This window comes from Paraburkholderia sp. Cpub6 (assembly GCF_014201065.1).
In the GTDB taxonomy this organism is placed as follows: Bacteria; Pseudomonadota; Gammaproteobacteria; order Burkholderiales; family Burkholderiaceae; genus Paraburkholderia; species Paraburkholderia tuberum.
Genome location: NZ_JACHDM010000020.1, coordinates 57,672 through 114,370 on the forward strand (window position 1 = coordinate 57,672; position 56,699 = coordinate 114,370).

Sequence of the window (56,699 nt, forward strand, 5' to 3'; positions counted from 1 at the left end):
CGGAAACAGCGCGTAGTCCTGAAACAGATACGCGATCTTGCGCGCCTGCGGCTTCTGATCGATGCCGACCGCGCTATCGAACAAGGTGGTGCCGTGCAGCGTGATGGTCCCTTCATCGGGACGCAGCAAGCCGGCGATCGCCTGCAAGGTCAGGCTCTTGCCCGCGCCCGACGGCCCGAACAGCACGAGCCGCTGCGTGCTCGCGCTGAACGCGACGTCGAGCGTGAAGCGCCGCTCGGCGGTCTCGAAGGTCTTGCGGATGGCGACGTTGAGCGGCATGTCAGCGGGCTCTCAGAAGCGTGTGCTGCGGCACGAGACGCCCCGCGAGCAGCAGGATCGTCACGCACGCGACCGATGTCACGAGCACGAGGAAGTTGGCGGTGCTGTCGTCGCCGGCCTGCACCGCCGAATAGACCGCGACCGACAGTGTCTGCGTGCGGCCTGGCAGATTGCCCGCGATCATCAGCGTCGCGCCGAATTCGCCGAGCGCGCGCGCGAACGCGAGCAGGCCGCCCGCGAGGATGCCGCGCGCGGCGAGCGGCAGCGTCACGCGGAAAAACACCGCGGCTTCGCTGACGCCGAGCGTGCGCGCCGCGCGCTCCAACTGCGGATCGACGCCCTCAAAGGCGGCGCGCGCGGACTTCAGCACGAGCGGAAACGCGACCACCGTCGACGCGATCACCGCGCCCTGCCACGTGAAGACGAGCTGGATGTCGAAGCGGTCGAGCCACGCGCCGATCACGCCGCGTCGGCCGAGCAGCACGAGCAGGTAATAGCCGAGCACGGTGGGCGGCAGCACGAGCGGCAGCATCAGCAGCGAATCGATCACGTCGCGCGCGCCGGAGCGCCAGCGCGACAGGCCGAACGCGGCCGCGACGCCGAGCACGAGAGTGAGCGCGGTGGCCCAGCCTGCGACCTTCAGCGATAGCAGCAGCGGAACCCAGGCCTGTTGCATGAGCGTGTGCTCTCCCCGTGAATCAATGCGCCGGCTTGAAGCCGTACTTCGCGAGCACCGCCTGGCCGGCCGGCGACAGCACGAAGTCGATGAAGGCTTGCGCGTCGGCCGCGTGATGGCTGCCTTCGACCTGCGCGATCGGATAGCTGATCGGCGTTTGCGTCGGCAGGTTCAGCGCGACCTTGACCTTGTCGGGCATGATCGCGGCATCGGTGCCGAACACGAAGCCGGCGTCGACTTCGCCGCGCGCGACGTAATCAAGGCTCTGACGCACGTTCGACGCGAGCACTGCCTTCGCGCTGACCGCGTCCCACACGCCGGCGGCCTGAAGCGCGCCCTGCGTGTAGCGGCCAACCGGCACCGAGGCCGGATCGCCGAACGCGACGCGCTTGACGTTCGCGGTCGTCAGCGCGTTGAGGTTGGCGGGCGCGAAATGACTGTCGGCTGGCACGATCAGCACCAGCGAGTTGGCGGCGAAGTCGCGCCGCGTCGACGGCACGATCACCTTTTCGGCGGCGGCCTTGTCCATTGCCTTCTGATCCGCGGACGCGAACACGTCGGCGGGCGCGCCTTTGACGATTTGTTGCATCAGCACGTCGGACGCGCCGAAGTTCAACAAAACCTTGGTGCCCGGATGCTGTTGCTCGAACGCGTCGCCGACCGCCTTGAACGCATTGGTCAGGCTGGCGGCGGCCGAGACCACCAGTTCATCGGCGTGGGCATTGACGCTGACCACGACGGCGACGGCGGCTGCGACGCACAGCGCGTACTGCTTCAGATGGCAAGAGAGTGTCATGAAGGACCTGGAGTCTGACGTGAACGGGAAGCAGTAGCTTAAAAACGCTATCGTAATATATGCGCGGTTATAGCGGTGGGCGAAACGGTCGATTCGGCGCAGCGCTTCACGTATGGCGTGAAGCGCGAGGGAAGTGCTACAAACTGTAAAAGGAAGCTTGAAAACGCGGCGGAAGGGCCGGCGCAGCGTGCTCAGATGTCCGATGCGCGCATCGGCTGGAGCGTATTGCGCGTTTGCGACAGCGGCGCAGCCGACGGTCGAATGTCGCGTGGGGACAGCCATTTCGCGCGAATGAACGGCCGGTCGTGGCCAGACACCTTCAATGCGATATGCGTGACCCAGCGCTGCGTGGGCACGTGCACGCCGTGCATCAGGATTGCCAGCACCATCAGGCTGACGGTGACCGGGAGCGCCGACAGTCGGCCCGGCTCCGCATTCCACGCGATGCGCACGAACACGAGCGCGGTGAGCGCGCCGACGAGGCAGCCAGTCACGGCTTCTGACGGCGAATGCGCGCTCAGCACCACGCGCGACAAGCCCACCGCCAGGCCGGCGGCAAGCCCCCCGAGCACGCCGAGCAGCCGGACGGCGCGGCGCGCGGGCAATAGCATCAAAAACAGCGCGACCGGATAGACGGCCGTGGACAGCATGGAGTGACCGCTGACGCCGGTGAAATCGAGCTCGCGCACGCCGACGCCCCAGCCGAGGAAGGCGAGCTTGGTCACGGTCACGACGCCGATCGCCGTACCGAGCAGCGCGAGCCAGCAGGCCGCGAGCCGCGACGAGTAGCCGACCGCCAACCACAGCGCGATGGCGAGCGCGAGCGGCAGCGTCAAGCCGGCGCCGCCGAGGCTGGTGATCGAATACCACAGGTGGATCGGTAAATCGGGCATGGCGGGAGCGCGACGCGGGTCGCGTGAAATCGGGTTGGCGGAAATCGGCGCGCGGCCGGCACGAAACGCCGATGCGGCCCGGATCGACACGTCGGGAAATCAACCGCCAGTATAGTCGGGTGTCGCGCGACGGTCTTGCGGCGCACAGCGCTTTTGCACGCCGAATGTGAGCTGCCGAACGGCTATCGACGTGGTTTGACGACAGGGCCCCGGCAAGGTTCGCGACGATCGAAATGGGGCACGAAGAGCGGCGCTGTGTTCAGCACCACAGGAAAAATGATGTTATTGTGCATTGCACAACTTCATCTGATCTGCAGTTTTGGGGTCCGCATTTGTCCCTTTTGCGAGGTTATCGCCGATGGCAAAAAGCCTGTCGAAAATCTGGCTACGCGGTTTCAAGCGCCTGCTCGCGATCCAAACCGAACACGCGCAAAAAACCGCCAAGCGAGCGCAGGCGCGACCGGTTCGCGCCGCCACCACCAAACCGTCGAGCAAGGCTCATCCACTGAAGCCGGCTGCCGCGCTACGCACGCCGATGAAACGCGAAGCGCCGCGCGAGTCGCGCGTGCGTCCACGCGCGGCCGCGTGGGCGAGCGGCGCGTGGACGCGCTCGTTCCATTCCGCGCCGGCCGCGCCGGGCCGGCTGGTCAATCACCTGCAGTACGGACTCTATATCCCGTCCGGGCATGCGCATGAGGCGATGCCGCTGGTCGTGATGCTGCATGGCTGCACGCAGTCGATCGACGAATTCGCCGAAGGTACGCGCATGAACCTGCTCGCCGACCGCTACGGCTTCGCGGTCGTGTATCCGGAGCAATCGAAGCACGCGCACTCGCACCGCTGCTGGCATTGGTACGATGCCGGCGATAACGCGGGCGGCGCGGAAGCGCGCGCGGTCGTGTCGCTGGTGGATTCGCTGGTCGAGCAACACGGCTTTGACCGCGCGCGTGTCTACGTGGCGGGGATTTCGGCGGGCGCGGGGCTGACCGCGCTATTGGCCGTCAAGTACCCTGGGCATTTCGCCGCGGTCGCGCTGCATTCCGGCCCCGCTTTTGGCGAGGCGCGCTCCGGCATTACCGCGATGGACGTGATGCGGCGCGGCGCGCGTCGCGAGCCGGCGGAACTCGTCGACGAAACCACGAACGTCGCGCAATACCCGGGCATGCCGGCATTGATCGTCCACGGCGATGCCGACCATGTGGTGGCGCCGGTCAACGCGGACCAGTTGGCGACACAGTTCCTGCGTCTGAACCGCCTCATTGACGCAAACGGCGCGCGCAAAGCCGGCGAGACGCGCGAGGACCGCAAAAATGGCGTCGTGATGCGCGATTATCTGCGCGGCGGGCGGCGCGTGGTGCGGGTTTGTCGTGTGCAGGGGCTGGGTCACGCATGGGCCGGCGGCGACGATGCGCTGCCCTTCCATTCGTCCAAGGGCCCGGACGCGAGCGCCATGCTGTGGGAGTTTTTCCGGCATCAGCGTCGCACGGACGCGGGCCGCATCGCGGAAGGGTTGGCGGCATCGTCGGTCGGGCGGTGACGTCCGAGCAACACCTCGAAAATGAGCAGTGGCATGTAATCAGGGTTTTCCCTATAATACGGGTTATCCCTTAGGCGTAACCGCCTAGCTATCACTGCCGAGGTGAACCATGTATCTGATCAGCCGCCTGTTCCTGTTTCTGACCAAGTCGCCGGACCAGCTCGCGAAGGAGCGCGCTGACGCCTATCTCGCTGAAGCGACCGATCTCTACGATCTCGAATTCCGCATGCGCAAGCTCGATCAAGAGACGAACGCGCGTCCGTCGTGGATGAGCCAGCACTACGGCTAAGCCGACTGCCTGTAATCGGCATCAGGCCGTCAGCAATCGGAACATCGGCGCGTGGTGAGGCGCTGGTGTTCGGGTTGGCCATCAAGGCCATTGCCCGTATCGCGCACTCCCCTTTACTCATCGCGCGGCCTTCGCGCCCGCTTGGCAGACTCCACTCAAGCAGCCGGATTCAGCTGCCACAACGCGTAGTTCAAAAGCGCGGCGTACGCGACCCACACGACATACGGCACGAGCAGAATGCCCGCGAGGCGATCGCGCCGCCAGAACACATACGTCAGCATCACGATCAGTAGCAGCAGAATCAGGATGTCGATCAGCGCCGTCTCCGGCCGATGCAGGCCGAAAAACAGCCACATCCACGCGGCGTTGAACACCAGCTGCACGACCCACAGTACGATCGCCGCGGTCAGGCCGTCGCGCTTCCACACGCGCCACGCGGAAAACGCCATCAGCACGTAAAGTACGGTCCAGACCGGTGGGAAAACCCAGTTCGGCGGATTGAACACAGGCTTTTGCAGGCCCGTGTACCACGCGTCCGGCAGAGACAGACTCGCGGCCCAGCCGGCCGCCAGCGTCAGGATCAAAAACACGAGCAGCGACGGCAGACGGCGCATCTTCGCCCCCTTCAGACCTTCTTATTCAATAATGTGAGCAGGCACTCACTTTCCGTATCAGGCCAGTGTGCGCTCGCGGGCCTGTGCCTGGTCGACGATCCGTTCGGGATAATTCCCGCCCAGTACCATGCACCGAATTCCGCGAGCCGCTCCGCGCCGGCCAGCCACCGCGCGTGAATCCATTTTGCCGGCAAGTTCGCGAGCTGCGGTAGATATCGTTTGATAAAGCGCCGTCGGGGTCGAATTTTTCGGATCGCGTGACCGGATTGAAAATGCGGGAGTAAGGTTGCGCGCCGTAGCCGTTCGAGGCGGCCCACTGCCAGCCGCCGTTGTTCGCCGAGAAATCGAAGTCGTTCAGCAAATCGGCGAAGTATCGCTCGCCGAGCCGCCAGTCGATGCCGAGATCCTTCGCGAGGAAGCTTGCCGTGACCATCCGCAGACGGTTGTGCATATAGCCGGTCTGGTTCAACTGCAGCATCGCGGCATCGACAAGCGGATAGCCGGTGCGGCCATCGCACCAGGCGGCGAACGCTGCGTCGGCCGAGCGGCCTTTTTCCCAGTGCAACTGCTCGTATTCCGGCTTGAACGGCGCGCTTTGCGCGAGGCGCGGGTGGTGCGCGAGGACCATGAAGTAAAAATCCCACCAGATCGGTCCCGACAGCCACGTCGCGGCGCCTTTGCCGTCGGGTTGCAGCGACATCTCGTACGCGAGCCGCGCCAATGTGCGGATCGACACCGTGCCGAAGCGCAGATGCACCGACAGATAGCTCGGCTTTTCGCAGCGGGGAAATCGCGCCGTTCCGCGTAGCTGTCGATGCGGTGAGGAAATTGTCGAGCAGCTGTTGGGCGCCGCTCATGCCGGCGGGCAGTTGAAAGTCCGTCAGGTTGCCAGGCGCGAAGCCGAGCTGGTCGAGTGGGGCGATCCTGCACCGGCTCGCCTGGGTGGCGCGTCTGCCAGGCATCGACAATCGGCCGCAGGATCGTCGTGTCGAATACGAACACGCACCAGATACGCTCGCAATGCTTGGGCGCGTAGTACAGCGCGGCATGATCGGTGCTGCACAGATCGCGGCGGAACCAGACGAGGCCGGAGTCGAAGCTGCCGTGCAGGCGGCGGGCGCGTGTCATCGGGAGAGGCAGTCGGGCTGAAGGTGGTCGAGGACCGGCTACGCAGGATGCGTGCCGTGCGCGCGAAAACAATCAGCGCCCGGCCCTATTGTGCAGGGTGCGGGCGCTGCTCGCGACGGCGCAGGGTAATGCGCCGTGAGCGGTTCTTCTTGAGCATTGCTGATCGGCGCAACGGCCGACCTGACCTCAAGCGACGTGCAGACGAACCGCGACGTTGTTACGCGTAGCGTTCGAGTACGGGCAGACCTGGTGCGCTGCATCCACCAGTTCCCTGGCAGCGTCCGCAGCCAGACCCGGCAGAGTGATACGCAGGTCGATGTCGAGCGCGAAGCCGCCCTTGTCGTTCGGACCGATGCCGACGTCGGCGGAAACCTGCGTGTTGGCCGGCAGGGCCTGTTTGTGCTGGCCGGCGACAAACTTCATGGCGCTCAGGAAACAGGCCGAGTAGCCGGCTGCAAACAGCTGTTCGGGATTCGTGCCTGCTGCGCCATTTCCGCCGAGTTCACGCGGTGCCGCCAGCTTCACGTCCAATGCTTCGTCCGACGATACGGCGCGGCCGTCGCGGCCGCCGGTGCTCGTTGCGCTTGCCTTGTAGAGGATGTTCATGGTGCGGTTCCTAGTCTGGGGTGTCAGGGTTGGCTTGTTTGCCGCTGGCTGCCGGTTTGCCGGTCTGGCGAAGCGCTAGCGAAGCGGCAGGTGACCAAGATAGTACACAAATCATTTGTGTGCAAATGAATTTTGCGATGGAACCGGAACTAGTCCTTTTCAGTTATCGCACTACTGGTCCATGAAGTCGTTGAGCGTCGTGCGCAGGCGTGTGAGGTCGTCGCGCAGACGCAGCAGGAAGTCCGCCGTCTGCTGCGTCGCGCAGAAGATTTCGCCGGGCACGTCGCGCGCCTGACGCTTGAGCGCCTTGCCCGCGCCCGTCAGGCGAATGTAGACGAGGCGCTCATCGTCGGTGCCGCGCGCGCGCTCGACGAGTCCCTGCGCTTCGAGGCGCTTGAGCAGCGGCGTGACCGTCGCCGGATCGAGATTCAGGCGCGCGGCCATGTCCTTGACGGTGACGTCGTCGGTTTCCCACAGCACGAGCATCGCCAGATACTGTGGATACGTGAGTCCGAGATTTTCGAGCAGCGGCTTGTACGCTTTCGTCATCGCGAGCGAGGTCGAGTAGAGCGCGAAGCACAGTTGCTCGTCGAGCGTGAAGGGGAGAGCGGGGCGCTGGGTCATGATTCATCTCGGCAAAAAGAGCGTGCAAATGGATTGCACGCAAACCATTGTGCCGCAAGTCGATTCAGGATGCCGAGCGTCGGGAACAGGTGTGTCGACAGAGACGTCGGGAAGGTGCGCGCGGAACACGCGGCGCGCGCGGGCGCCAGAACGGCTCCCGCGCGGGAACGACGGATCAGGCCGCCGGCGTGGTCGGCAGATCCGGCGTTTGCGGCGTCTGCACGCCGAAGCAGCCGCGATAGGTCGCGTAGAACGAGCAGTACAGCATGGTCGTGACGATCATCGTCGCGGGCATCAGGATCGCGAACGCGAAGTCGGCCGCGCCGAGCGCCTGCATCAGCGCGGACAGCCCGATCGACACGACCGTTGCGACTGCAAACCACAGCGCCGCGAATACGACGAAAGCGCCGCGATTGCGCCAGCAACTGACGACGCTGAAGAACATGGCCTTGACGGGCGGCACGTCGTGCCAGGCGGCGAGGATGGGCGAGAACCAGAACAGCATCGCGACCGGTATGTAGAACGCGAGCGCGGTGATCACCGCGAGCGGGATATTGCTGTTGGCGATCGTGTTCTCGTCCATCGACGCGTTGCCGAGCATCACCTTCAGCAGCATGCCGCCGTCGGCGAGCGCCGAGCCTGCCAGCACGAGCGCCATGGCGATGACATACAGCACGCCGAGCACGAGCAGCCGCCGCGCGACCATCGGGCCATACGAATGAAAGCCGTCGACAAGGATGGTCGGAAACACCGGTTTGCCCGCGATCGTGTTGCGGCATGCGGCCATGAAGCCGACCGCGACACCGGGAATGAACAATAGCGGCAACACGCCGCCGACCACCGGAATCTGTGACACGAGCGTCATCACCAGCAAATAGGTGAAGAACAGCGTCAGAAAGGCGAGCGGATTCTTGCGGAACAGCCAGATACCTTGGCGGAACCACACATAGCCGGTTTTCGCGGGGACTTCGATCAGTTGCATGAGGTATGGATGCCTGGATTCGCGATGCCCTGCAGGCGCTCGCGCAGAATGCGTTCGAAATGACCGGGGTCGTGCGGCTTCAGCAGTTCGGCCGCGCGCGGCAAATGAAAATCATACAGGCGCGAGACCCAGAAACGGTATGCGCCCGCACGCAGCATGTCGCCCCAGTGATGGTTTTCCTCGACGGTGAACGGCCGCACGGTCTGATACGCGCGCAACAGCGCCTCGGTGCGCTCGGCGTCGAGCTTGCCGGTCGCGAGGTCGACGCACCAGTCGTTGACCGTCACCGCGACGTCGAACAGCCACTTGTCGCAGCCGGCGAAATAGAAATCGAAGAAACCACCGAGCCGCACTTCGTGGCCGGTGTCGGGCGCCGCGTGAGCGAACATCGCGTTGTCGCGGAACAGGTCGGCGTGGCACGGGCCCGCGGGCATTGCCGCGTAATCGGCGGAGGCGAAGAACGCTTCCTGATGCGCAAGCTCGGACGCCAGCAGATCGCGCTGCTCGCCTTCCAGATACGGCAGGATCGTCGGCACGGTTTCGCGCCACCACGGCAGGCTGCGCAGGTTCGGCTGATAGCGCGGATAATCGCGGCCCGCGAGGTGCAGGCGCGCGAGCATCTGGCCGACCTCGACGCAATGCTCGACGCCGGGCGAGAGTTCGGGTGTGCCTTCGAGCTTCGTCACGATGGTCGCGGGTTTGCCGAGCAGCATGCCGAACAGCGCGCCGTCGAGACGCGGCATCGGATCCGGTACCGGCACGCGATGCGCGGCAAGATGCCGCATCAGGTTCAGATAGAACGGCAGTTGTTCAGCTGTCAGCTTTTCGAAAATCGTCAGCACGTATTCGCCGCGCGTCGTCGTCAGAAAGAAGTTGCTGTTTTCAATGCCGGACGAAATGCCGCGAAACTCGACGACATCGCCGAGATCGTAGTGACTCATCCATTCTGCGAGTTGGGATTCGTTGACAGCGGTGAAGACGGCCATGCGGAAACGTCGGATCAGGTTGTTCGGGCTGGCGCGGTGCGGCCAGTGCGAGGTGAGACAAACGAATGTGGCGGAGCGGGCGACGAATGCGGAACGGCGAAGTGCAAGCGTCGCCGCATTCAGCGCGGGTTCATCGCGCAGCGGCCGCGATCGGGTTGAGCGGGGCCCGGTCGCGCCGCGGCCGCCGTTGCCGGCGTGCCGCTTTCGCAACGATCAATAGTGGAGATTCACCGATGGCAAGCGCGTACTGGGCTTGCCGCTGTCGTGGACGGTGGGCGACGTGTCGGGCGACGCGCTCATCTGGTAGCGGGTGCCGAAATTCGAATGCACGTCGATTTCGACCGGCTTGCCCTTGTCGCGGAATTCGGTGATTTCGGTGCCGTTCGGGCTGACTTCGTGAAAGCTCGGCGTGCGCGGAACGTTGATGTCGACCTTCGAGCTGACCTCTGCGCCCGGACGATTGATCTTGTCCAGGTCCGGCAGACCGGCCCGTTCATTGGCGGACTGGGGCACGCCGGCGGCCGGCGGTTCGTCGACGGGCTGGGCAGCCATCGCGGCGTTGCCGAAGGCCAGAGCCAGCGCAACAGCGATGGGAAGGAGCAGCTTCATGGTGATTCTCCGATTGGGTGCCCGGATTCTAGCAAATCCGGCCTGACGCACGGGCGCGAAGCCTTATTTTGCGCCGCTTTCGCGCAACCTGCGCGCGTTCTCGCGGGCGCTGTTGCAAGCGTCGCCGCCGACATTTGGCAACAGCGGGTTCCGTGGTAATGTCGTCTCATCAAAAAGGGTGAACGATGATGATCAACAACGATATCAATCAGCGCACGGTGCAGACTCCCGCCAACAGCTTCCCAACCGAAGGCTTCGACGACGCGGCCGAGGCCGTCACCCGCCTCGCCGCGATCTACGAGGCGAACACGTCGTTCCTGCGCGATGCGTTCGCGCGCTATCGCCGCAACGAGCAGTTCGACCATCGCGTGCGCGCCTGCTATCCGTTCGTGCGCGTGCGTACCGAGGTCAACACGCACGTCGATTCACGCCGCTCGTACGGTTTCGTCGCGGGGCCGGGCGTGTTCGAGACGACCGTCACGCGGCCAGACCTGTTCGGCAACTACTATCGCGAGCAACTGCGGCTGCTGGCGAAGAATCATCACGTGCAGATCGAAGTCGGCGTGTCGGACCAGCCGATTCCGATTCATTTCGCGTTCGCCGAGGGCATCCACCTCGAAGGCGATCTGGACCGCGAGCGCCTGTTCCTGATGCGCGACATCTTCGATATACCGGACCTCGCGCTGCTCGACGACCGCATAGTCAACGGCACGTACGAGCCGCTGCCGGGCGAGCCGCATCCGCTCGCGTTGTTCACGGCGGCGCGCGTCGATTTTTCACTGCATCGGCTGAAGCACTACACGGCGACCTCGCCGACGCATGTGCAGAACTACGTGCTGTACACCAACTACCAGTTCTATATCGACGAATTCGTCAAGCTCGGCCGGGGCATGATGGCCCGTACCGACGACGAGGAATTGCGCGCCTATCGCAGCGAATACACGTCGTTCGTCGAGCCCGGCGACGTCATCACCCACAACGAGAATCTCGGCGAGCAGGCGCAGGAGGGCACGCTGCCGCCACGTCTGCCGCAGATGCCGGCCTATCACCTGAAACGCGCGGACGGCAGCGGCATCACGATGATCAACATTGGGGTCGGGCCGTCGAATGCGAAGACCATCACCGATCACATCGCGGTGCTGCGTCCGCATGCGTGGATCATGCTCGGCCACTGCGCGGGACTGCGCAACACGCAGCGTCTCGGCGACTACGTGCTCGCGCACGGCTATGTGCGCGAAGATCATGTGCTCGATGCCGATCTGCCGCTGTGGGTGCCGATTCCGGCGCTCGCCGAAGTGCAGGTCGCGCTCGAGCGCGCGGTCGCGCAGGTCACGCAGCTCGACGGCGTCGAGCTGAAGCGCGTGATGCGCACGGGCACGGTGGCGAGCGTCGACAATCGCAACTGGGAGCTGCGCGATCATCGCGAGCCGGTGCAGCGGCTGTCGCAAAGCCGTGCAATCGCGCTCGATATGGAAAGCGCGACGATCGCCGCGAACGGCTTCCGCTTCCGCGTGCCTTACGGCACGTTGCTGTGCGTGTCGGACAAGCCGCTGCACGGCGAGCTGAAGCTGCCGGGCATGGCCGATCAGTTCTATCGCGCGCAGGTCGATCAGCATCTGCAGATCGGCGTGAAGGCGATGGAACTGCTGCGGATGAATGGGCTGCATCGATTGCATAGCCGCAAGCTGCGGAGTTTCGCGGAAGTCGCGTTTCAGTAACTCAGGCCGAGGCACTGATAAACAGCCCGCTTACGCTGGATGTGCCGCTTTGAAGATGGCTCGCGAGCGACGTCGGAACCAATCGGCTTCGTTGGTTGTCGAGGTGACGCTCGCCGGCTCAACCCTGCCCGAAACCGGGTCAACCCGATCAAGCTCCTGGCCGGCATCCAATGATGCACGTCGACCACCGGCCGCTGCATCTCCGGAAGGATCGTATTGCCGCCGCCGAACGCGAGCAGCGCCAGCTGACTAAAAATCGCCGCAAGGGAAACGAGCGTGTCGTTCATCGCGCGCTCCTTGCAGCAAGATAAATGCTGAGCGGCGTGAGCACGAGCATCGTCGGCAGCAGCGGCAGTCGCAGCATCGACGAGTGCGCGGCGCGAGCGGCAACGCGCCGCCGAATGAAATGAGACCGGGGCCGAGAAAACCGCCGAAGATCTCACGCAACGTCGGCGCGAGCGCGAGCGCGGCTTCGGGTGAGGTGAGTTCGTTCAGATTGCGAGCTTCGAGTACCAGCTGAGCACGTTAGCGCCGGACCGCAAGCGTGCAAACGATTTGTTCGCCAATCCGGTTGACAGTCAGCGCGCCGCAAACTGGCCTGCTAAACGAAAGCGGGCAGCCCGAAGGCAGCCCGAAGGCTGCCCGCCATGTGCGCGCCTCGCATCGTGCTACGCGCAATGCGAGGCGCGCAGCCTCTTGCCATCACAGGTAGAACATCCGGTCTTCTTCCGACTTGACCGGATGAACTTCGCCTTCCTCGCGGTCTTCGTAGAACTTGAGCACCGCTTCGAGCACCTGGTCCGGATTGTCGATCACCTGCATCAGATCGATGTCGGTCGGATTGATCAAACCCATCGGAATCAGAGCGCTCTTGAACCACGCGAGCAGACCTTCCCAGAACTCGGCGCCGACCAGAATGATCGGCACATGGCGCGACTTCTTGGTCTGGATCAGCGTGAGCACTTCGGCCAGTTCGTCGAGCGTGCCGAAGCCGCCGGGCATCACGATCACCGCATCCGAGTTCTTCACGAACGTGACCTTGCGCGTGAAGAAATGGCGGAAGCGCAGCGAGATGTCCTGCCACTGGTTGCCCGACTGCTCGTGCGGCAACTCGATGTTCAGACCGACCGAAGGCGCCTTGCCCGCATGCGCGCCCTTGTTGGCCGCTTCCATGATGCCGGGGCCGCCGCCGGAGATCACCGCGAAGCCAGCATCCGACAATTTGCGCGCGATCTGCGTGGCGAGTTTGTAGTACGGCGAGTTCGGTTTCAGGCGCGCCGAACCGTAGATGCTGACCGCCGGGCGAATCTCCGACAGGTACTCGGTCGCCTCGATAAACTCTGCCATAATCGTGAACATCTGCCACGATGCGCGGGCTTTCTTGGCCGTTGCGCGCTCTTGATCTGCGAGCGATCGCAGACTCGGAATCACTTTTCTCTTAGTCATAATGCCTGAAGAACGAAGCCTTGAAGGTAAGACCCTGCTGTTGGTCGACGGTTCGAGTTATCTGTACCGGGCCTACCATGCGATGCCTGATCTGCGCGGTCCCGAGGGCGGCCCGACGGGTGCGCTCTACGGGATGATCAACATGCTGCGGCGCATGCGCAAGGAAGTCACAGCAGAGTATAGCGCGTGCGTGTTCGACGCCAAGGGCAAAACGTTTCGCGACGACTGGTATCCGGAATACAAGGCGAACCGTCCGTCGATGCCGGAAGATCTTGCTCGTCAGATCGAGCCGATTCACGTCGCGGTGCGTGCGCTCGGCTGGCCGCTGCTGATGATCGATCGCGTCGAAGCGGATGACGTGATCGGCACGCTGTGCACCGAAGCGGAAAAGCTCGGCATGAACGTGGTCGTGTCGACCGGCGACAAGGACCTCGCGCAGCTCGTGTCGAACCGCGTGACGCTCGTCAATACGATGACCAACGAAACGCTCGACCGCGACGGTGTGGTCGCGAAGTTCGGTGTGCCGCCGGAGCGCATCATCGATTATCTGTCGCTGATCGGCGATACCGTCGACAACGTGCCGGGCGTCGAGAAGTGCGGTCCGAAAACCGCGGTCAAATGGCTGACGCAATATGAGTCGCTAGATGGCATCGTCGGGCATGCGAGCGAGATCAAGGGCGCGGTCGGCGAGAATCTGCGCCGCGCGCTGGACTTTTTGCCGATGGCGCGCAAGCTCGTCACAGTCGAGCGTCATTGCGATCTGACCGGGCACATCGTGTCGATCGAGGAGAGTTTGCCGAGCCTTCCCGAATCGCGCGAAGAGTTGCGCGAGGTGTTCACGCGCCACGGCTTCAAGACGTGGCTGCGCGAAGTCGAAATCGCCGATGCGGTCGAAGGTCCGGAAACCGACGTGCCCCCCGCGTTGTCCGTCGATCACGAGCGCCACTACGAGACCGTGCAAACATGGGAGCAGCTCGACGCGTGGCTCGACAGGATCAATGCGGCCGAGCTGACCTCGTTCGATACCGAGACCACGTCGCTCGATCCGATGATCGCGCAGATCGTCGGCTTGTCGCTGTCGGTCGAAGCGGGCCGCGCCGCGTATGTGCCGCTCGCGCATCGCGGCCCCGACGCGCCGGTGCAGCTGCCGCGCGACGAAGTGCTCGCGAAGCTCAAGCCGTGGCTCGAAAGCGCCGGCCACAAGAAGGTCGGCCAGCATCTGAAGTACGACGAACAGGTGCTCGCGAATTACGGCATCGAAATGCGCGGCGTCGAGCATGACACGCTGCTCGAGTCGTACGTGCTCGAATCGCATCGCACGCACGACATGGACAGCCTCGCGCTGCGTCATCTCGGCGTGAAGACGATCAAGTACGAAGAGGTCGCGGGCAAGGGCGCGCAGCAGATCGGCTTCGACGAAGTCGCGCTCGACAAAGCCGCCGAATATGCGGCCGAAGACGCAGACATCACGCTGCGTTTGCATCAGGCCTTGTATCCGCAGATCGCCGCGGAGAAGTCGCTCGACCACGTGTATCGCGAGATCGAAGTGCCGACTTCGCGCGTACTGCGCAAGATGGAGCGGACCGGCGTGCTGATCGACGCGGAGAAGCTGCGTCAGCAGAGCAGTGAGATCGCCACGCGTCTGATCGAACTCGAAGGCAAGGCGTACGAACTGGCCGGCGGCGAATTCAACCTCGGCTCGCCAAAGCAGATTGGTCAGATTTTCTTCGAGAAGCTCGAACTGCCGGTCATCAAGAAGACGCCGAGCGGTGCGCCTTCCACCGACGAAGAGGTGTTGCAGAAGCTCGCCGAAGACTATCCGCTGCCGAAGATTCTGCTCGAACATCGCGGCCTGTCGAAACTGAAGTCGACCTATACCGACAAGCTGCCGCGCATGGTCAATCCGCACACCGGCCGCGTGCATACGAACTACGCGCAGGCCGTCGCGGTGACGGGGCGGCTCGCGTCGAACGATCCGAACCTGCAGAACATTCCGGTGCGTACCGGCGAAGGTCGGCGCATCCGCGAGGCGTTCATCGCGCCGCCCGGGCACAAGCTCGTCTCCGCCGATTATTCGCAGATCGAATTGCGCATCATGGCCCACATCTCGGGCGACGAATCGTTGTTGCGCGCGTTTTCGCAGGGCGAGGACATTCACCGCGCCACCGCGTCGGAAATCTTCAGCGTGACGCCGCTCGAAGTGTCGAGCGATCAGCGGCGCGTCGCGAAGGTCATCAACTTTGGGCTCATCTACGGCATGAGCGCGTTCGGACTCGCGTCGAACCTCGGCATCACGCGCGATGCGGCGAAGATTTATATCGACCGCTACTTCGCGCGCTATCCCGGCGTCGCGCGCTATATGGACGAGACGCGCTTGAGCGCGAAGGCGAAGGGCTACGTCGAAACGGTGTTCGGCCGTCGTCTGTGGCTGCCCGAGATCAACGGCGGCAACGGTCCGCGCCGCCAGGCCGCCGAGCGGGCCGCGATCAACGCGCCGATGCAGGGTACCGCGGCCGACCTGATCAAGCTTTCGATGATCGCCGTGCAGAACTGGATCGAAGACTCGAAGATCGGCACGCGGATGATCATGCAGGTGCATGACGAACTGATTCTCGAAGTGCCCGACGCTGAGTTGTCCGAAGTCCGCAAGCGCCTGCCAGAACTGATGTGCGGCGTCGCCGCGCTGAAGGTGCCGCTCGTCGCCGAGGTCGGTGCGGGCCTGAACTGGGAGGAAGCGCATTGACATGCCCGTGACATGCGCACGATAACGTCGTGCGCATGTCACACATGGGTTTTGGCGACTTGTGACTTCTTAGGCGGGTCGAGGACAATCGATTCAGGACGGCGCATTCATGCGCAGCGTCGCGACAGATAATTCATCGGCTACACGGAGAAGTGCAATGCATCGATTTATCGTCGTTGGCGGAGGTGCGGGAGGATTGGAACTGGCGACGCGTCTTGGCGATCGCTATGGGGCCGACAAGAAGGGGCGCAGCGCGCAGGCCCAGGTCACGCTGGTCGACCGCTATCCGACGCATATCTGGAAGCCGCTGCTGCACGAGGTGGCTGCGGGCAGCATGGACCCGTTCACGCAGGAGCTCCCGTACGCGGCGCAGGCGCGCTGGCATGGCTTCGCATTCCAGCAAGGCGACCTGACCGCACTCGACCGCACGAACCGACGCATTACGCTCGGCACCGTGCTGGACGACGACGGCGCTGAACTGCTGCCCGAACGCGAGCTCGAGTACGACACGCTGATCATCGCGATCGGCAGTACCACGGCCTTCTTCGGCGTCAAGGGAGCGGCCGAATTCTCCATTGCACTGGATACGGTTAGCGAGGCAGAGCGTTTCCGCAAGCGCCTGATCGCGGCGTGCATGCGCGCCGAGCATCAGGCACACGAGCCCGTCGAGTCGAGACCGGGACCCGGCACGTGGACGTCCAGCGAGCCGCGCATTCAGGTGGCGATCGTCGGCGGCGGCGCGACGGGGGTCGAGTTGTCGGCGGAGTTGCGCAATACCGCGCAGGTGTTGTCCGCGTATGGCTTGCACAAGCTCGATCCGCGGCATGACGTCGGCATCGTGCTGATCGAGGCGGGGCCGCGCATTCTGCCCGCGTTGCAGGAGCGCGTTTCCACGGCCACCGCTGAATTGCTGACCAAGCTCGGCGTGAAGCTGATGATCGGCGAGACGGTGGCCGAGGTCGCGCCGGGCTACATCCGCACCGCGAGCGGTCACACCGTGCGGGCCGATCTGACCGTGTGGGCGGCGGGCATCAAGGCGCCGGCGGTGCTGGGTCAGCTCGACGGGCTGCCGGTCAACCGGCTTGGCCAGCTGGTCGTGCGCCGTACGCTGCAAACCGGGATCGACGACAACATCTTCGCGCTCGGCGACTGCGCGGCCTGCGAGTGGCCCGGCAATGAGCGCAACGTGCCGCCGCGCGCGCAGGCCGCGCATCAGCAGGCGAGCTTTCTGCTGAAGGCACTGGCGGCGCGCCTCGACAACAAGCCGCTGCCGGAATTCACCTATCGCGACTTTGGTTCACTGGTCTCGCTCGGCCACTTCAGCGCGGTCGGCAATCTGATGGGCGGGGTGATCGGTGGCAATATGCTGATCGAAGGGCTGTTCGCGCGCTTCATGTACATGTCGCTGTACCGGCTGCATATCGCGGCGCTGCACGGCTATCCGCGCATGGTGCTCGACACCTTCGCGCATTGGTTGCGCCGTACCACGCTGCCGCGCGTCAAGCTGCACTGACGCGCGCGGACGATCTCCTCAGTTGAATGTGCAACGGGATGCGCGCAAGGCGTATCCTGTTGCCTCTAACAATTCTTCGAGGAGCGCCACATGCTGAAGCTTGAGGTCGACTGCCTGGTCCCGCACGTTCCCTTCGATCGGCGCACCTTCATCAAGGCGGCGCTGGGCACCGGTTTCGCGGCGGCGGTGCTGCCAGTCTCGGCGCAAACCATTCATACCGACAGCGACGGCCTCGAAGCAGGGGAGGTGGCGTTTCATTCGCTCGGTACGCTGATACCGGCCTACCGCGCGCAGCCGAAGGGCAAGACGCATCTGCCGGTGATCCTCGTCGTGCATGAGGCTTTCGGCGTGCACGAGCATATCGCGGACGTCTGCCGGCGCTTCGCGAAGCTGGGCTATCTGGCAATCGCGCCCAACCTGTTCGAGCGCGAGGGCGATCCGACCGTCTACACGAGCATCCAGCAACTGAGCGAGCAACTGCTCAGCAAGGTACCCGACGAGCAGGTGCTGGCCGACCTCGACGCAGCCGTCGCGTGGGCCGGCGAAAACGGCGGCGACCTGAACCGGCTCGGCGTGAACGGCTTCTGCTGGGGTGGGCGCATCTCGTGGCTCTATGCCGAACACAATCCGCGCGTGAAGGCGGGGGTCGCCTGGTACGGTCGCGTGACCGGCGCGAAGAATGCGATGACGCCGGCCAATCCGATCGATCTCGTTGCTGACCTTCATGCGCCGGTGCTCGGCCTGTACGGGCGCCAGGATCAAAGCAATCCGCAGGACACGCTCGAGCAGATGAAGCAGGCGATCGCGCAAGGGCCGCAAGCAGGACGCGGCTCGCAGTTCGTCGTTTATGACGACGCGGGTCACGCGTTTTTCGCCGATTACCGTCCGAGCTACAGGAAGGCCGATGCCGAGGATGGCTGGCGTCGTACGCTCGTGTGGTTCAAGCAGCACGGCGTGGCTTGAAGCGCTGCTCGAATTCCTCGCGTCTGGTTACGACGTGCGGCGGCTCGCGCTCAAGGTTTCGCCCCCGTCGCCACCGGCCGTTTCGGATCGGAACTCCATTCGCTCCAGGAGCCCGCGTACAACGCTGAACCATGCAGGCCGGCAACCTCCATCGCAAGCGAATTGATGCAGGCGGTCACGCCCGAGCCGCATTGCAGCACCACGTGTTCGGGCGGCGTGTCGCCGAGCAGCGCGTGGAATTCCTCACGCAGTGTGTGCGCCGGCTTGAAGCGGCCGTCGGGGGTCAGGTTGTCCTTGAAGAAGCGGTTCAGCGCGCCCGGGATATGGCCGCCGACGCGGTCGAGCGTCTCGTTTTCGCCGCGATAGCGATCGGCCGCGCGCGCATCGACGACGATTCGCTCCTTCGAACCGAGGTTGCGCTCGACCGCCTGGGTATCGATAGTCACGGCGAGCGGCGCGGCCGCCTTGAAGTCGCCGGTGTTCTGCGCGGGCACGTCCTGCGTCAGCGGTTGGCCGGCCGCTTCCCATGCCTGCAGCCCGCCGTCGAGCAGCGCGACCGCGTCGTGACCGAGCCAGCGCAACAGCCACCAGACGCGCGCCGCGTACATGCCGCCTTGTGCGTCATATGCGACGACCTGTTGACCTTGCTTCAGTCCCCGCGACTCCAGCGTTTCGACGAGCCGCGCGCGATCGGGCAGCGGATGCCGGCCGTTCGAGCCGTTCTTCGGCCCGGACAGATCGCGATCGAGATGCAGATAGTGCGCGCCCGGCAGATGGCCGGCCAGCCAGGCTTTCTCGCCCGCGTCGGTATCGGCGAGGTCGAACCGGCAGTCGATCACGAACACGCTGCCCGGCGCGGCCGTGAGCCGCTCGGCGAGATTGGTCGCGGAGATCAGGGTGGTGTAATGAGTGTGGGGCATGAGCGTCTCCTCGATACGGGCGATGGCGGCTGCGGGCCGCGTCGTTCACGCGGCTGGCGCATGGCCGGTCTATATCGGTAGTCTAAACAAAAAAAGACGGGTCGAAGCCCGTCTTTCCTTGAGTCGATCGATGCGCCAGGCGGCGCGGATCAGATCGTGCCGAGTTCGCGCCGCAGAAACTCGTGGAAGTGCTGCATACCGTCTTCCATCGGACTCTGATACGGTCCGACCTGTGATTCGCCGCGCTCCATCAACGCGAGGCGGCCAGCGTCCATGCGCTCGGCGATCTCGTCGTCTTCGCGGGCTGTCTCCATATAGGCGGCGCGCTCGGCTTCGACGAAGTCGCGCTCGAACAGCGCGATTTCCTCGGGGTAATAGAACTCCACCACGTTGGTGGTCTTCTGCGGACCGCGCGGAATCAGCCACGACACGACCAGCACGTGCGGATACCACTCGATCATGATGCCCGGGTAGTACACCATCCAGATCGCGCCGAACTCGGGCGGATTGCCGTCGCGAAAGCGCAGCACTTCGTCGTGCCACTTGCGATACGTCGGACTGCCCGGTTGCTCGAGCGCCTTGTGCACGCCGACCGTCTGCACGCTGTACCAGTCGCCGAACTCCCACGTCAGATCGTCGCAATTGACGAAGCTGCCGAGGCCCGGATGGAACGGTGCGACGTGATAGTCCTCCAGATAGACCTCGATGAAGGTCTTCCAGTTGTAGTTGCACTCATGGACTTCGACGTGATCGAACATGAAGCCCGAGAAATCGAAATGGCGCTTGGTGCCGAGGCGTCCGAGATCTTTCGCGACGTCCCGACCTTGGGCCTCGAACAGCAGACCCTGCCAGTTCTGCAGTGGCGTGGCGCCGAGATTCAGGCACGGGTTGTCGGCGAAATGGGGCGCGCCGAGCAGCGCGCCCTTCAGGTCGTACGTCCAGCGATGCAGCGGACAGACGATGTTCTGCGTCTGGCCGCGGCCGTTGAGCATGATGGCTTGCCGGTGGCGGCACACGTTCGACAGCAACTCGACTTGCGACTGCTGGTTACGGACGAGTACCCGCCCCTCGCGTTCGCTGGGCAAGGCAAAATAATCCCCCGCTTCGGGCACCATGAGATCGTGGCCGATGTAGCGAGGACCATTCTTGAAAAGGGTGTCGATTTCGCGCGTAAGAAGCGCTTCGTCAAAGTAAGCCGTGACTGGCAGTTGGCTGTGAACAGACCGCAACTGCAATGCATTGCTCAGATTGGACATTCCCACTCCCGATGAAGACGTGAAAGCAGTGAACAACCCAACCATCGAAGATTCGATTTAGGGAGCCCGCAATTATACCCGTTTCCCTGTGACAGGGGCACTTAAGTCCCTGATTTGGGTTAAAAATGTCAAGAAAGTTCGGCATTTTCGCCGCAGACCTCGAGCTTTTTTTCTGCGAGACTTCAGGGTCGAAGCGGGGCAAGGGTGGGCATCGGACAGGCTCGAAGCGAGACAGCACGGCGGGGCGCAGGCCGGCGAGCGGATCGAAAATGTCGCTTTTGCCGTAGAATGTCCGACTTGTTTTAATTTTGCGACTATTCATGGCGAAGACCGCATCGAACGATTCCGCCGCCGCACCAGCCGAAAGCGGCGATAGCGCGCCGCTGCCGGAGAACTACGAGGCCGCGCAGACCGAACTGGAAGAGCTCGTCGCGCGCATGGAAGGCGGCAGTCTGAGCCTCGAGGAATCGCTGGCCGCTTACCGTCGCGGGGCGGCACTTGTCGCATTCTGTCAACAGCAGCTCGAAAAGGTCGAGCAGCAGGTGCGGGTCCTCGATGGCGAGACCCTCAAGCCGCTGCCCGTGAATACCGCAGGAACAGCCGCGACTGAGAGCGGGGACGACCTATGACATTCGAACAATGGACGCGCTCGGTGCTCGAACGCGTCGAAACGGCTCTGGAACACTATCTGCCGGCCGAGACGACCGAACCCGCCAGGCTGCACGAGGCGATGCGCTATGCGGTGCTCGGCGGCGGCAAGCGGGTGCGGCCGCTCCTGTGCCACGCGGCCGGCGAGCTGACCGGCGCGCGTGCCGAATGCCTCGATGCGGCGGCGGCGGCGCTGGAAATGATTCACGTGTACTCGCTCGTGCACGACGACATGCCCTGCATGGACGACGACGAACTGCGCCGCGGCAAGCCGACGGTCCACGTCAAGTATGACGAAGCGACCGCGCTGCTGGTCGGCGACGCGCTGCAGTCACAAGCATTCATCGTGCTCACGTCCGACGTACTCGGCCGGCCGAAGCAGGCCTCGCTCGTACGCGAACTCGCGCTCGCAAGCGGCTCGATCGGCATGTGCGGCGGCCAGGCCATCGATCTGGCGAGCGTCGGCCACACGCTGACCCGCCCGCAGCTCGAGACCATGCATCGCATGAAGACCGGCGCGCTGCTGCGCGCGGCCGTGCGCATGGGCGCATTGGCCGGCGAGACGCCGGACGCGCAGGGTCTGGCGTCGCTCGACGCCTACGCCGCCGCGGTCGGTCTTGCGTTTCAGGTCGTCGACGACATTCTCGACGTCACGACCGACTCCGCAACGCTCGGCAAGACCGCCGGCAAGGACGCGAAGGACGGCAAGCCGACCTACGTGTCGATTATTGGGCTCGACGCGTCGCGCGCGCTCGCGGCACAACTGCGCGGCGACGCGCACGCCGCGCTCGCGCCGTTCGGCGCGCGCGCGCAGCGTCTTGCCGAACTGGCCGACCTGGTGGTGAACCGGGTCAGCTGAACGCGAAAGCCCGCCGCCGCGCACCCTCCATCCCCGGGGTGCATGTATGAAGTGCGGGCGCGTAAGTTTTCCTACAATGGAACGACGATGTACGACTTGCTGAAAACCATCGACGACCCGGCAGCCCTGCGCCGCCTCGATCGCCGCCAATTGCAACCGCTTGCCGACGAGTTGCGTGCCTTCGTGCTCGACAGCGTATCGCAGACGGGCGGCCATCTCTCGTCCAACCTCGGCACGGTCGAGTTGACCATCGCGCTGCACTACGTCTTCGATACGCCGCACGACCGGATCGTCTGGGACGTCGGCCATCAGACCTATCCGCACAAGATCCTGACCGGTCGTCGCGACCAGATGCACACGCTGCGTCAGTTGGGCGGCATCTCGGGCTTCCCGAAGCGCGACGAATCGGAATACGACACCTTCGGCACCGCGCACTCGAGCACGTCGATTTCGGCCGCGCTCGGCATGGCGATCGCGAGCAAGCTGCAAGGCGACAACCGCATGGGCATCGCCGTGATCGGCGACGGCGCGATGACGGCCGGCATGGCCTTCGAGGCAATGAACAACGCGGGCGTCGAAGACGACGTGCCGATGCTCGTGATCCTCAACGACAACGACATGTCGATCTCGCCGCCGGTCGGCGCGCTGAATCGCCATCTCGCGCGTCTGATGTCTGGGCGCTTCTATGCGGCTGCGCGCGCGGGCGTCGAGCGCGTGCTGCGCGTCGCGCCGCCGGTGCTCGATCTCGCGCGCAAGCTCGAGGAGCACGCGAAGGGCATGATCGTGCCGGCGACGCTGTTCGAAGAGTTCGGCTTCAACTACATCGGACCCATCGACGGTCACGATCTCGATTCGCTGATTCCGACGCTGCAAAACATCAAGGAACTGCGCGGGCCGCAATTCCTGCACGTGGTCACGAAGAAAGGCCAAGGCTACAAGCTGGCCGAGGCTGATCCGGTGCTGTACCACGGTCCCGGCAAGTTCAATCCGGCCGAGGGTATCAAACCGGCCGCGACGCCGTCGAAAAAGACCTACACGCAGGTGTTCGGCGAGTGGCTGTGCGACGCAGCCGAGCTCGACTCGCGCGTGATCGGCATTACGCCGGCAATGCGTGAAGGCTCGGGCATGGTCGAGTTCGAAAAGCGCTTCCCGGATCGTTACTTCGACGTCGGCATCGCCGAGCAGCACGCGGTGACGTTCGCGGGCGGCCTTGCCGCGGACGGCATGAAGCCTGTCGTCGCGATCTATTCGACCTTTCTGCAACGCGCATATGACCAGCTGATTCACGACGTCGCGCTGCAAAACCTGCCGGTGGTGTTCGCAATCGATCGTGCGGGTCTCGTTGGTGCGGACGGCGCGACGCATGCGGGCGCGTACGACCTCGCGTTCATGCGTTGTATTCCGAACATGACCGTGATGGCGCCATCGGACGAAAACGAGTGCCGCCAGATGCTGTACACCGCGTTGCAGCAGTCGCATCCGACCGCTGTGCGCTACCCGCGCGGCGCGGGTACCGGGGTCGCAACGGTCAAGCAGATGGCCGCGTTGCCGCTCGGCAAGGGCGACGTGCGTCGCGAGACGTCGGCGCCGGCCGGCAAGCGCATCGCGATTCTCGCGTTCGGCACGATGGTCGCGCCGTCGCTCGCGGCTGCTGAGCAACTCGACGCCACCGTCGCGAACATGCGCTTCGTGAAGCCGCTCGACACCGAACTCGTGCGCAAGCTGGCCGAGACGCACGACGCGATCGTCACCGTCGAGGAAGGCTCCATCATGGGTGGCGCGGGTTCGGCGTGCGTCGAAGCCCTGCTCGCAAGTGGGGTTATGCGTCCCGTACTACAATTGGGCCTCCCCGATCGGTTCATCGATCACGGGGACCCGGCCAAGCTGCTCGCCGCGTGCGGTCTCGACGCCGCGGGTATCGCCCGGTCGATCCGCGAACGCTTCCTTGCGAGCGGCGCGGTCGGCGGTCAGTCGTCCGTGAAGCGCGTCGCGTAAAGCGCTGTCGGCTGTCGTGCCGTCGTAGGTGCGACTCATGCCGCCGTCATGCGACGGCGGCTTCGGCAATCTCCAGTTTGAACCGACGGGTGTTGCGGCCCGTCACCCAACGCCGGCGCGAGCCGGCGTTCGCCGTTGCGCGCACTGATCCGCATGGCCGCTGGGTGCCTCGCACTCGCTGCGCGATAGTCGCCGATGCAGCGAAACCTTGGCGCAGCCCGGCGCTTTCCAGAAAGGACAAAAGAATGAATCAGATGAATCCCGCTTTCGTGATGCCCGACGTGCAAAGCACCCCCGACACGCGCCAGATTCCGATCCAGCGGGTCGGCGTGAGGGGCGTGCGTCATCCGTTGACGATTCGCACGCAAGGTGGCGAAGTGCAGCCGTCGGTCGGCACGTGGAATCTCGACGTGCATCTGCCGGCCGAGCAGAAGGGCACCCACATGTCGCGCTTCGTCGCGTTGCTCGAAGAGAACAAGGCGCCGCTCGAACCGGCCACGTTCCGCACGATGCTCGCGGCTATGCTCGAAAAACTCGAGGCCGAGGCGGGCCGCATCGAAGTGTCGTTCCCGTACTTCGTGAACAAGACCGCGCCGGTGTCGGGCGTGCAGAGCTTGCTCGATTATGAAGTCACGCTGACCGGCGAGACCCGCCATGGCGCGACGCGGGTGTTCCTGAAGGTGCTGGTGCCGGTCACGAGCCTGTGCCCGTGCTCGAAGAAGATCTCGCAGTACGGCGCGCACAATCAGCGTTCGCACGTGACGATCGATGCCGAGTTGAGCGGCGACGTCGCTGTCGAAGAGTTGATCCGTATCGCCGAGGAAGAGGCGTCGTGTGAACTGTGGGGCCTGCTCAAGCGCCCGGACGAGAAGTTCGTCACCGAGCGCGCGTATGAAAATCCGAAGTTCGTCGAAGACCTCGTGCGCGACGTTGCCCAGCGTCTGAATGCCGACGAGTGCATCGTCGCGTATGTGCTCGAAGCGGAGAACTTCGAGTCGATTCACAATCACAGCGCGTATGCGGTGATCGAGCGGGACAAGCGCCTCGCCTGATACGTTCCTGATCGCTCCACGCCGTTTCGTTGCAAAAGCATTGAAGCGAAAAAGCCGCTTGTAAAGCGGCTTTTTGTCCTCTTGGGGCGGCGGTTCAGTGCGCGAGCGACGTCAGATCCCAACGCGGCTTCACGGTGAACGCGTAGTCGTGGCCGGCCTGTTCGGGCCAGCGTTGCAAACGCAGCGCGCCGGCCAGCGCGATCATCGCCCCGTTGTCCGTGCACAGCGACAGGTCCGGGTAGTGGACGTAGAAATTGCGCTTCTGCGCGGCGGCCGACAGCGCTTCGCGCAATTGCCGGTTCGCGCCGACGCCGCCCGCCACCACCAGCCGGTTCAGCTTCGTGCGCTTGAGCGCCGCTAGAGATTTCGCGGCCAGCACGTCGACAGCGGCATCGACGAAACCGCGCGCGAGGTCGGCCTTGGCCTGCTCGCAGATGTTCGCGCCGCCCAGCCGGTTCGCGTGCGTGAGCACGGCGGTCTTCAGGCCGCTGAAGCTGAAATCGAGGTCGCCGGAATGCAGCATCGGGCGCGGCAGCACGACTGCGCCGGGTGTACCGAACTCGGCCATGCGCGAGACTTCGGGGCCGCCCGGATAGCCGAGGCCCAGCAGCTTGGCGGTTTTGTCGAAGGCTTCGCCGGCGGCGTCGTCGAGCGTCTCGCCGAGCGTCTCGTAGAAGCCGACGTCCGTCACGCGCATCAACTGCGTGTGGCCGCCCGAGACCAGCAGCGCGACGAACGGAAACGGCGGCGGCTCGTCGACGAGCAGCGGCGACAGCAGATGCCCTTCGAGATGGTGAATGCCCACGGTCGGCTTGTTCCACGCCATCGCCAGCGAATTCGCGACGCTCGCGCCGACCAGCAGCGCGCCCGCGAGCCCGGGCCCTTGCGTGTAAGCGATCGCGTCGATGTCGCCGCGCGCGACGCCGGCGCGCTGCATCACCTCTTCGAGCAGCGGCAGCGCGCGGCGGATATGGTCGCGCGATGCAAGCTCCGGCACGACGCCGCCGTACTCCCGATGCATCGCAATCTGCGAATGCAGCGCGTGCGCGAGCAGGCCGCGCTCCGTGTCGTAGAGCGCGAGACCGGTTTCGTCGCAGGAGCTTTCGATGCCGAGAACGAGCATGATGAATCGCTTGAGACGGGCGCGCGCGTCGCGCGTCCGGAAGTGAAAGATAAGCCTGAAAGTATACCAGCGCGGACAGGCAGCCGCAGGCGGCCGGCTGAGCACGGGCATGGAAGCGAGGGCCCGGCAGGTACAATGCGGCCCCATGGAATCCTTCGATATCGCAGTGATCGGCGCGGGCGCGGCCGGCATGATGTGCGCGGCCGTGGCCGGTCAACTCGGCCGGCGTGTGGCGCTGATCGACCACTCGCAGCGTCTCGCGGAAAAAATCCGCATTTCCGGCGGTGGCCGGTGCAACTTCACGAATCTGTATGCGGGGCCGGCCAATTATCTGTCGGCGAATCCGCATTTTTGCCGCTCGGCGCTCGCGCGCTATACGCCGCGCGATTTCATAGCGCTGCTGAAGCAGCATCGCGTGACATGGCACGAGAAGCACAAGGGCCAGCTGTTCTGCGATCAGTCGAGCGACGCGGTCATCGACGTGCTGAAGAACGAGTGCGACACCGGTGGGGTTGCATGGCGCACGCCGCTGTCGGTCGAAGAGGTGCGCCAGGACGCCGAAGGACAGTTCCTGCTCGGCACGACGGCGGGCACGATCGCCGCCCGTGCGCTCGTGATCGCGACGGGCGGTCTGTCGATCCCGAAGATCGGCGCAACCGATTTCGCGTACCGGATCGCCAGGCAGTTCGGCCACAAGTTGATCGACACGCGTCCCGCGCTGGTTCCGCTGACCTTCGCTCCGGCCGACTGGGAGCCGTTCGCGGCGCTATCGGGCGTGTCGCTTGAAGTACAGCTGTCGACTGGCAATACGAAGACCGGCGCCGAATTCACCGAAGATCTACTGCTCACGCACCGCGGCCTGTCGGGCCCAGGCGTGCTGCAGATCTCGAGCTACTGGCAGCCCGGCGAGCCGATTCACATCAATCTGCTGCCGGAGCGCGACGCCGCGACTGCGCTCATCGACGCGAAAAACGGCTCGAAGCGGCAGATCGCCAATCTGCTATCGGAATGGGTGCCGCAGCGGCTCGCGCATGTGTGGCTCGACACTCACCAGGTGGCCGCCGAGGCCCGCGTCGCCGATCTGCCGGACAAGGCGCTGCGCGGCATCGGTGAGGCGCTGTCGCGCTGGACCCTCACGCCGAACGGCACCGAGGGTTATCGCAAGGCCGAAGTGACGCGCGGCGGGGTCGATACGCGCGGTTTGTCATCGACCACGATGATGAGCGCGCGGGTGCCGGGCCTCTACTTCATCGGCGAGGCGGTCGACGTGACCGGTTGGCTCGGCGGCTACAACTTCCAGTGGGCGTGGGCGTCGGGTGTCGCGGCGGGCGAGGCGGCGGCCGAATATGCCCGGGGGCTTGACGGCGCAATGGCTTTGTGAGAAAGCTCTGCTATACTCCTGAACCTTTACAAAGTTCCGTTATTGAAAAATGACGACCATCCGCGTAAAAGACAATGAGCCGTTCGAAGTCGCCATGCGCCGTTTCAAGCGCACCATGGAGAAAAACGGCTTACTGACGGAACTTCGCGCTCGCGAGTTTTACGAGAAACCCACAGCCGAACGCAAGCGCAAGAAAGCGGCGGCGGTGAAGCGTCATTTCAAGCGTCTGCGTGGCCAGATGCTGCCAAGGAAGCTCTACTGATTCTGGCGTTGCCCGCTGTACGCGGCGCGGCAGCATCCAAGCCGATGGCGGCACGACAGGTGTCATCATGGCAAACCCGGCCCATCGGGCCAACCGGCAGGGTCGCATCCACTACGCAAAATTGCGCCAACCCGCTTGAGGAAGAAGTCCCAAGCGGGTTTTTGTGCTGATGCGGCGGTATCGCCGCCGTCGACCGGCCGGTTTTTCAACTTTTCAACGCAATTCAGGTGAGTGATGAGTCTCAAGGACCGGATCAACGACGATATGAAAGTTGCCATGCGGGCGCGCGAGACCGAACGTCTCGGGACGATCCGCCTGCTGCTCGCCGCGATCAAGCAGCGTGAAGTCGATGAGCGGGTCACGCTCGACGATGCCGCCATAACCTCCGTCATCGACAAGATGATCAAGCAGCGCAAGGATTCGATCAGCCAGTTCGAGGCCGCAGGACGTACGGATCTTGCGGACAAGGAAAAGGCCGAGTTGGCCATTCTTTCCGCGTACATGCCTGAGCAGATGTCCGAAGCGGAAATCGTTGCCGAGGTGCAGGCGGCGGTCGCGCAAACCGGCGCTGCCGGCCCGCAGGACATGGGCAAGGTGATGGGCGTGCTGAAGCCGAAGCTGGCCGGCCGCGCCGACATGACCGCCGTCTCCGCACAGGTCAAGGCCGCGCTCGCTAAGTAACTCTGTCGATTTGTCCGGGTCGCGCGCCTCCTGAAGGCGAGGCGCGGGACCCGGGCGCGGTGTCGAGCCCGTGCTCCGGGCTTGGATTTTGAAGCTTTCCAGGCAGCGTCATTTACTGTGATCCCACCGTCATTCCTGCAGGACCTGCTCAACCGCGTCGATATCGTCGACGTGGTCGGCCGGTATGTGCAGCTGAAAAAGGGCGGCGCGAACTTCATGGGGCTGTGCCCGTTTCACAACGAGAAGAGCCCCTCGTTTACGGTTAGTCCGACTAAACAGTTTTATCACTGCTTCGGCTGCGGTGCGCATGGTACGGCCATCGGTTTCCTGATGGAACACGTGGGCGCGTCGTTTCCCGAAGCGGTCAACGAGCTCGCGCAATCGGTGGGTCTCACCGTACCGCACGAGCCTTCTCCCGGATATGGCGGCGGCGGTGGTGGCGGAGCTGGCGGCGGCTACGCGCCGGCGGCATCGAAGGCCGTGACAACCGCGCTGTCCGATCTCATGCATACCGCCTGCGACTACTACCGTAAGCAACTGCGCGGTGCGCCGGGCGCGATCCAATATTTGAAGAAGCGCGGCCTGACCGGCGAAGTCGCCGCGCGCTTCGGTCTCGGCTATGCGCCGGACGGGTGGCAAAACCTCGAGGCGGCGTTCCCGAACTATCGCGACGACGCCCTGGTCGAAGCGGGTCTCGTGATCGTCAGCGAAAAGTCAGACGCGCAGGGTCAGAACCGCCGCTACGACCGCTTTCGCGAGCGGATCATGTTCCCGATCCGCAATGTCAAAGGGCAGGTGATCGGCTTCGGCGGCCGCGTGCTCGACGGCGGCGAGCCAAAGTATTTGAATTCACCGGAAACGCCGCTATTTAACAAGGGCAGCGAGCTGTACGGGCTGTTCGAGGCGCGTCTTGCGATTCGAGAGCAACATTACGTGCTGGTCGTCGAAGGTTATATGGACGTGGTCGCGCTGGCCCAATTGGGCTTCCAGAACGCCGTCGCGACCCTCGGCACCGCTTGCACGCCGATTCATGTGCAGAAACTGATGCGCCAGACCGATACGGTCATCTTCAGTTTCGACGGCGACGCGGCCGGACGGCGCGCCGCGCGTCGCGCGCTCGATGCGTGCCTGCCGCACGCCGCCGACAACCGGACGATCCGTTTCCTGTTCCTGCCCAGCGAGCATGATCCCGACAGCTACGTGCGCGAGTTCGGCACCGAGGCTTTCGCCGAGCAGGTCGAACGGGCGATGCCGTTGTCGCAGTTCATGCTCAACGAGGTGTTGACCGGCAAGGAGCTCGATCAGCCCGAAGGCAAGGCCCGCGCGCTGTTCGACGCGAAACCGCTGCTGCAGGCGTTGCCGGCCAATGCGCTGCGCGCGCAGATCATGCATATGTTCGCAGACCGGCTCGATGTGCCATTCAGCGAAGTCGCGGCGCTTTGCGAAGTCGACGCGCGGATCGCGGCCGCGTCGCGCAAGGCGCCGGCCCGCAAGGACCGGCGCAGCGTGACCGGCATCGAGGAAAAGACGCTGCGCAATCTGGTGATGTATCCGCGCACAGTCGCGATGCTCGACGAAGCGGCCGAAGAGGCGCTGCTCACCGTGACCCGGCACGGCGAACTGTTCGCGGAAGTGACGACGCACGCGCGGGCCCTAGGCGATTCGGCAGCGTTCCAGTTGTTGTCCGATCTCTTGCGAAATGGCGCGAACGCCCCAACTTTCGAGGAAATCTTTCGCAAAATTCTAGACTATGATGAAAACGTCCGGGATTTGCTGCTGAAAGACCCGCAGGACGCGGCCGTCATCGAGGAACGGCGCGAGCAGGAACGAATTGTCGGCGAGGAGCTGAAAGCCGCGATTTTGAAGATGCGATACGACGCTTATTGCGATCGTCTCGAACAGCTTTCGCGACAGTCGCGGCATACGTCGGAAGAGTTTGCCGAGTTTTCGGAGCTCAACCGGAAGCGGGCCGACATGAAGCGTCAACTCGGGCTGTAGCGGAGAGGCCGAAACCTCGGGTGGTATAATCAAAAGTTTCTAGCGGTTTGTTTTTTCAAGGGTTTTCCTAGCAAAGGCGAAAGGCGATGCGATGGCAAAGACGACAGGCGGAAATCATGCAACGGGCTCACGCGCTAAAGAGCGCACCGGAAAAGTTACCGAAGCCAAGCTGACTGCATCCGCCAGAAGAACGTCTGCTGTCAGCGTTGCGCCGGCTGCCGGGAAGAAGTCGTCGACCACTGCGGCCGCGCAGGCCGCACCGGTTCGGGCGGCGAAAGCTGTAGCACCGCCGGCTGCCAAGCGGGCGGGTGTCAGAAGCGCAAGGGAAGCGGCTGCCGTTCAGGACGATGCGGTAGCTCGCGTGACTTCAGTATCCACGGTTCAACCGGCTGTTGTCCAACAGCCGGGGGTCGAGACTACAGCCGGTACGGCGAACTCCATGACGAAAAAGCTGAATGAAGTACCCGTCGATGACGATGCAACCCAGACCGAAGAAACCGCTGCCGCCGCACCGGGCAAGCCGGAGAAGGTCAAGGCTCGCGACCGTCGTGCAAAGGAAAAGGCGCTGCTGAAGGATGCGTTCGCGTCGTCGCAGCCTGGCACGGTGGAGGAACTCGAGGAGCGTCGCTCCAAGCTGCGCGCCCTGATCAAGCTCGGCAAGGAGCGCGGCTTCCTCACGTACGCTGAAATCAACGATCACCTGCCGGACAACTTCACCGAGACCGAGGCGATCGAAGGCATCATCAGCACGTTCAACGACATGGGCGTCGCGGTCTACGAACAGGCCCCGGACGCTGAAACGCTGCTGCTCAACGACAACGCGCCCGCGGCTTCGTCAGACGACGAAGTCGAAGAGGAAGCTGAAGTCGCGCTGTCCACCGTCGACTCCGAATTTGGCCGCACCACCGATCCCGTGCGTATGTACATGCGCGAAATGGGCACGGTCGAGCTGCTTACGCGTGAAGGCGAAATCGAAATCGCGAAGCGCATCGAAGACGGCCTGAAGCACATGGTGATGGCCATCTCCGCGTGCCCGACCACGATCGCCGACATTCTCGCGATGGCCGAGCGCGTCGCCAACGACGAAGCGCGCATCGACGAACTCGTCGACGGTCTGATCGACGCCGACGCGGCAGACGCCGACGGCTTCTCCGCGCAGGAGGCGGAAGCGATCGAGAATGAAGACGAGGAAGCCGAGGAAGAGGACGAAGAGGACGAGGAAGAAGACGATGGCGCGGCGCAAGCCACCGCCAACGCCGCGCAGCTCGAAGCGCTGCGGCGCGCGTCGCTCGAAAAATTCGCGTCGATCAGCGAATGGTTCGACAAGATGCGTCGCGCGTTCGAGAAGGAAGGCTACAAGTCCAAGTCGTATCTGAAGGCGCAGGAAACCATCCAGAACGAGCTGATGACGATCCGCTTCACCGCGCGTACCGTCGAGCGTCTGTGCGACACGCTGCGCGCGCAGGTGGATGAAGTGCGTCAGGTCGAGCGTCAGATCCTGCATACGGTCGTCGACAAGTGCGGCATGCCGCGTGCGGAATTCATCGCGCGTTTCCCGGGCAGCGAGACGGACCTCGAATGGGCCGACAAGATCGTCGCCGAAGGTCACGGGTATAGCGCGATCCTCACGCGCAACATTCCGGCGATCCGCGAACAGCAGCAACGTCTGCTCGATCTGCAGGCGCGCGTGGTGCTGCCGCTGAAGGACCTGAAGGAAACCAACCGTCAGATGGCGGCCGGCGAGCTTAAGGCGCGCCAGGCGAAGCGCGAGATGACCGAGGCCAACCTGCGTCTCGTGATCTCGATCGCGAAGAAGTACACGAACCGCGGTCTGCAGTTCCTCGACCTGATTCAGGAAGGCAACATCGGCCTGATGAAGGCGGTGGACAAGTTCGAATACCGTCGTGGCTACAAGTTCTCCACGTATGCGACGTGGTGGATCCGCCAGGCCATTACGCGTTCGATCGCCGACCAGGCGCGCACGATCCGGATTCCGGTTCACATGATCGAAACGATCAACAAGATGAACCGCATCTCGCGTCAGATCCTGCAGGAAACCGGTCTCGAGCCGGATCCGGCGACGCTGGCCGAGAAGATGGAAATGCCGGAAGACAAGATCCGCAAGATCATGAAGATCGCGAAGGAGCCGATCTCGATGGAAACGCCGATCGGTGATGACGACGATTCTCATCTGGGCGACTTCATCGAAGATACGAACACGGTCGCCCCGGCGGATGCGGCGTTGCACGCGAGTATGCGCGACGTCGTGAAGGACGTGCTCGATTCGCTGACGCCGCGCGAAGCGAAGGTGTTGCGCATGCGTTTCGGTATCGAGATGAGCACGGATCACACGCTCGAAGAAGTCGGTAAGCAGTTCGACGTGACGCGTGAGCGAATTCGTCAGATCGAGGCGAAGGCGCTGCGCAAGCTGCGTCATCCGAGCCGTTCGGACAAGCTGAAGTCATTCCTCGAAGGGAATTGACGGCGACGGCCGCGGTTGGCCGCAAATGATGCGATCAAAGGGGCCTCCCGGTCGTTTCGCCGAAGCGAAGCGGTTGCGGAGGCTCCTTTTTCGTGTAGTATGTCGGCCAATCGACGAAACGGGCCCGGCCTTCACGACCGGGTCTTTTTTCTTGGGCTGGACGCCGTGTTGGTTGCAGGCAGTGGACTCATAATCCACCTCCGAAAGGACATCGTGGGTTCGAACCCCACCCGGCCCACCAAAGTATCGAAAAAAGGGTTCCGAATTCCGGAACCCTTTTTTGTTTTTGGGCGGCCTTCGGCTGCCTCAGCTGGGCGACCCAGTGCCCAGCCTCAACCCCGGCGAGCCGCGTCCGTTGCCCCACACACCGCCCGACACCGACCCGCTCGCGCCGGGCCTCGCCCGCGGACGAGGAGGCGCTTAAGCGCGCTCCGCGCCAGCCATAAGCGGTGATCACGCGTAATCAGGGAAACTCCGTGTAAAAACGGCGCAACCCCGCCGTTAATTGAATGCGGAAGGCTTGTTGATGCACGCCGTCCGCTTTCAGCGCGGGTCTTGTCACGCGGCGGCTGGCGTCGCAATTCACCTCCGGGCAACGCCCGTGCTGAAGGTTTTTTCGAATCGCACGCGCATCTTATAGAGACGTGACAGAGGGTGCTCGCTAAAGCGAGAAATCAGAAGACCGCCGCAATGGCAGTGTCTCAATAGTGAATGCTGATTCGACGCGGTGGGCTCGAACCGTTGCGCTGCCCGGGGGCGGCAGCGATTGTTTGCCTCGGTCAATAAAGATTAGGTGAATAAGCCGTCTTGGTGATTCGACGAATTAATCGCCCCGCCGGAAACCATTAATTGGCGGGTGCGCGAGCAAGACTGCATTTAACTCTATTAAGTTCCGACGCTCCAAAAATAAATCTCACACGACCCGGAAAACCGTCACTTCAACCATTTGATTACAAAAAATCTCGGCCGGTCTTTTCGTCAATTTGCTCCGACCCGATTACGTCACGCGTATTAAAGCACTGTTGCAAACGCGCAACTTAGAATATTGACGCGTTGCAAATTCGTTTTGGGTGGAGCTGGCGATCCGGCACCCAGATCTTGCAATAAACGGTGGAAAAACAAGAAGTTATCCCAATCGGGTCCAACATTGTTGCGAAATTCGAAAAATCCTGTTGCGTGAATTGCCTGCGTCGGTACCAGGGTGTCCCCCTACACTCACGCTTCGCTTCAAGGGTGCCCGGTCGATCCCCACGGTTCGGCCAAGCGGGCGGCGGCAAATGCGATGCATCGGCTGCTGAGGCAGGTCCTGCTCCCCGTATAAATTTTTCGAATTGGAGTTCCCATGAAAAAGAGTCTCATCGTCGTTTCGGCTGCCGCATCGTTCGCTTCGGTCGCTCACGCACAAAGCAGCGTGACCCTGTACGGTCTGCTCGACGCAGGTCTGACGTACACCAGCAACGTTGCCCACAACTCCAAGTGGGCAGCAGGTAGCGGCGGCATCAACCAGAGCATGTTCGGCCTGCGTGGTTCGGAAGATCTGGGCGGCGGTCTGAAGGCAATCTTCACGTTGGAAAGCGGCTTCAACATCAACAACGGCAAGTACGCTAACAACAACGGCATGTTCAACCGTCAGGCCTTCGTCGGTCTGTCGAGCTCGCAATTCGGTACGGTCACGCTGGGTCGCCAGTACGACGCAGCGCAGGACTACCTCGCACCGCTGACCGCGACGGGCAGCTGGGGCGGCACGTACTTCGCGCACCCGTTCAACAACGACAACCTGAACACCAACGGTGGTCTGTCGGTCAACAACTCGGTCAAGTACTCGAGCGCTAACTACGCTGGCTTCACGTTCGGCGGCACGTACGGCTTCTCGAACCAGGCTGGTGGCTTCGCAAACAACCGTCAGTACAGCTTGGGCGCCGCATACCAGTGGCAAGGCCTGCACCTCGGGGCTGCCTACGCTCAGCAAAACAACCCGGCTGCTAACGCAAGCGGCGCATCGGACGGCGTTCTGGCGAACACCGCGGGCGTGCTGCAAGGCGACTTCCGTCAGCGTCAGTTCGGCGCAGGCGCTTCGTACGGCTTCGGCCCGGCGCTGGTTGGCGTGGCATGGACGCAATCGCGCGTCGACAACCTGGTTGGTGCAGCTCCTGGTCAGCGTCAAGGCCACACCAACAACTACGAAATCAACGGCAAGTACAATGTGACCCCGGCTATGGCTCTCGGCGTCGCGTACACGTTCACCGACGCGCGCGGCTACGGCATCAACGCCGACGGTAACGACATGAAGACCCGTTACCACCAGATCGGCCTGCAGGCTGACTACTCGCTGTCGCGTCGCACCGACGTCTACGCTCAGGCTGTGTACCAGCACGCAATGGGTGACGGCGGCGTGGCTTCGATCTACAGCGGCGACAACACGGTTCCGACCTCGTCGTCGAAGAACCAGACGGCTGCTACGGTCGGTCTGCGTCACCGCTTCTAAGCTTCAGCAGAAGCTGCCTGTAGTACAGAAAGGTGCCGTTCGCGGCACCTTTTTTTATGCGCGCGGCAGACCGGTGAGCCGGTTTCCGTATGCGAGGCGAAGAAAACGGGCGTCCCTGGGGACGCCCGTTTTGCCATGACGACGTGAAACGATTCAGAAAATTGTCCACAAACCGAGCGCAACGCCGGTCTGGTTGCCGCGGCCCGGCAGTTCGACCGACGCCGCGCCCGACACCTTGTCGAAATCGACGGTGCCGTACACCTCGGTGCGCTTCGACAGCGCGTACACGGCCAGTGCGACGAACGTGTAGCGATAGCCACTGCCGAGCTGACCAGCGCCGATCGCCGCGTTCGACATGTGGTCGTAGTACGCGGCGCCCGTCAGCGTCAGCGCGCGCATGGCCTGCCACGTGACGCCGGCGAACGGTCCGTTGTCGATGCGGCCCGAGCCCTTGACGATATCGACGCCCGGCACGAGCGTCTGCTGCGCGAGCGCGCTGTCGACGAAGCCGGTGTCGTCCTTCGAATGCAGATAGCCGACGTACAGCTTCGTCGAGCTGAACGCATAGACCGCGTTCGCGTTGAAGATGGTCTGCTTGTGATTGCTGTTGTCGCTGTTCTGCTGCACGCCGGCCGCGACCGATAGCGGACCCGCCACGTACGACAGCGTGAAGCCGTACATCTTGCCCGCGCCGAGATGGCCTGGCACCTGGCCCGAGAAGCCGCCGTCGCCGGTCGATTCCGAGTTCGTGCCGAATGAGTACATCGCGGCCACCGTCAGGCCTTTGAAAAAAATGCGCCGGCTATCCGAGGCCGAGCCGACGATCGTCGTTTTTGGCGTTCGAGTTCGTCAGATAGCGCACGCTGACGTCGGCGACGCCATACGGCGTGATCGAGCTTTGTGCCGAAGCTTGTTCGGACGTCACGGCAACGGCGGCGGCGCCGGGCGCGCCGATGGTAGATCGCCGTCCGTGCCGCGCCATCGCCGCTCTCGCGCAATGACCTATTGCCATTTTTGACAATTGCGCCGTTCCTGGTGACAAAAGTTGACTTTCTCCCAGGCAAGCTTCGAGTAGTCTCGAGCGAATTGACGTATCGACGCGACTTTCGGAGCGACGCCAGCACGCGTTTTACGCGTGCGCTTTCACGCATGAATAGTCCATCTTCCGAATCCATCGCGACCTCGCCGGTCGTTCAGGAGCTGACCGACGAGCAATGGCAGCGGGTCGCGCCGCTGTTACCTGAAACCTTGCATGATGACTGCCCGCGCCGTGGTCGTCCGCCGATCGAAATTCGCCACGTGCTCAATAGCGTGATGTGGGTGCTGCACACGCGCGCGCCGTGGAGCGCAATGCCCGAGCACTACGTCCCGTACCAGACCGCGCATCGCTACTATCTGCGCTGGAAAAAAACGGGCGTGTTGAGCGCGATCATGCTCGCGCTGTTCAAGACCGACGACGCTCTCGAAACGCGCGCGACGCGCAAGGGCGGCGTGCGCGCCGGGTAGCGAGCGCCAGTCGCGCCGCTAGATCTGTTCCCGCCCGTACGCCGCCAGCCGCTCGAGATCGAGCACCTCGATCCGGTTATACGACAGTCGCAAAATCCGCAGCTTCTCGAGGTTCTGCAGCGCCTGATTGATGCGCTGCCGCGACACTCCCGCGAGCAGACCGACTTCTTCCTGTGAAATCGCCAGTGTGCGACCCGTGTCCGGATACAGATCCGGATTGAACAGCTGCGCGAGCGATTGCGCGACGCGTGCGTCCACGTCGAGCAGCCGGGTGTTCTGGATCGACGCGATGAATTCCCCCATCCGGTTGTTCAATTGCCGGATCACGAAGCCCGTGAACGGCAGACTCGATTCGAGCAACGCATGGAAGGTCGCGGACGGCACGAACATCACGAGCGACGGCTGGATCGCGGCCACGTCGTATTTGCGCAATTCGCGCTTGATCACGCTGCCTTCGCCGAACCAGCCGCCCGGTGGCACGCCCGACAGCGTGCAGCTGCGGCCCGACGCGTTGTAGATAGCGAGCTTGACGAGCCCCGAGTGCACGCCGATCCAATCGTCGGACGGTTGCTGGCGGCGGGCGATCCACGCACCGCCTTCAAAGTGCTCGGCGTGTGCGCTGGCGAGCACCATCGCCTGATGATCGGCGGCGAGCGCGCGAAACCACGCGCACGCGACGAACAGCCGCGCGAGGTCGGTGGGCGCGACCCGTTGGGGCGGCCGGGTGTCGGCGCGGTCAGTCAGCGGAGCGTCGGTCATCGGCGATAAGCGGTTTGGGAGCGGTGCCGGCTGAGCCAGGTCAAGGCGGGGCGTCAGTCGCGCCACTCTGTCATTTGAATGACAGACAGTTCATGACGACAATTGCTAGGCTAGGCCCTGGTTCTTTCATAGAACACGGTCACAACAATCGGCGGCGCGGCTCGCGCCTCAGGAGACGAAGCAATGACACAGCACATGTTCGACGAAGGCCTCGGGCGGCGCGAGGCCAATTATGTCCCGTTGACGCCGATCGATTTCCTCGTGCGCGCAGCGCAAGTGTATGGCGAGCGGCTCGCGATCGTCCATGGGGAGATCCGCCGCAACTGGCGCGAGACCTATGAGCGTGCGCGGCGGCTCGCGAGCGCGCTGCACGAGGCCGGCATCGGCCGTGGCGACACGGTGGCCGCGCTGCTGCCGAACATCCCGCCGATGGTCGAGGCGCACTTCGGCGTGCCGATGGCCGGCGCCGTGCTGAATACACTGAACACGCGGCTCGACGTCGCGACGCTGCTGTTCATGCTGCGCCACGGTGAGGCGAAGGCGCTGATCGTCGACACCGAATACGGCGAGTTCGCGCATCGCGCGGCGCTAGAATTCCCGGAGCTCCGCGTGATCAGCGTGGCCGACGCGCAGCCCGCCGACGCCGCGCAGTTCATTCGCGCGACAGACTATGAGCAGTTCCTGCAAAGCGGCGACCCGTCCTTCGAGTGGACCCCGCCCGCCGACGAATGGGACGCGATCGCGCTGAACTACACATCGGGCACGACCGGTGACCCGAAGGGCGTCGTCTACCATCACCGTGGCGCATATCTGAACGCGCTGAGCAACATTCTCGAATGGGACATGCCGAAGCACGCGGTCTATCTGTGGACGCTGCCGCTGTTCCACTGCAACGGCTGGTGCTTTCCGTGGACGGTGGCGGCCCGCGCGGGCGTCAACGTCTGTCTGCGCAAGTTCGACGCGAAGATCGTGTTCGAGTTGATTCGCCGCGAACACATCACGCATTACTGCGGAGCGCCGATCGTACAGAGTTCGCTCGTGAATGCGCCGGCCGAATGGCGCGGGGGCATCACGCATCGCGTGTCGACGATGGTCGCGGGCGCCGCGCCGCCGCCCGCGGTGATCGCGAAGATGAAGCAGATCGGCTTCGATCTGACGCACGTGTACGGGCTCACCGAAACCTACGGGCCGGCGGCTGTCTGCGCAAAGCAGGACGAATGGGACGCGCTCGACGATCAAATCCGCGCCGACCTGACCGCGCGCCAGGGCGTGCGTTATCACCTGCAGGCGGCGGTCGCGGTGCTCGATGCGGACACGCTCGCGCCGGTGCCGGACGACGGCGAAACGATCGGCGAGATCATGTTTCGCGGCAACATCTGCATGAAGGGCTATCTGAAGAACGAGCGCGCGACCGAAGCGGCTTTCGAAGGCGGTTGGTTCCATACCGGCGATCTCGGCGTGCGCACGGCCGACGGCTATATCCGCATCCGCGACCGCAGCAAGGACATCATCATTTCGGGCGGAGAGAACATTTCGAGCATCGAGGTCGAGGACACGCTGTACCGGCATCCCGCGGTGTCGGTGGCGGCGGTGGTCGCGATGGCCGATCCGAAGTGGGGCGAGGTGCCGTGCGCGTTCATCGAGTTGAAGGAAGGCGCGCAGGTGACCGAGGAGGAAATCATCGCGCACTGCCGGCTGTTTCTGGCCGGCTACAAGTTGCCGAAGGCGGTGCGCTTCGGCGAGTTGCCCAAGACGTCGACGGGGAAGATCCAGAAGTTCGAGTTGCGCGCGCGGATCAAGGCGGAGGGGAAAGGGTAACGCGCCGCGATTACCGCTGATTCAGGGCGGCGCGAGTGGCGCGCATCGAGTCGCGACGGTGCGCGCCGCTTCGTGTTGCCGTCAAATTCCCACCTTGTGCGCGTTAAAAATCAGCCGCAGGCCCAGCGCGGTCACCGCGCTCGCGGCGATGCGATCGATCCACCCCTTCCAGCGCAGATAGATTTCGCGCGGCCGTTGGCTCGAAAAGCACAGTGCGACGATCGTGTACCAGCCCGCCTCGATCGCGAAGATCGCCGGCGGCAGCGCGAAATAGCACCACACCGGCGGATGCTGCGGCAGCAGCGCAGCGAAGATACTGCCGTAATAGACAGCCGTTTTCGGATTGCTGAGCTGCGTGCTCAAGCCGATCCAGAACGACTTGCGCGGATTGCCGCCGCTGCCGGTTCGCGTTTCGATGAACGCGAGCGGCTTCGCGGCGCCGCGCCAGATTTTCGACGCCAGATAGACCAGGTAGACGCCGCCGGCCACTTTCAGCCCGACGTAGAGCCATTCGACCGTCGCGAGCAGCGTATAGAGCCCGAGCAGCGCGATGCCGCTAAAAAACACACCGCCGATACCCATGCCGAGCGCTGTCGCGAGACCGTCGCCGCGCGACAGACCGATCGCATTGCGTGCGACGATGACGAAGCTGGGCCCCGGACTCATCGCGCCCAATAGCAGCGCGGCGAGGATCGTGAGGATGGCGGTCGAGGCGGGCATGGTCGTGTCTCCTGATGTCGGGCCGATGCCAGAAGTTCTGGCGAATGCAGAGTCTCGCATTGTCCGCCAATCGCGCGGCGGAAGCCACGAATACCGAAAACCCGGAAGTCGCGCAATCAGTGAAATTAGAAAAAGTTCTTTGCTGCGGCCCAAATACATCGAATGCTAGAATGACTTTCCATACGCGGAAGCTCCCTCGTCACGACGAGGCGACGCACGACGCGAAACACGGGCGCAATTCGAGCCACGCCGATTTTTCGAGTAGCCGATTCGCCTGATTCCAGCGCTTCAACTCAGGCGCTTTAATTCAGGATCTGACAGGCATCACTTGCAAATGCGGGTTTTCACGCATTTGCATGGATCGCGTGAATTCGTCGAATTGCTTCCATTCAAATTGAATTACGCACGAGCCTCGCGTTGTTATGCGAGTTGCCCGTTTGTCTGATGCCAGCAAGAGCTGCGACACCAATACGTTATGAAACAACAACAACGACTGTTCGAACGCGACGAGAACCTGCGCGAGCGCATGATCGCGTGGATCCGCCGACGCATGGACGACCACGGCATCACATTCGAAGCGCTGGCCGAATCGCTCGAAGCCGACGCGAACGCCGTGGCCGCGGTGCTGTATCGCGACGCGTTCGGTAACACGTGGGACGGTCGCGGCGATAAACCGGCGTGGCTCGCGCGCGCGATTCACGCCGGACAAAGCATCGATCATTTCCGCTGCTGAGCGCGCGCAGGCGCACCGCGAAACGCCCGCGCGGAAAAAAGCCCGCGCAAGGCGGGCTCGATCTTTACTGCTCGGAGTCTCGCGACGAATCGCGCATCACAGGTCGAAAAACACGGTTTCCTGATCGCCCTGCATGTGGATGTCGAAGCGATACACGTTGGCCGTACCGGCAACGCGGCGCGCGATCAGCGTATTACGGCGCTCCGCCGGCACCGACGCCAGCACGGTATCCTGCTCGTTCGCCTGCGCTTCGTCCTCGAAATAGATGCGCGTGAACGTGTGCAGCAGCATGCCGCGCATCGTCAGGATTACGTCGATGTGCGGCGCTTCGTCGGGATTCGCGCGGCCCGGCTTCACCGTCTCGACGATGAAGCGCTTGTGCGGATCCGTGCCCGTACCGACGCGCGCAAAGCCGTGAAAGCCGGTCTTCAGGATTTCTTCTCGCGATTCCGGATAGTGGCCGTTCGAGTCGACTTGCGACATCTCGATCATCGCGTCGCCGATCACCTTGCCGTCGCCGTCGAACACCTGACCGACGATCGTGATGTGCTCGCCGGCCGCTTCCATGTCGGCCAGAACGTTCGTGAACAGGCTCTTGAAGTCGAAATCGTATTGCTGCGGGCAAAGACCGTAGGCGAAGTACGGACCAACGGTTTGCGAAGGCGTTTGCTTGAGAGTCGTCATGGCTTAGCGCTCCATCGGGGTTTCGTTCGGGCCGCGCAGCACGATGTCGAAATCGTAGCCGAGCGCGTAGGCCTCTTGCGTGGTGTCGAGCGAGAACTTCGAGATCATGCGCTCACGGGCGTGCTCGGGCGTGCCCTGGTAGATCGGGTCGAATGCGAGCAGCGGATCGCCGGGAAAGTACATCTGCGTGACGAGACGCGAGCCGAAGTGGTCGCCGAACAGCGAGAAATGGATGTGCTGCGGACGCCAGGCGTTCGGATGGTTGCCCCACGGATACGCGCCCGGCTTGATGGTCATGAAGCGGTAACGGCCTTCGTTGTCGGTGATGCAGCGGCCCGCGCCGAGGAAGTTCGGGTCGAGCGGCGCGTCGTGCTGGTCGGCCTTGTGCACATAGCGGCCGGCGGCGTTCGCTTGCCAGACTTCCACCAGCGTGTTGCGCACCGGGCGGCCGCCTTCGTCGAGCACACGGCCCGTCACGATGATGCGCTCGCCGAGCGGTTCGCCATTGCGCACCGCGTTGCGGGTCAGGTCGCTGTCGAGCGGGCCGAGGTCGTCGGTGCCGTAGACCGGTACGCGCTGGTCGCGCAGCCGTTCCTTCAGCGGAATCAGCGGACGCGACGGACCGCGTTTGACCGACGAACCGTACGGCGGATAGATGTACTCGGGATGGGACGCGAAATCTCGCGGCGAAAGAATTGAATCTTCCATGAGGTGTCTCCGTTGGAGGAATCGGGGGGATGCGACGTTATGACTCGCACTTTATACAAAGCGTGCGGTTATGAAAAATGACGTTTTTGCCCGTTTCGTATAACCTTCCGTTATGCAACGCAGTCTCGCGGATAGCCGCGTCAAATTCCGTCATCTCCAGTGCTTTCTGGCCGTCGCGCAGTTCGGCAGCGTCCAGCGGGCGGCGGACAGTTTGTCCATCACGCAGCCGGCGGTATCGAAGACGGTCGCCGAGCTGGAGACCATTCTCGGCGTGAAGCTGTTCGAGCGCGGCCGTCACGGCGCGGTGCCGACGCGCGAGGGGCAGCTTTTCATGCCGCACGCGAGCGCCTGCGTGAGCGCGCTGCGCCAGGGCGTCGATCTGCTTGCGCGGGCCGAGGGCGCGGCCGCCGCGACGCTCGAAGTCGGTGTGCTGCCCACTGTCGCCGCGGTGCTGGTACCGCCCGTGCTGAGACAGTTCGCGACGCAGTGGCCGCGCGTGATCGTGCGCCTCGCGACCGGCGCAAATCCGGAATTGCTCGAACGCCTGAAAGCGGGGTCGATCGAATTCGCGATCGGCCGCCTCGCGGACCCGGAGCGGATGGTCGGCCTGAGTTTCGAGCAACTGTTTACCGAGCCGCTGATCGCGGTCGTGCGCGCCGGGCATCCGCTGGCGCAAGGGAAGGCCTTGCCCGCCACGTCGCTGGAGGAATTTCCGATCGTGCTGCCGCCGTTCGGCACGCTGATCCGCCAATCGGCCGAGAGCCTGCTCGGCGCGTGGGGCGTGCCGCCGTTGTCGGCGTTCGTCGAGGTGTTGTCGGTATCCACGGGGCGCGCGCTGACGCTCGAAAACGGCGCGGTGTGGTTCGTGCCGCAAAGCGCGGTCGAATACGAACTCGCGCACGGCATGCTGGTGCGCTTGCCGCTGCCGTTTGCGGGCACCGGCGAGCCGGTGGGGCTGATTCGTCGCTCGGATACGCAGCCGTCGACGGTGGGACGCGCGTTCATCGAGGCGGTGCGCGAGGTCGCGCGGGGCAGACGGTTGCGAACGCCCCGCGACCCGGTGTAAAAACACGGTGCGAAAGCCGCCGCAGCCCGTTGTTCCTGCGGCACGCCGCGTGCGCGCCACGAGCGAGCACGCACCACGCAGCCCCTCGCGAACGACCGGAACACGTCGCGCCGAACCCGCAAAGACCGGCCCCGCGTCGAAAGACCGTACAAGGAGATTGCCATGCCCAGCGACTTGCCCACTCCAGAGGCCGCGCAGCGCGCCGTATTGGCGCCGCAGCACAATCCGCTCGGCACGGCCGGCCTCGAGTTCGTCGAGTTCGCCGCGCGCGATCCGCAGGCGCTCGGCGAGACTTTCACGCGGCTCGGCTTCAAGGCGATCGCGCGTCATATCAGCAAGGATGTGACGCTGTATCGCCAGGGCGAGATGAATTTCCTGATCAACGCGGAGCCCGATTCGTTCGCAGCGCGCTACGCGGAAGAATACGGGGTCGGCATCTGCGCGATCGGGATTCGCGTCGCCGACGCACAGCGCGCGTTCGAACGCGCGGTGGAACTCGGCGCGTGGGCGTTCGAAGGCGAACGCCTCGGTGCCGGCGAACTGCTGATTCCGGCCATTCAAGGCATCGGCGATTCGCACATCTATTTCGTCGATCGTTGGCGCGGGCGAGGCGGTCAGCGCGGCGGCCTCGGCGATATCTCGATCTTCGACATCGACTTCCGGCCCATCGAAATCGACACGGCCGCAGCCGATCTGAATCACGCGGGCAGCGGCCTGATCGCGGTCGACCATCTGACGCAAACCGTTGGCGAAGGCCGCATGCAGGAGTGGATCGACTTCTATCGCGACCTGCTGAATTTCCGCGAGATCCACGAGCTGCACGCCAACTGGCATGTGTCGGCGGAATCGCGCGTGATGGTGTCGCCGTGCGGCGCGATCCGCGTGCCGCTGTACGAGGAAGGCACGGGCCGGACCAACCTGATGCACGAGTATTTGCCCGATCATCCGGGCGAAGGCGTGCAGCACATCGCGCTCGCCACCGACGACATCTTCGCGTGCGTCGAGCGTCTGCTCGCGAACGGCGTCGAATTCGTCGAGCCGCCGCCGCGCTACTACGAGCAGCTCGATGCACGTTTGCCGGGCCACGGGCTCGATGTCGAGCGACTGCGGCGCACGCATGTGCTCGTAGATGGCGAGATCGGCGCGAACGGCGTGCCGCTGCTGTTTTTCCAGACCTTCGTGCGCCGCCGCGCCGGCGAGATTTTCTTCGAGATCGTGCAACGCCAGGGACATCATGGCTTCGGCGAAGGCAATCTCGCCGCATTGGCCCAGGCGCGCACCGGCAGCTGAACACTGCGCGTAGTCGCATGCGTGATTGGATCACTTACACATGCGGCTTTCGTCACCTCACGCCCCCTCGGGCCGCTCCACCAACTCCGGATAAATCGCGCCGTATGCGGCGGCCTCACGCAGCAGCCACTCGCGGAAACTCGCGAGCGGCTTGCCGTGACTCAACTCGGTCGGATAGACAAGGTAGTACGCGGCCTCGGCGAGCGCGGGTGTGTCGAACGGAATCACGAGACCGAACTGCTGCAACTGCGTGTCGACGAAAAAGCGCGGCACCAGCGCGATGCCGAGTCCGGCCGCGGCCGCGCTGATCAGCATCGTGTGCAGTTCGTAGCGCACGCCCTGCATCGTGCGGTTTTCGTCGACGCCGAGATTCGAGAACCAGGTCGCCCAGCCGTCGGGTCGCGTCGTCGAATGCAGCAGCGGATAGTTGAGTAGTTCGGCGACGTTGCGGACCGGCCGCTTCAGCAGACTCGCTGTGCAGACCGGCACCACTTCCTCGCGGAACAGAAAATCGGCCGACGTACCCGGCCACGTCGGCTTGCCGTAGTGAATCGCCGCTTCGAAATGCGTGTCGGCGAACGGGAACGTCGCGGTACGCACGCCCATGTTCACGCGCACGTCCGGGTATTGTCCATTGAATGTGGCCATGCGCGGAATCAGCCATTGCGATGCGAACGTCGGCAATACCGCGAGTTCCAGATAGCCGCCGCCGCTGCCGTGCGCGATGATCGACAGCGTGTCGCGATCTAGGTGTTCGAGCGAGCGTCTCACCTGCGCGCTGTAGACCTTGCCCGCGCGCGTCAGCACCACGCGTTGCTTGACGCGCACGAACAGCCGCACGCCGAGATTGCTTTCGAGCGTATTGATCTGTCGCGACACCGCGCTTTCGGTGAGGAACAGTTCGCGCGCCGCATGCGTGAAGCTCTGGTGCCGCGCGGCGGCTTCGAACGCGAGCAGCGCGCCCATGTTGGGAATCTTGAACTTTCGCACGTTAATTCCAAAAACGCATCAAGTGGCGAGTTTATCTCGCTTTACGGGGCGCAGCGCATTTCGAATAATCTCGCCCGTTATGAGGCGCTCGTGCAGCGCTCAACGTATAGCGTGGAGAAGCCGGATGCGAAACCTGAAGAATGCGAACGTCGAACAACTACTGGTGAAGCTGCTGGGCGCGGAGAAAGCCGCGCGCCTGTTTGCGACGCTGAATCATCCGCGTGTGTTGAACGAGTGGGAAAGCGGCAGCGTCACGCGCGCCGAACTCGCACAGGCGATGAACATGGCGCTGTTCGACGATCTGCTCGCGCGCTCGGAAAACGGCCGCCGCTATACGGAGGAAACCGTCGCCGCCGGCGGCAGCGTGTACTTCGATCATGGCGCGCTGCGCACCGTGCGCTGGCCGCACAGCGGCGCGCTGCCGCCCGGCGAGGCCGCGTTCGCGCGCATCCTGCGGCCGCTCGGCTTTCGGATCAACGGCCGTTACCCGCTCGATCGTCTCGGCATGACCGGCCGCGCGTGGGCGCATGAGGACGCCGCCGACGAGATCGCGCAGTTCTTCGTCAGCGAACTGCACCCGGAGCGTTTTTCCGCGGCGCTCCAGCAGGCGGTGACGAACGTGATCGGTGCCTCGCGCGATCCGTTGACGCCGCGCGCCCATGGCCTCTTGTGGGAACTCGAACGCGATGGCGTGCTGCCGCTCGATGCGGCGCAGGAGTTGCTACCGGTGATCGTCGGTGCGTTCGCGCGTCAGCACGAGATGCCACGCGAAGCCGATTACGAAGTATTGTTGAAGGAATCGGCGGAGATGGCGTGGATCGCGACCGAAGGTAACGCGTTCAATCACGCGACCGATCGCGTCGCGGACGTCTTCAAGCTGTCGGACGAACAGAAGGCGAAGGGTCGGCCGATGAAGCCCGAAGTCGAGCATTCGCGTTCCGGCCGCGTGTTCCAGACCGCGTATCGCGCGGATGTCGTGCAGCGTGAATTTCGCGCGGCCGACGGCAGCGTCGTCACGCGCGACGTGCCGGGCTCGTTCTACGAATTCATTACGCGCAAGCGCAGTTTCGATCAGGACGCGCGCCGCTGGGAAACGGACCTGCGTTTCGACGCGGGCAACGCACAGGGCATCTTCCGGATGACCGCGAGCCAGGCGGCCTAAGCGCTTACGGCGGCGCGAGCGCCGGCATCGCAGACGAGGTGCGCAGTGGGGACGTCATTGTCATTGGATGAAGAGCGGCGGGTTGGCGCGCAGCGGGGCGCTTTGCATGAACCGCGTGTCGCCACGCCTTTCCCGGCCAGCGCGGAGCTATTGCAGGCGCTCGAAAGCGACCTGCGCCAGCACGTGCGCGGCGAGGTGCGATTCGATCAGGGTTCCAAAGCATTGTACGCATCGGATGCGTCGAACTATCGGCAAGTCCCGCTCGGTGTCGTGGTGCCGGCCGATATCGACGATCTGCTCGCAACGCTCGCCGCATGCCGTCGCCACGACGTGCCGTTTCTCGCGCGCGGTGGCGGCACGTCGCAGAACGGCCAATGCGTGAACGTCGCGGTCGTGGCCGACGCGAGCAAGTATCTGAACCGCGTCGTCTCGATCGATCCGCTCGCGGGCGTCGCGGTCGTCGAGCCGGGCGTGGTGTGCGACTCCTTGCGCGATGCCGCCGAACAGCACGGCCTCACGTTCGCCCCCGATCCCGCCACGCATAGCCGCTGCACGCTCGGCGGCATGATCGCGAACAACTCGTGCGGCGCGCATTCGGTGATGGCCGGTAAGACCGTCGAGAACATCGAAGCGCTCGAAATCGCGACCTTCGACGGCGCGCGTTTCTGGGTCGGCCCGACCTCCGGGGAAGAACTCGAACGCATCATCGCGGCGGGTGGCCGACAAGGCGAAATCTACGCGGCGCTCAAGCAACTGCGCGACACCTACGCCGAACGGATTCGCGCGAAATTCCCGCAGATCAAGCGGCGCGTGTCGGGCTTCAATCTCGATCAACTGCTGCCGGAAAACGGCTTCAACGTCGCGCGTGCGCTCGTCGGTAGCGAAGGCACGTGCGCGGTCACGTTGCAGGCGAAAGTGAGGCTCGTGAAGAGTCCGGCCAGGCGCGTGATCGTCGTGGTCGGCTTTACCGACATCTATACGGCGGCGGATGCGGTGCCGCATTTCATGCGCTGCGGGCCGATCGCAGTCGAGGGACTCGACCGCGCGATCATTCGCGGCTTGCAGGCGCGCGGCCTGAAGAAGGACGAGATCGCACTGCTGCCCGAAGGCGATGCGTGGGTCGTGCTCGAATTCGGCGCGGACACACAGGACGAGGTGCTGCAACAGGCACGCGACGCGGCCGCGTATTTCCAATCGGGCGCGGCCGGGCCGCAAATCTCGACGATGCTCGTCGAAGATCGCGCCTTGCAGGCGAAGGTGTGGTCGATTCGCGAGACGGGGGCGTCGGCGGTCGCGTTGTCAGTGGATCGCGACAAGCCCGATCCGGTCGTCGGCTGGGAAGACGCGGCGGTCGATCCGCTGCGGCTCGGCGATTATCTGCGCGCGTTTCAGGCGCTCGTCGATCGCCATGGCTACGAGACGAGCCTGTACGGCCATTTCGGCGACGGCTGCGTGCACGCGCGCATCACAGTCGATCTGCGCAGCGCGGAAGGTATCGCGACGTGGCGCGGGTTCTTGCGCGAAGCGGCGGAACTGGTGGTCGAATTCGGCGGCTCGCTGTCGGGCGAACACGGCGATGGTCAGGCGAAGGCCGAGTTTCTGCCGATCATGTACGGCCCCGAGCTGATGCAGGCGATGGAGCAGTTCAAGGCGATCTGGGACCCGGCGAATCGTCTGAATCCGGGCAAAGTCGTGCATGCATACCGCGCCGACGAAAACCTGCGCATGGGCCCTGCGTACAAGCCGGTGACGCTGCATACGAAGCTCGCGTTCGCGAGCCAGGAAGGCGACGGCTTTCAGCGTGCGATCGAACGCTGCATCGGCATGGGCAAATGCCGCTCGCTCGAAGGCGGCACGATGTGTCCGAGCTATCGCGGCACGCGCGAGGAAAAGTACTCGACGCGCGGGCGTGCGCATCTGTTCTGGGAAATGCTGCAAGGCGACGTGATCGCCGACGGCTGGAACAGCCGCGAAGTGAAAGAAGCGCTCGATACCTGCCTCGCGTGCAAGGGCTGCAAGTCCGATTGCCCGACGCATACGGACATGGCGTCGTACAAGGCGGAGTTCCTTTCCCACTACTATGAGAACAATCGTCGGCCGCGTCAGGCGCTGTTCATGGGGCGGATCGGCGAATGGGCACCGTGGGCCGCGCGTTTTCCGCACGTGACGAACTTTCTGACGACGGCGCCCGTTTTGTCCGCGCTCGGCAAATGGATCGCGGGCGTGGCGCAGACGCGTGCGTTGCCGCGGTTCGCCGCTGCAACTTATAGACGGAGTGCGTCGTCGCAAGCATCCGCGATTCATGCGCTCGACGGCGACGCAAAGAAGGTGATCCTGTGGGTCGATACATTCAACGACCACTTCACGCCCGAGATCGCGCAGGCCGCCGCTGAGGTGCTCACGCAACTCGGCTGGCACGTCGTATTGCCGAAGCAACGTTTGTGTTGCGGGCGTCCGCTGTACGACTTCGGCCTGCTCGAACGCGCGCACGAGCTGCTCACGCATATCGTCGACGACCTCGCGGACGACATCGCCGCCGGCGTGCCGCTGGTCGGTCTGGAACCTGGCTGTCTATCGGTCTTCAAGGACGAGTTGCTGAAGCAACTCCCCGATCATGCGTTGGCGAAGAAGCTGTCCGCGCAAACATATCTGTTTGCCGAATTCGTCGCGCGTCAGCCGTTCGAGTGGCCGACGCTCGCGGCCGATGTGATCGTGCATGGCCATTGTCATCAGAAGGCGCTATTCGGCATGCAGGGCGATACGGCGTTGCTGAACAAGCTCGGCGTCAAATGGAAGCTGCTCGATACCGGCTGCTGCGGGATGGCGGGATCGTTCGGCTTCAACATCGAGCATCACGCGTTGTCGGAAAAGATCGGCGAGGACATGTTTGAGGCCGTGCGCGATGCTATGGCGGCGAATGCGGAAACGATCGTGCTGACCAACGGCTTCAGTTGTCGCGAGCAGATCGAGCACGGCACGGGGCGACACGCACTGCATATCGCGCAACTCGCGCAACGGGCGCTGGCGGCGCGCTGAGTGCGCGCGCCGTGCAGGGCGCGCTATTTCCTCGCTGACTCGTTCGCGGCAGGCGGTGTATGCGGAAGGTCCGCATTGGTCGCCATCCACAAGACTTCGGCGTCTTCCTCGCTGGTCGACACCGCCGCGTGACCCGTGCGGCTGTCGAAGTAGAGGCTGTCGCCCGTGTTCAGATGTGTCGGCGCGTACAGCTCCGAATAGAGGCACACGCTACCGCTGATCACGTAGAGAAACTCCTCGCCTTCGTGGCGGCCCCAGTCGTCGAATGCGTCGAGCGTGTGCGCCGAGATGCGGATGCGAAACGGCAGCATCGCCTTGTGCGCCAGGTCGGTGGCGAGCAACTCCATCTGATAGCCGCGATAAGCGTGGCGCTGGCCTTCGTTCTTGCGCGTCAGCGCGCGCCGGCCGCTCGCGCTGACTTTCGGCGTCGAGCCGAACAGTTCGCCAATTTCGATCTTCAGGCCCAGCACGATTTTTTGCAGCACGTCGAACGTGGGGGACATCAGGCCGTTTTCGACCTTCGACAGCGTCGAGCGCGAGACACCGCACAGGCGGCTCGCGGTTTCGAGCGTCAGATCCTGCGCTTGACGGGCGGCGCGCACGCGCCGGCCGAGATCGGTGGAGGACGTGTCGGCGGATTTGGTGAGGTGGGTGTCCATGAGGCTTGCTGCTGGTCGGGTATGCGCTTGATTGGGCGAATAATGTTTCCGATCATAACATTTGGCGTGGCCGGGGCCTTTGTACGCCGATTCAGGCGTTCGTGCGCTTTTCTCATCGGAAACGTCGCGGCTTTTCCGATGAGTTCGACGCAGCGTGGCGATCTCAAGTTGATGAGGCGTCCTTTGCGCGGCGTTTTTCACGCGCTGCGATTGAAAAGCTCATTGAGCTGCGTGCCCGCCGTCGCGCCGGTGAAGTCGAAGCGGCCATCGGCCAGCGCCTGAGCGGCGTGCATGAAGCCACCCCACGCCGCGCGCGCGAGCCCGCCGCCGACGCTGATCCGGCGCACGCCGAGCGCGGCCACGTCCTGCAACGTCAGGGTCGATGTCGAGCCGATCAGCAGATTGACGGGCTTCGGCGCGACGGCCGCGACCACCGCTTCGATCTGCTCGCGCGTCTGGATGCCGGGCGCATACAGGCAGTCGGCGCCCGCCGCCGCATAGGCCTTCAGACGGGCGATGGCATCGTCGAGATCGGGCTTGCCGGCGAAGAAATTCTCCGCGCGGCCGACGAGGAGCGTGTCGCCGCCGTTCTGATCGATTGCACGGCGGGCCGCGCTGAGCCGCTGCACGGCGACGTCGACCGGAAACAGCGGCGCGGCGGGGTTGCCGGTCGAGTCTTCGATCGACAGACCCGCGACGCCCGTTTCCACCGCGAGCGTCACGCTCTCGGCGACTTCTTCCGGGTCGCGGCCGAAGCCGTTCTCGAAGTCGGCGTTGACCGGCAGATCGGTCGCGTCGACGATTGCGCGCAGGTGCGCGAGGATCGTTTCGCGCGGCAATGTGTTGTCCGCATGTCCGGTCGACCACGCAAAACCGGAACTCGTCGTCGCGAGCGCCTTGAAGCCGAGTGTATGCAGATAACGGGCGCTGCCCGCGTCCCACGGATTGGGCAGCACGAAACAGCCAGACGAGTGCAGCGCGCGGAAAGCGGCGCGTTTTTCAGCGGCGGTGCGGGGCATCGCATGTCTCCTTGGTGTGAGGGAGCGGCTCCCTCGTTGAGGGGAAAACGCCGCGCCAACTGTTGCGCAGGCGAATCGGCATTCACCAGGGGAGAGTCTATGTCCATATCGAAACCGTGGTTGATGAAATGGGTGGCGACTTTCACAGACGTTTCCAATCATTCAAAATGACGACAGGCGAAGAAGTCGGTTCAGAGATGCGAAGGGCCGCGTGGGAAGACGGCATTCGCGACGAGGTCATTTCCCCAAAGGAGGCGCAACATGAACATCGCGACCCAGATGCGGTCGATCCCTGCCGTGTTGGTGCTCACGCTCGTTGGCTGCGCCGCCGGCGGCGGGAATGGCGGCGCGCAAACGCATCTGAGTGCAACGCAATGCCGCGATCTGACCGACCTCAGGAACAAGGCACCGGCCACGCACCAGCGGAGCATGAGCGAACTGACAGCGCTGCAGCAAGCGGGCTACCATCCTGAACGACGCTTTGATCCTGACTATCCGGCGAGTCTCGAGCGCGCGCAGAGGCAGGTGGACATCTGGTATCAGGCGGAATGCCCGCAGGCACGGGCTGGGTGAATCTGCCGCGGCGTCAGAATTGGCGGTACGTTGTTAGTGCCGCATAAACGTAAAGAGCGGGCGCATGCCTTGAAAACATGCGCCCGCTTCATATCGGTTCGAAACGGCGAAAACCGCAAAGAGGGGAAAGGGCCGTTAACTCGAGAATCTTTCCTCGCTACGGACATTCGCCGTACGTTCGCGACTCGTCACTGACCGTCCGGATTGACCCACATCGGATGATGGCCCGCTTGCGATGATCCGCCCATCGACGACCCATAGCCAGACGTGTCGCCTTGGCCCTTCGCCTTCATCGCGGAGACGCGTGCCTCGGCCGCCTGGATATCCGCGGGATACTGGGCATCGAGCACGATGGCCGGGTTATAGCCAGTCTGTTCGAGTTGCTGCACCTCTGCCTTGACTTCGGCCCGCGTGATCGGCTGTTCCGATTGCGCGAACGACGCGACCGGCGCAGCGATCAGGGCCGTAAGCGCAACTGCCTGGATAAGCGATTTCATGATGTTTCCCTCCGTAGTTGTCTATCCGGCACCGCAGCGATACCGGTGCCATAAGCGCAGTCTAGAGGGGGGTGAACTTGGGGAAAACCACTAGCCGACTAATTCAGTATTGCAAAGAACGGGTAGTCGGCGAGCTGTAATCTCGCCGTCGCGGGTTCTCGTAAAACAGCGCGAAAGCGGCCGTCAATCTGGTCACACACCTTTGCGCACATCGACGCGATAACTCGTGATTTGCCGATAAGTATCTCCGGGTCGCACGATCACTTCGTTCTGCCCGGTCATATTGACCTCGTTCGGGAAACCGCCCGCCTCGAGGCACAAGCCGGCGTGCCGTTGATAGCGGACACCGCCGCGTCCCGGGTTGCCGTTCAACGCGTTGCCCGTGTAAAACTGCAAGCCCTGCTGATCGGTCGCGACGGTCAGTTCGCGTCCGCTGCCCGGATCGTATGCACAGGCGACTTCGCGCAGCGGCGGCGCGTGGCCGTCGTTGCCCTGCATCGCGTTTGCCGGCGCCTCGCGCAGCACGTAGCAATGATCGAAGCCGCCGGCGCGCGCGAGTTGCGCGTGCGGCCAGTCGAGCCGGCCGCCGATCGGCGCGCTCTGCCGGAAGTCGAATGCGTTGCCCGCGACGTCGGCGAGCTTGCACGGAATCATCGTCGCGTCGACTTCGAAAAAGCGCTCGGCGTCGATCGACAGCACGTGGCCGCGAATGTCGGTGCCCGCGCGCCCGGTCAGGTTGAAGTACGGATGGCTCGTCAGATTGAGCGGCGTCGGCGCGTCGGTGATCGCTTCGTAGCCGATTGTCAGCGTGCCGTCGTCGTCGAGCGAATAGCGTACTTGCACCGTCACGTTGCCCGGAAAACCGGCATCGCCTTCGGGCGACTCGAGCCGCATCAGCAACGCGCCGTCGTCCTCGGCGACCTCCCACAACGCCCGATGAAAACCGACCGTGCCGCCGTGCAGCAGATTCGGACCTTCGTTGCGATCGAGCGTGTACTCGATGCCGTCGAGCGAAAAGCGCGCGCCCGCAATGCGATTCGCCCAGCGGCCGATCAGTCCGCCCATGTAGGTCGAGGCCGCCACGTATTCGGCGGGCGTGTCGTGACCCAGCAGAATATCGCCGAGACGTCCGGCGCGATCCGGTGCGTGCCACGAAACCAGCGTCGCGCCGAGGTCGCTGATGGCGACTTTCATGCCGTGCGCGTTGCGCAACGTGTAAAGCCGTACGCGATCGCCGCCCTGCAGCGTGCCCCACGGCTCGGAAGAGAGTTGTGCGATGCTGATCATGTGGTCAGTGCGAAGAAAAAATAGAAAGCATGCTCAGCCAGCGGTTTTGGCCTTCGGGCCCACGCGCTCCTGGTATTCGCGCGGCGTGCAGCCGAGTTCGCGGCGAAATACCGCGTACATGTATTGCAACGACGTGAAGCCGCAACGGATCGCGACTTCCGCGCTCGACGCATCGCGTTTCGCGAGCAGCGACTTCGCGACGTCGAGCTTGTGGCGCAGGATCTCCTGATGCACGGTGCACTGCCGCTCGCGCCGGAAATACTCTTCGAGCGACGAACGCGACACGCCCACATAGTCGGCCACCTGCTCGGTGCGGATGCCCTGGCACGCGTACTGGCGAATGAAATGGCGGGCGCGCATCACGTATGGACTCGCGAGCGGCTGATGCCGCGTCGATTCGAGCACGTTGATGCCGACCGGCGGCACCAGAATGCGGCGCCCCGGAAAGCGCGCGCCGTGCAGCATCTGATGCAGGATGTGCGCGGCGGTACGGCCCATTTCCTCGGTACCCTGGATCACCGACGACAGCGGAATGCGCGTCAGCGTCCGCGTGAGCGGATCGTTGTCGATGCCGATGATCGCGACTTCCTCGGGCACCGGAATGCCCGCGATCAGACATGCCTGCAGCAAATGCCGCGCACGCGCGTCGGTCACCGCGATGATGCCGACCGGCTTCGGCAGTTGCCGCAGCCAGGTGGTCAGTTGTTCGATGGCCTGGTTCCAGGACGGCGCGCTCGTCGACAGACCGCGATAGATCTCGCTATCGATCTGCGCCGTGCTGCGTCCGTTGGCGCTGCGCAGATTCGCGAAGGCGAGTTCGCGCTGTTGCGCCCAACGGTTTTCCTGCGCCTGCGGCAGGCTGTACAGCGCGAAGTTTTCGAGGCCCGCGCCGATCAGGTGCGTGTACGCGAGCGACACGAGCTTGCTGTTGTCGGTCGCGATATAGGGTAAATCCGGGGGGTACTGCGTCGGGTCCTCGTACGACGAACCGACCGCGACCACCGGCAGTGGACAGTCGCGCAGGGCTTCGTCGACGGCGGGATCGTCGAAGTCCGCGATGATGCCGTCGCCGTCGAAGCGCTGGATACCCGCGAGCCGGCAGCGGAAGTCTTCTTCGAGGAAGAGATCCCATGCGACGCGCGTCGACAGCAGGTAGTTGCCGATGCCCGTGATGATCTCGCGATCGTAGACCTTGTTCGCGTTGAACAGCAGCGCGATGCGATGGGTTGTCTGAGGTGCTTGTGGACGGGTCATGGCGGTGAGCGGCGGGTGGATCGATGGACCACGCGCCTTTGTCTCCATTGTGTCGGGTGCCTGGGAGCAACCCCTTTTTAAGCGTCTGGTTATTCTAGGCGCCGAATCGCGCGACGGCAGTAAACAAACGCGCGGGCGGTAAGAAACATCAAGCGCGCTGCGCAATTTCGCAATTGCCGGCACATCGTGCAAGCGGCAGCATGGCGTCACTTTGTCGGCCTGCGCGGCTTCTCGCGTGGGTTGCAACGCAGCATACATTGGAGACGCCGATGTCCTACTTCGAACACATTCCGGAAATTCGTTACGAAGGTCCGCAATCGGACAACCCGCTCGCGTATCGTCACTACGACAAAACGAGGAAGGTACTCGGCAAGACGCTCGAGGAACATCTGCGTATCGCCGTCTGCTACTGGCATACCTTCGTATGGCCCGGCATCGATATCTTCGGTCAGGGCGCGTTCCGGCGGCCGTGGCAGCAACCCGGCGACGCAATGGAGCGAGCGCTGCAAAAGGCCGACGCCGCGTTCGAATTTTTCTCGAAGCTCGGCACGCCGTACTACACGTTCCACGATACCGACGTCGCGCCCGAAGGCGCGAGCGTGAAGGAATACAGCGAGAACTTCCTGCGCGTGTCCGACTACCTCGCGCGCAAGCAGCAGGATACCGGTGTCAAATTGCTGTGGGGCACCGCGAATCTGTTTTCGCATCCGCGTTACGCGGCCGGCGCCGCGACCAATCCGAATCCGGAGGTTTTCGCCTTTGCCGCGACCCAGGTGCGTCATGCACTCGACGCGACGCTGCGCCTCGGCGGTGAAAACTACGTGTTGTGGGGTGGCCGCGAAGGCTACGACACGCTGCTGAACACCGACCTCGTGCGCGAGCGCGAGCAGTTCGCGCGCTTCCTGCACATGGTGGTCGAACACAAGCACCAGATCGGTTTCAAGGGCGCGCTGCTGATCGAGCCGAAGCCGCAGGAGCCCACCAAGCATCAATACGACTACGACGTCGCGACCGTGCACGGCTTCCTGCTGCAGCACGGCCTTGACAAGGAGATTCGCGTCAACATCGAGGCGAATCACGCGACGCTCGCGGGGCACTCGTTCCATCACGAGATTGCGACCGCATTTGCGCTCGGCATCTTCGGTAGCGTCGATGCGAATCGCGGCGATCCGCAAAATGGCTGGGACACCGACCAATTTCCCAACAGCGTCGAGGAACTCACGCTGGCCTTCTACGAAATCCTGCGCCACGGCGGTTTCACGAGCGGCGGCATGAACTTCGATGCGAAGGTGCGGCGCCAGAGTGTCGATGCGGAAGACCTGTTTTATGGCCACGTCGGCGCGATCGACAACCTCGCGCTAGGCCTCGAACGCGCCGCGGTGCTGGTCGAAAAC

Annotated in this window: 49 protein-coding genes, 1 tRNA gene and 4 pseudogenes (2 of these 54 cut by a window edge); 26 read left to right on the forward strand and 28 right to left on the reverse strand. The window is 63.7% G+C overall.

Annotated elements, in window-relative coordinates:
• The 4 genes from HDG33_RS26925 to HDG33_RS26940 all read right to left on the reverse strand — a co-directional run.
• Nucleotides 1-279, reverse strand: partial view of a sulfate/molybdate ABC transporter ATP-binding protein gene (locus HDG33_RS26925; RefSeq protein ID WP_184036143.1) — the start only. Its footprint begins 432 nt before the window's first position; the window shows 279 of its 711 coding nt (coding positions 1-279); its start codon is at nt 277-279; its stop codon lies beyond the left edge, outside the window.
• A 1-nt stretch (nt 280) separates the two neighbouring features.
• Nucleotides 281-955, reverse strand: a complete 675-nt coding sequence (gene modB, locus HDG33_RS26930) for a molybdate ABC transporter permease subunit (RefSeq protein WP_184036157.1) — start codon at nt 953-955, stop codon at nt 281-283.
• Nucleotides 956-977: 22 nt separating this feature from the next.
• Nucleotides 978-1,751: a molybdate ABC transporter substrate-binding protein gene (modA, locus tag HDG33_RS26935; protein ID WP_184036160.1), complete on the reverse strand. Its 774-nt coding sequence runs from the start codon at nt 1,749-1,751 to the stop codon at nt 978-980.
• 191 nt (nt 1,752-1,942) lie between these two features.
• Nucleotides 1,943-2,644: a phosphatase PAP2 family protein gene (locus HDG33_RS26940; RefSeq protein WP_184036163.1), complete on the reverse strand. Its 702-nt coding sequence runs from the start codon at nt 2,642-2,644 to the stop codon at nt 1,943-1,945.
• A 358-nt stretch (nt 2,645-3,002) separates the two neighbouring features.
• On the opposite strand from HDG33_RS26940, the gene HDG33_RS26945 reads away from it, so the two are divergent.
• Together HDG33_RS26945 and HDG33_RS26950 are read left to right on the forward strand one after the other, a co-directional pair.
• On the forward strand, nt 3,003-4,181 hold the full coding sequence (locus HDG33_RS26945) for a PHB depolymerase family esterase (RefSeq protein WP_184036166.1): 1,179 nt from the start codon (nt 3,003-3,005) through the stop codon (nt 4,179-4,181).
• A gap of 109 nt (nt 4,182-4,290) precedes the next feature.
• Nucleotides 4,291-4,470: a DUF3563 family protein gene (locus HDG33_RS26950; protein ID WP_090808381.1), complete on the forward strand. Its 180-nt coding sequence runs from the start codon at nt 4,291-4,293 to the stop codon at nt 4,468-4,470.
• Nucleotides 4,471-4,625: 155 nt separating this feature from the next.
• Here HDG33_RS26950 and HDG33_RS26955 read toward each other — a convergent pair whose 3' ends face one another.
• The 7 genes and pseudogenes from HDG33_RS26955 to HDG33_RS26985 form a co-directional block, all read right to left on the reverse strand.
• Nucleotides 4,626-5,084, reverse strand: a complete 459-nt coding sequence (locus HDG33_RS26955) for a TspO/MBR family protein (protein ID WP_090808383.1) — start codon at nt 5,082-5,084, stop codon at nt 4,626-4,628.
• A 57-nt stretch (nt 5,085-5,141) separates the two neighbouring features.
• Nucleotides 5,142-6,212: pseudogene (locus HDG33_RS26960) on the reverse strand (cryptochrome/photolyase family protein).
• 186 nt (nt 6,213-6,398) lie between these two features.
• Nucleotides 6,399-6,818, reverse strand: a complete 420-nt coding sequence (locus HDG33_RS26965; protein WP_184036169.1) for an organic hydroperoxide resistance protein — start codon at nt 6,816-6,818, stop codon at nt 6,399-6,401.
• 171 nt (nt 6,819-6,989) lie between these two features.
• Entirely contained in the window at nt 6,990-7,442 is a 453-nt protein-coding gene (locus tag HDG33_RS26970) for a MarR family winged helix-turn-helix transcriptional regulator (protein ID WP_184036172.1), read from the reverse strand.
• Between the two features lie 175 nt (nt 7,443-7,617).
• Nucleotides 7,618-8,424: a BPSS1780 family membrane protein gene (locus tag HDG33_RS26975; RefSeq protein WP_184036175.1), complete on the reverse strand. Its 807-nt coding sequence runs from the start codon at nt 8,422-8,424 to the stop codon at nt 7,618-7,620.
• Nucleotides 8,415-9,410 (reverse strand): homoserine kinase, encoded by a 996-nt coding sequence (locus tag HDG33_RS26980; RefSeq protein ID WP_184036187.1) that lies wholly within the window; start codon nt 9,408-9,410, stop codon nt 8,415-8,417. Before HDG33_RS26980 ends, HDG33_RS26975 begins: the two co-directional genes overlap by 10 nt.
• 213 nt (nt 9,411-9,623) lie before the next feature.
• On the reverse strand, nt 9,624-10,019 hold the full coding sequence (locus HDG33_RS26985; RefSeq protein ID WP_184036200.1) for a hypothetical protein: 396 nt from the start codon (nt 10,017-10,019) through the stop codon (nt 9,624-9,626).
• A gap of 191 nt (nt 10,020-10,210) precedes the next feature.
• Here HDG33_RS26985 and HDG33_RS26990 point away from each other — a divergent pair, with 191 nt between their 5' ends.
• Nucleotides 10,211-11,737: an AMP nucleosidase gene (locus HDG33_RS26990; protein WP_409259077.1), complete on the forward strand. Its 1,527-nt coding sequence runs from the start codon at nt 10,211-10,213 to the stop codon at nt 11,735-11,737.
• A 140-nt stretch (nt 11,738-11,877) separates the two neighbouring features.
• Here HDG33_RS26990 and HDG33_RS26995 read toward each other — a convergent pair.
• From HDG33_RS26995 to HDG33_RS27000, 3 genes and pseudogenes are all read right to left on the reverse strand, one after another.
• Nucleotides 11,878-12,024: pseudogene (locus tag HDG33_RS26995) on the reverse strand (chromate transporter); the annotation flags it as partial.
• Nucleotides 12,025-12,109: 85 nt separating this feature from the next.
• Nucleotides 12,110-12,232: pseudogene (locus HDG33_RS38400) on the reverse strand (chromate transporter); the annotation flags it as partial.
• Between the two features lie 207 nt (nt 12,233-12,439).
• On the reverse strand, nt 12,440-13,183 hold the full coding sequence (locus HDG33_RS27000; protein WP_035471771.1) for a TIGR00730 family Rossman fold protein: 744 nt from the start codon (nt 13,181-13,183) through the stop codon (nt 12,440-12,442).
• 1 nt (nt 13,184) lies between these two features.
• Here HDG33_RS27000 and polA point away from each other — a divergent pair, with 1 nt between their 5' ends.
• The 3 genes from polA to HDG33_RS27015 all read left to right on the forward strand — a co-directional run bounded on the left by polA (nt 13,185) and on the right by HDG33_RS27015 (nt 18,402).
• Nucleotides 13,185-15,926, forward strand: a complete 2,742-nt coding sequence (gene polA / locus HDG33_RS27005) for a DNA polymerase I (protein ID WP_184036205.1) — start codon at nt 13,185-13,187, stop codon at nt 15,924-15,926.
• A 157-nt stretch (nt 15,927-16,083) separates the two neighbouring features.
• Nucleotides 16,084-17,439 (forward strand): NAD(P)/FAD-dependent oxidoreductase, encoded by a 1,356-nt coding sequence (locus HDG33_RS27010; protein ID WP_184036207.1) that lies wholly within the window; start codon nt 16,084-16,086, stop codon nt 17,437-17,439.
• Nucleotides 17,440-17,529: 90 nt separating this feature from the next.
• Entirely contained in the window at nt 17,530-18,402 is an 873-nt protein-coding gene (locus HDG33_RS27015) for a dienelactone hydrolase family protein (protein ID WP_184036209.1), read from the forward strand.
• A gap of 50 nt (nt 18,403-18,452) precedes the next feature.
• Here HDG33_RS27015 and HDG33_RS27020 read toward each other — a convergent pair whose 3' ends face one another.
• Both HDG33_RS27020 and HDG33_RS27025 read right to left on the reverse strand, forming a co-directional pair.
• A complete protein-coding gene (locus tag HDG33_RS27020; RefSeq protein WP_090808405.1) occupies nt 18,453-19,322 on the reverse strand; it encodes a sulfurtransferase in 870 nt (289 codons plus the stop codon).
• 149 nt (nt 19,323-19,471) lie between these two features.
• Nucleotides 19,472-20,578 carry an aromatic ring-hydroxylating dioxygenase subunit alpha gene (locus HDG33_RS27025; protein ID WP_184036211.1) on the reverse strand — a complete coding sequence of 369 codons (1,107 nt, stop codon included), beginning with the start codon at nt 20,576-20,578 and terminating at the stop codon, nt 19,472-19,474.
• Between the two features lie 320 nt (nt 20,579-20,898).
• Here HDG33_RS27025 and HDG33_RS27030 point away from each other — a divergent pair, with 320 nt between their 5' ends.
• From HDG33_RS27030 to folE2, 4 genes are all read left to right on the forward strand, one after another.
• On the forward strand, nt 20,899-21,207 hold the full coding sequence (locus HDG33_RS27030) for an exodeoxyribonuclease VII small subunit (protein WP_184036213.1): 309 nt from the start codon (nt 20,899-20,901) through the stop codon (nt 21,205-21,207).
• Nucleotides 21,204-22,085 (forward strand): polyprenyl synthetase family protein, encoded by an 882-nt coding sequence (locus HDG33_RS27035; RefSeq protein ID WP_184036216.1) that lies wholly within the window; start codon nt 21,204-21,206, stop codon nt 22,083-22,085. Before HDG33_RS27030 ends, HDG33_RS27035 begins: the two co-directional genes overlap by 4 nt.
• Before the next feature lie 87 nt (nt 22,086-22,172).
• Nucleotides 22,173-24,080, forward strand: a complete 1,908-nt coding sequence (gene dxs, locus HDG33_RS27040) for a 1-deoxy-D-xylulose-5-phosphate synthase (RefSeq protein WP_184036219.1) — start codon at nt 22,173-22,175, stop codon at nt 24,078-24,080.
• 245 nt (nt 24,081-24,325) lie between these two features.
• Nucleotides 24,326-25,132 carry a GTP cyclohydrolase FolE2 gene (gene folE2, locus HDG33_RS27045; protein WP_184036222.1) on the forward strand — a complete coding sequence of 269 codons (807 nt, stop codon included), beginning with the start codon at nt 24,326-24,328 and terminating at the stop codon, nt 25,130-25,132.
• A gap of 94 nt (nt 25,133-25,226) precedes the next feature.
• On the opposite strand, the gene tsaD is transcribed toward folE2, so the two are convergent.
• Nucleotides 25,227-26,255: a tRNA (adenosine(37)-N6)-threonylcarbamoyltransferase complex transferase subunit TsaD gene (gene tsaD, locus HDG33_RS27050; RefSeq protein ID WP_184036225.1), complete on the reverse strand. Its 1,029-nt coding sequence runs from the start codon at nt 26,253-26,255 to the stop codon at nt 25,227-25,229.
• Nucleotides 26,256-26,400: 145 nt separating this feature from the next.
• Between tsaD and HDG33_RS27055 the strand changes: the two genes are divergently transcribed.
• The 7 genes from HDG33_RS27055 (at nt 26,401) to HDG33_RS27085 (ending at nt 35,544) form a co-directional block, all read left to right on the forward strand.
• Nucleotides 26,401-27,636 (forward strand): NAD(P)/FAD-dependent oxidoreductase, encoded by a 1,236-nt coding sequence (locus tag HDG33_RS27055; RefSeq protein ID WP_184036227.1) that lies wholly within the window; start codon nt 26,401-26,403, stop codon nt 27,634-27,636.
• Between the two features lie 49 nt (nt 27,637-27,685).
• Nucleotides 27,686-27,898, forward strand: a complete 213-nt coding sequence (gene rpsU / locus HDG33_RS27060) for a 30S ribosomal protein S21 (RefSeq protein ID WP_018424196.1) — start codon at nt 27,686-27,688, stop codon at nt 27,896-27,898.
• Between the two features lie 234 nt (nt 27,899-28,132).
• Nucleotides 28,133-28,579, forward strand: coding sequence for a GatB/YqeY domain-containing protein (locus HDG33_RS27065; protein WP_184036230.1), 447 nt, complete (start codon nt 28,133-28,135; stop codon nt 28,577-28,579).
• 117 nt (nt 28,580-28,696) lie between these two features.
• On the forward strand, nt 28,697-30,577 hold the full coding sequence (dnaG, locus tag HDG33_RS27070; protein ID WP_184036232.1) for a DNA primase: 1,881 nt from the start codon (nt 28,697-28,699) through the stop codon (nt 30,575-30,577).
• Nucleotides 30,578-30,668: 91 nt separating this feature from the next.
• Nucleotides 30,669-33,059 (forward strand): RNA polymerase sigma factor RpoD, encoded by a 2,391-nt coding sequence (rpoD, locus tag HDG33_RS27075; protein ID WP_184036235.1) that lies wholly within the window; start codon nt 30,669-30,671, stop codon nt 33,057-33,059.
• 153 nt (nt 33,060-33,212) lie between these two features.
• Nucleotides 33,213-33,300, forward strand: a tRNA-Ile gene (locus tag HDG33_RS27080).
• A 1,101-nt stretch (nt 33,301-34,401) separates the two neighbouring features.
• A complete protein-coding gene (locus HDG33_RS27085) occupies nt 34,402-35,544 on the forward strand; it encodes a porin (protein ID WP_184036238.1) in 1,143 nt (380 codons plus the stop codon).
• A gap of 153 nt (nt 35,545-35,697) precedes the next feature.
• Here HDG33_RS27085 and HDG33_RS27090 read toward each other — a convergent pair.
• Nucleotides 35,698-36,526, reverse strand: a pseudogene (locus HDG33_RS27090) (porin).
• Nucleotides 36,527-36,693: 167 nt separating this feature from the next.
• Here HDG33_RS27090 and HDG33_RS27095 point away from each other — a divergent pair.
• A complete protein-coding gene (locus HDG33_RS27095; protein WP_184036241.1) occupies nt 36,694-37,050 on the forward strand; it encodes a transposase in 357 nt (118 codons plus the stop codon).
• An 18-nt stretch (nt 37,051-37,068) separates the two neighbouring features.
• Here HDG33_RS27095 and HDG33_RS27100 read toward each other — a convergent pair whose 3' ends face one another.
• Nucleotides 37,069-37,875, reverse strand: coding sequence for a Crp/Fnr family transcriptional regulator (locus tag HDG33_RS27100; protein WP_409259076.1), 807 nt, complete (start codon nt 37,873-37,875; stop codon nt 37,069-37,071).
• Between the two features lie 117 nt (nt 37,876-37,992).
• On the opposite strand from HDG33_RS27100, the gene HDG33_RS27105 reads away from it, so the two are divergent.
• Nucleotides 37,993-39,627 (forward strand): acyl-CoA synthetase, encoded by a 1,635-nt coding sequence (locus HDG33_RS27105; protein WP_184036247.1) that lies wholly within the window; start codon nt 37,993-37,995, stop codon nt 39,625-39,627.
• 81 nt (nt 39,628-39,708) lie between these two features.
• Here the strand turns inward: HDG33_RS27105 and HDG33_RS27110 are convergent, their stop codons facing one another.
• Entirely contained in the window at nt 39,709-40,347 is a 639-nt protein-coding gene (locus tag HDG33_RS27110; protein ID WP_184036250.1) for a LysE family translocator, read from the reverse strand.
• Between the two features lie 475 nt (nt 40,348-40,822).
• Here HDG33_RS27110 and HDG33_RS27115 point away from each other — a divergent pair, with 475 nt between their 5' ends.
• Nucleotides 40,823-41,080, forward strand: a complete 258-nt coding sequence (locus tag HDG33_RS27115; RefSeq protein WP_184036253.1) for an H-NS family nucleoid-associated regulatory protein — start codon at nt 40,823-40,825, stop codon at nt 41,078-41,080.
• Nucleotides 41,081-41,176: 96 nt separating this feature from the next.
• Here HDG33_RS27115 and pcaG read toward each other — a convergent pair whose 3' ends face one another.
• Both pcaG and pcaH read right to left on the reverse strand, forming a co-directional pair.
• The gene (gene pcaG, locus HDG33_RS27120; RefSeq protein ID WP_184036265.1) at nt 41,177-41,764 is read right to left on the reverse strand and encodes a protocatechuate 3,4-dioxygenase subunit alpha; all 588 of its coding nucleotides are present in this window, start codon (nt 41,762-41,764) and stop codon (nt 41,177-41,179) included.
• Between the two features lie 3 nt (nt 41,765-41,767).
• The gene (pcaH, locus tag HDG33_RS27125) at nt 41,768-42,472 is read right to left on the reverse strand and encodes a protocatechuate 3,4-dioxygenase subunit beta (protein WP_184036276.1); all 705 of its coding nucleotides are present in this window, start codon (nt 42,470-42,472) and stop codon (nt 41,768-41,770) included.
• Between the two features lie 112 nt (nt 42,473-42,584).
• On the opposite strand from pcaH, the gene pcaQ reads away from it, so the two are divergent.
• Together pcaQ and HDG33_RS27135 are read left to right on the forward strand one after the other, a co-directional pair.
• A complete protein-coding gene (gene pcaQ / locus HDG33_RS27130) occupies nt 42,585-43,538 on the forward strand; it encodes a pca operon transcription factor PcaQ (RefSeq protein WP_090808443.1) in 954 nt (317 codons plus the stop codon).
• Nucleotides 43,539-43,700: 162 nt separating this feature from the next.
• Nucleotides 43,701-44,828 carry a 4-hydroxyphenylpyruvate dioxygenase family protein gene (locus tag HDG33_RS27135; RefSeq protein ID WP_184036280.1) on the forward strand — a complete coding sequence of 376 codons (1,128 nt, stop codon included), beginning with the start codon at nt 43,701-43,703 and terminating at the stop codon, nt 44,826-44,828.
• Between the two features lie 57 nt (nt 44,829-44,885).
• On the opposite strand, the gene HDG33_RS27140 is transcribed toward HDG33_RS27135, so the two are convergent.
• Nucleotides 44,886-45,818 carry a LysR substrate-binding domain-containing protein gene (locus tag HDG33_RS27140; protein ID WP_184036283.1) on the reverse strand — a complete coding sequence of 311 codons (933 nt, stop codon included), beginning with the start codon at nt 45,816-45,818 and terminating at the stop codon, nt 44,886-44,888.
• A 124-nt stretch (nt 45,819-45,942) separates the two neighbouring features.
• Between HDG33_RS27140 and HDG33_RS27145 the strand changes: the two genes are divergently transcribed.
• Nucleotides 45,943-46,980, forward strand: a complete 1,038-nt coding sequence (locus HDG33_RS27145; RefSeq protein ID WP_184036286.1) for a DUF1338 domain-containing protein — start codon at nt 45,943-45,945, stop codon at nt 46,978-46,980.
• A 63-nt stretch (nt 46,981-47,043) separates the two neighbouring features.
• Complete coding sequence (locus HDG33_RS27150; protein ID WP_184036348.1) at nt 47,044-50,016, forward strand: FAD-binding and (Fe-S)-binding domain-containing protein; 2,973 nt, start codon at nt 47,044-47,046, stop codon at nt 50,014-50,016.
• 23 nt (nt 50,017-50,039) lie between these two features.
• On the opposite strand, the gene HDG33_RS27155 is transcribed toward HDG33_RS27150, so the two are convergent.
• Nucleotides 50,040-50,675 (reverse strand): helix-turn-helix domain-containing protein, encoded by a 636-nt coding sequence (locus HDG33_RS27155; protein WP_184036289.1) that lies wholly within the window; start codon nt 50,673-50,675, stop codon nt 50,040-50,042.
• A gap of 197 nt (nt 50,676-50,872) precedes the next feature.
• Entirely contained in the window at nt 50,873-51,694 is an 822-nt protein-coding gene (locus tag HDG33_RS27160; protein WP_184036292.1) for an oxaloacetate decarboxylase, read from the reverse strand.
• A gap of 261 nt (nt 51,695-51,955) precedes the next feature.
• Between HDG33_RS27160 and HDG33_RS27165 the strand changes: the two genes are divergently transcribed.
• On the forward strand, nt 51,956-52,267 hold the full coding sequence (locus HDG33_RS27165; protein ID WP_184036295.1) for a hypothetical protein: 312 nt from the start codon (nt 51,956-51,958) through the stop codon (nt 52,265-52,267).
• A 188-nt stretch (nt 52,268-52,455) separates the two neighbouring features.
• On the opposite strand, the gene HDG33_RS27170 is transcribed toward HDG33_RS27165, so the two are convergent.
• The 3 genes from HDG33_RS27170 to HDG33_RS27180 all read right to left on the reverse strand — a co-directional run bounded on the left by HDG33_RS27170 (nt 52,456) and on the right by HDG33_RS27180 (nt 55,305).
• Nucleotides 52,456-52,764: a DUF4148 domain-containing protein gene (locus HDG33_RS27170; protein ID WP_184036298.1), complete on the reverse strand. Its 309-nt coding sequence runs from the start codon at nt 52,762-52,764 to the stop codon at nt 52,456-52,458.
• Nucleotides 52,765-52,956: 192 nt separating this feature from the next.
• Complete coding sequence (locus HDG33_RS27175; protein WP_184036301.1) at nt 52,957-54,051, reverse strand: aldose epimerase family protein; 1,095 nt, start codon at nt 54,049-54,051, stop codon at nt 52,957-52,959.
• Between the two features lie 33 nt (nt 54,052-54,084).
• On the reverse strand, nt 54,085-55,305 hold the full coding sequence (locus HDG33_RS27180) for a DNA-binding transcriptional regulator (RefSeq protein ID WP_184036304.1): 1,221 nt from the start codon (nt 55,303-55,305) through the stop codon (nt 54,085-54,087).
• Between the two features lie 269 nt (nt 55,306-55,574).
• Here HDG33_RS27180 and xylA point away from each other — a divergent pair, with 269 nt between their 5' ends.
• On the forward strand, nt 55,575-56,699 hold the 5' portion of the coding sequence (xylA, locus tag HDG33_RS27185; protein WP_184036307.1) for a xylose isomerase. The gene runs 198 nt beyond the window's last position; the window shows 1,125 of its 1,323 coding nt (coding positions 1-1,125); the start codon lies at nt 55,575-55,577; its stop codon lies off the right edge, out of view.

What these genes read in the sequence shown, in the direction of transcription:
- folE2 (WP_184036222.1), top strand. Translation starts at nt 24,326, where the DNA reads ATGAATCAGATGAATCCCGCTTTCGTGATGCCCGACGTGCAAAGCACC.
- HDG33_RS27165 (WP_184036295.1), top strand. Translation starts at nt 51,956, where the DNA reads ATGAACATCGCGACCCAGATGCGGTCGATCCCTGCCGTGTTGGTGCTC.
- HDG33_RS26985 (WP_184036200.1), bottom strand. Translation starts at nt 10,019, where the DNA reads ATGAAGCTGCTCCTTCCCATCGCTGTTGCGCTGGCTCTGGCCTTCGGC.
- tsaD (WP_184036225.1), bottom strand. Translation starts at nt 26,255, where the DNA reads ATGCTCGTTCTCGGCATCGAAAGCTCCTGCGACGAAACCGGTCTCGCG.
- pcaQ (WP_090808443.1), top strand. Translation starts at nt 42,585, where the DNA reads ATGCAACGCAGTCTCGCGGATAGCCGCGTCAAATTCCGTCATCTCCAG.
- pcaH (WP_184036276.1), bottom strand. Translation starts at nt 42,472, where the DNA reads ATGGAAGATTCAATTCTTTCGCCGCGAGATTTCGCGTCCCATCCCGAG.
- HDG33_RS26970 (WP_184036172.1), bottom strand. Translation starts at nt 7,442, where the DNA reads ATGACCCAGCGCCCCGCTCTCCCCTTCACGCTCGACGAGCAACTGTGC.
- HDG33_RS27065 (WP_184036230.1), top strand. Translation starts at nt 28,133, where the DNA reads ATGAGTCTCAAGGACCGGATCAACGACGATATGAAAGTTGCCATGCGG.
- HDG33_RS27020 (WP_090808405.1), bottom strand. Translation starts at nt 19,322, where the DNA reads ATGCCCCACACTCATTACACCACCCTGATCTCCGCGACCAATCTCGCC.
- modA (WP_184036160.1), bottom strand. Translation starts at nt 1,751, where the DNA reads ATGACACTCTCTTGCCATCTGAAGCAGTACGCGCTGTGCGTCGCAGCC.
- HDG33_RS27115 (WP_184036253.1), top strand. Translation starts at nt 40,823, where the DNA reads ATGAAACAACAACAACGACTGTTCGAACGCGACGAGAACCTGCGCGAG.
- polA (WP_184036205.1), top strand. Translation starts at nt 13,185, where the DNA reads ATGCCTGAAGAACGAAGCCTTGAAGGTAAGACCCTGCTGTTGGTCGAC.
- HDG33_RS26940 (WP_184036163.1), bottom strand. Translation starts at nt 2,644, where the DNA reads ATGCCCGATTTACCGATCCACCTGTGGTATTCGATCACCAGCCTCGGC.
- HDG33_RS27110 (WP_184036250.1), bottom strand. Translation starts at nt 40,347, where the DNA reads ATGCCCGCCTCGACCGCCATCCTCACGATCCTCGCCGCGCTGCTATTG.
- HDG33_RS27015 (WP_184036209.1), top strand. Translation starts at nt 17,530, where the DNA reads ATGCTGAAGCTTGAGGTCGACTGCCTGGTCCCGCACGTTCCCTTCGAT.
- HDG33_RS27170 (WP_184036298.1), bottom strand. Translation starts at nt 52,764, where the DNA reads ATGAAATCGCTTATCCAGGCAGTTGCGCTTACGGCCCTGATCGCTGCG.
- HDG33_RS26955 (WP_090808383.1), bottom strand. Translation starts at nt 5,084, where the DNA reads ATGCGCCGTCTGCCGTCGCTGCTCGTGTTTTTGATCCTGACGCTGGCG.
- HDG33_RS27135 (WP_184036280.1), top strand. Translation starts at nt 43,701, where the DNA reads ATGCCCAGCGACTTGCCCACTCCAGAGGCCGCGCAGCGCGCCGTATTG.
- HDG33_RS27025 (WP_184036211.1), bottom strand. Translation starts at nt 20,578, where the DNA reads ATGTCCAATCTGAGCAATGCATTGCAGTTGCGGTCTGTTCACAGCCAA.
- HDG33_RS27145 (WP_184036286.1), top strand. Translation starts at nt 45,943, where the DNA reads ATGCGAAACCTGAAGAATGCGAACGTCGAACAACTACTGGTGAAGCTG.
- HDG33_RS27010 (WP_184036207.1), top strand. Translation starts at nt 16,084, where the DNA reads ATGCATCGATTTATCGTCGTTGGCGGAGGTGCGGGAGGATTGGAACTG.
- HDG33_RS27095 (WP_184036241.1), top strand. Translation starts at nt 36,694, where the DNA reads ATGAATAGTCCATCTTCCGAATCCATCGCGACCTCGCCGGTCGTTCAG.
- rpoD (WP_184036235.1), top strand. Translation starts at nt 30,669, where the DNA reads ATGGCAAAGACGACAGGCGGAAATCATGCAACGGGCTCACGCGCTAAA.
- HDG33_RS27055 (WP_184036227.1), top strand. Translation starts at nt 26,401, where the DNA reads ATGGAATCCTTCGATATCGCAGTGATCGGCGCGGGCGCGGCCGGCATG.
- HDG33_RS27180 (WP_184036304.1), bottom strand. Translation starts at nt 55,305, where the DNA reads ATGACCCGTCCACAAGCACCTCAGACAACCCATCGCATCGCGCTGCTG.
- HDG33_RS26965 (WP_184036169.1), bottom strand. Translation starts at nt 6,818, where the DNA reads ATGAACATCCTCTACAAGGCAAGCGCAACGAGCACCGGCGGCCGCGAC.
- modB (WP_184036157.1), bottom strand. Translation starts at nt 955, where the DNA reads ATGCAACAGGCCTGGGTTCCGCTGCTGCTATCGCTGAAGGTCGCAGGC.
- HDG33_RS26980 (WP_184036187.1), bottom strand. Translation starts at nt 9,410, where the DNA reads ATGGCCGTCTTCACCGCTGTCAACGAATCCCAACTCGCAGAATGGATG.
- HDG33_RS27085 (WP_184036238.1), top strand. Translation starts at nt 34,402, where the DNA reads ATGAAAAAGAGTCTCATCGTCGTTTCGGCTGCCGCATCGTTCGCTTCG.
- HDG33_RS27160 (WP_184036292.1), bottom strand. Translation starts at nt 51,694, where the DNA reads ATGCCCCGCACCGCCGCTGAAAAACGCGCCGCTTTCCGCGCGCTGCAC.
- pcaG (WP_184036265.1), bottom strand. Translation starts at nt 41,764, where the DNA reads ATGACGACTCTCAAGCAAACGCCTTCGCAAACCGTTGGTCCGTACTTC.
- HDG33_RS27105 (WP_184036247.1), top strand. Translation starts at nt 37,993, where the DNA reads ATGACACAGCACATGTTCGACGAAGGCCTCGGGCGGCGCGAGGCCAAT.
- HDG33_RS26975 (WP_184036175.1), bottom strand. Translation starts at nt 8,424, where the DNA reads ATGCAACTGATCGAAGTCCCCGCGAAAACCGGCTATGTGTGGTTCCGC.
- HDG33_RS27030 (WP_184036213.1), top strand. Translation starts at nt 20,899, where the DNA reads ATGGCGAAGACCGCATCGAACGATTCCGCCGCCGCACCAGCCGAAAGC.
- dxs (WP_184036219.1), top strand. Translation starts at nt 22,173, where the DNA reads ATGTACGACTTGCTGAAAACCATCGACGACCCGGCAGCCCTGCGCCGC.
- HDG33_RS26945 (WP_184036166.1), top strand. Translation starts at nt 3,003, where the DNA reads ATGGCAAAAAGCCTGTCGAAAATCTGGCTACGCGGTTTCAAGCGCCTG.
- HDG33_RS27175 (WP_184036301.1), bottom strand. Translation starts at nt 54,051, where the DNA reads ATGATCAGCATCGCACAACTCTCTTCCGAGCCGTGGGGCACGCTGCAG.
- HDG33_RS27035 (WP_184036216.1), top strand. Translation starts at nt 21,204, where the DNA reads ATGACATTCGAACAATGGACGCGCTCGGTGCTCGAACGCGTCGAAACG.
- HDG33_RS26950 (WP_090808381.1), top strand. Translation starts at nt 4,291, where the DNA reads ATGTATCTGATCAGCCGCCTGTTCCTGTTTCTGACCAAGTCGCCGGAC.
- HDG33_RS27000 (WP_035471771.1), bottom strand. Translation starts at nt 13,183, where the DNA reads ATGACTAAGAGAAAAGTGATTCCGAGTCTGCGATCGCTCGCAGATCAA.
- rpsU (WP_018424196.1), top strand. Translation starts at nt 27,686, where the DNA reads ATGACGACCATCCGCGTAAAAGACAATGAGCCGTTCGAAGTCGCCATG.
- HDG33_RS27155 (WP_184036289.1), bottom strand. Translation starts at nt 50,675, where the DNA reads ATGGACACCCACCTCACCAAATCCGCCGACACGTCCTCCACCGATCTC.